This window comes from Paraburkholderia sp. SIMBA_054 (assembly GCF_046534875.1).
Taxonomy (GTDB): Bacteria; Pseudomonadota; Gammaproteobacteria; order Burkholderiales; family Burkholderiaceae; genus Paraburkholderia; species Paraburkholderia hospita.
In genome coordinates, this window is sequence record NZ_JAWRXV010000080.1 from 1 (window position 1) to 43,255 (window position 43,255).

Sequence of the window (43,255 nt, forward strand, 5' to 3'; positions counted from 1 at the left end):
TGGCATTTCATCGACACCTCGGTACCAGGGAAAAATCCAGGTTACCGAAATCCAAACAGTTTTACCAGGAACACTTACTGGTACTGCATTGTGTATTGGACCGACGTGGTGACGCTACCCGGCTGCGCCTTGCCCGTCGCGTAGTACTGCGCGAAGTAGTTCAGCATCGCCGCGCCGCCGGAGATCACCGCGCCGTTGGTAGCGGCGTCGTTGTTCGCGTTGGTCAGGATGTTGATCGGCTGCATCTTCGCGTTCATCAGGCGCACTTCAACGTTCTGCGCCGGCGAAGCGGATGCCTTGTTCAGCAGGTAGCCGCTGCTCTGATCGACGTTCGGGCCGTTTTCGAAGCGTGCGACTGCCTTCGTCGCCGTGCCCGAGCAGCCGCTCAGCGAAAGCTGGATGTCGCCGAGGTTCGACGTGCCGGCCGTCGCGCCAGCCGAGGACAGCGAACCGGCCTGGACGGTCGGCAGCGTCACCGACACATCGGCGGGCGAACCGGCTGCAACGCCGTTGATCGAGCAGGTCGTGTCCGACACTGCGCCGTTGATGGTGATCGTGCCGTCGGCGGCGTGCGCCTTCATCGACTGGAGGCTAACGATGCCCATTGCGACGATGACGACAGCGGGGATGATGCGCTTTTGCATGTTGATGCTCCTAAGGAGCTGATGAACGAATAAAGTCTGCTATGTAAAACCAGCGGCGCTTTCATCTCGTGATGCCGCACCGCTTTCGCTGATCGTTGCTGTCCGGTCCGTTACTTCGTTTGACCGCGTTGTCGCTCAGCACAGAAACAATCTTAAAATTCGCTCGCTTAGGAAGCTCTAGGACGACTCCCAAATTTATGAGATAGACGGCGCGTTTACCTTCCTGCGCAAAAGCATATGGGGCAACGCTCTAAAGACGTACATTCACTTTTTTGAGAAAAAGCGCGCTTTGACGAGACCGAATGGACCCATCTCGCCCGTCGCCCCCGTTTCTCAAAAATAGAATCAGCGGGCGCAAACAGAAAAAGCCCGAAACACCCTTCACGGGCACTTCGGGCTTCAACCGCCGAATGCGTTCCGAAAACGAGCGCCGCTACGACACGCTGATCGTCACTGATACGACATCGTGAATGTGGCCAGCGCATTCGCCGAGCCGGCGTTGAGATCGCCCGTGCGGACGTAGCGCACCTGAAACGGCACCGAAAGCGGCCCGCCTGACGTCGGTGTATCGGAAGCCACAAACTGATTGGTCGTGCCAGCCGTCGGCGAATCCGGACCAAAGCAGATCGTCTGGCCGCCGAATATGATCTGATAGCCGACGCCGCGCGCCGTCGAATCGGGTGCGAGCGACAGCGTGCAACTCCGGTTCGAAGGCGTCGTCGCGTCCGTCATTGTCATGGCGACGCGCACGCCCGGATCGCAATCGAGCGCTATTGCAAACGGTGTGGCACCCGACGTCGCACCCACTGAACCCAGTTGCCTGCGTGTCGCAACAGGCATTGGCACCTGAATCGCCGGTTGCCTGACCGAACACGCTGTATTGATGAACGAGCCGCTGGCCCCGGTGAAGTAAGTGCCCAGCGCCACTGTGCCGGACTGGTTATTTCTGGTCAGATTGGCCGTTACCGATGGAATAGTCGCCAGAGCGCCCGAATTGAACGGCCCCGTTTTGACGAACTGGGCGGCTACGTCGAGGTGGTAGTTGATGCGGCGACTTTTCGGGCTAGGAGGCTGGTGACACGTGACCTTGAGTGACCCTGAAATCGTCGCCGGCATCCCCCTGCACGATGTGCCAGCACCGTTGGAGACTGTGTACCGCACACCCACGCCGCCGATATTGGTCGGATAAACATCCCTGAATCCCGGCACCAGTCCGGACGGATTTATCGTGAAGGTGATGAAAATGTCGCGGTCGGCGCTCGGGTACCCGTCGCACTGAAAACCGACTGTCGTCGAGAAAGAGGAACTTGTGCTGCCTGTCGGCGCATCGCGTGGAAAGGGATTGGTACCTACGGCGGGCACGTACCCCCCATTTGTCAGCGCATAGCAATTCACGATCTGTGCGTTCGCCGCCTGGGCAGCCAGCATCACGCTCACCAGCATCGCCAGCTGAAGCAAACGCCCGAACCAGCGTCCGTTACCTCGACTCATCGCTGTCATGTTCATCTCGTCCTAGTCCTGATATGCAAGCTGTGGTTAGGCTCATTTCGCCGGCGTTTGCACGCCCGGCTCCGTTGCCGCCGCCGGGACCGGCAGGCAATGCGCTTCAAGCGACGCGTAACCCATCTTCGCCTTGCCGCCTTCCTTGCGCGCCGGCAGCGCGTAATCGATGCGGCATTGCTCACTCGTCGCGATGCCCCACTTCACGATCAGCGTTCCCTTGTCGTACAGATCGCGCGTGAAGATGCGGCTGTCCTGTCCCACCACGCCTACGCTCTGCCCTTTCTCGTTTTGCACCTCGGCGCCGAAGGGCAGCGCCTTGCCACCGGCGCGCGGTGCGCGAATCAGCGCGGCGCGGCCGGTGTCGGTCTGGTACTTGAACAGCACAACCGATCCAAGACGCGGTGCCGCGCTCTCCGATGTCGACTCGAATTCGACATCCATCGACGTGCCCTTCGGATCGATATCCACCGTGTTCATCGCATACGGCGTGAGGTACGGCACGATCGCGTAGCCGTCGCCGTCGATCTTCGCGCCCGTCGCGCCCGGCAAACTCGCGCCTTGCGCGCCCTTCGCCTCGACGATGCCGAACGTCTCGCCCACCGTCTGCGAGAACGTGATGCCGCCGCGATGCGCGACGATCGAGCCGCTCGCGCCCGCCGACACCTGCGACGAATGCGAGCCGCCGCTCGCCGACGCCGTCAGCTGCGCGTACGGTCCGCGATACGTGCCGCTCGCGCCGCCGTTCCCGCTGACGCCCGTCGCCGATGCGTCGTTCGCCGTGCCGTAGACGTTGTACGAGTACTGGTTGCCGTCGCCCGCGGTGCCGCTCATGCTCGCCTGCAGGCTGGACGTGTCATCGTTGCGGTTATAGGTCGCGGAAAGCATCGGTGCGTGCCGCGACTTGCCGAGCGGAATCGTCGTGGTCAGCATGATCTGGTTCGACGGCTCGCCGTACGCGTTCTGGGTGCGCCCCAACGTCACGCTATAGGTGCCGAACCGGTAACTGTTCGAATACCCGGCCTGATAGAAGGTGTCGCGTCCGCCGCGATTCCAGTAGTCCTGCGCCGTGACGTTCAGGAACAGCGAGCCGTATTGCGCAAGGTTCTGGCTGATCGTCAGCTGGAACTGGCCGCGCGTGCGGTCGGCAGGATTGCCCACCGATCCATGCCCGACGTAATCGCGCAACCGCGCGGCGTCGGTGAGACTGAGATAGCCGGAACTCGAATAGCGATAGGCGCCGAGCGCAAAGTTGGTCTCCGTCGCATCGACAAACTTGCTGTAGCTGATATGCAGGCTGTTGCCTTGCATCGGTGTCTGGCCCGGCACCTGTGTGCGCGCCAACGTGACGTCGCCCGCGACCGCGCCCACGGGCGTATTCAGCGCGACGCCGAAGTTGGCGGCCAGATAGCCGTCCGCCGCAACGGCGCCGCCATAGAGCGTGACGAGATTCGTCAGGCCCCGCTGCAACGTCAGTTGTGCAAAGACAGGCTTGGTCTGCAGCGATGCATCGCGAAGCTGACCGGCCGTCAAGGCGAAACGCGTAATGCCCGGCCGCAGCAATTGCGCGACCGACGCATACGGCACAGTGAAAAACTTCTGGCGGCCGTCGGCTTCCGTCACGGTCACATCGAGGTTGCCGCCATAGCCCGTCGGGTAGAGATCCCTGATCTCGAACGGTCCGGGCGGCACCACTGTTTCGTAGATGGTCTGGCCGTTCTGGCTGATGTTGACACGCGCATTCGATTCGGCCGTGCCGCGCACGACAGGCGCATAGCCGCGCAGCGATTCCGGCAGCATGCGGTCGTCGGTGGCAATCTGCGCGCCGCGAAACGCGACGCTGTTGAACACGTCGCCGGTGGTAAAGGCTTCGCCCAACACGACCTGCGAGCGCAGCTTCGTCACGTCATGCTGAAGATAGGTCGCAATGTCGTCGAACTGGGTAGTCTGTCCCGTCATCGCCGTTACGGACGACTGATGCCGGAAATGCCAGCCGCCCACATTCACGCCGACATTCAGTCCGAGATAGCCCTGCGTCGTGCGCGTGCCGTTGTTGCTCGACTGATAGACGTTCGCGTTGTAGCTGAGGAAGCCGGCATTCACGCCGTTCTCCCACAACTCGGGCGGCACGTAGCCGCGCGCCCTGCTGCGCATGTACTTCTGCGGAACCGTGAGCGCGAGCTTTTGCTCGGCAAAGTCGAAATCGACCGTGGCTTGCGGCACGACGGCGCTCACGTCGACACATTCGTTCGCGGCCGGCGGCGTCGCGCTATCTTTGGTCGCAACGATGCGCGAGAAATCGACGCCCCACTTTTCCAGCATCATGCGCGTCACACAAGCGCGTGCGCTCTGACCTTCGCCCGCCGGCACGAAGCGTACGTTCTCATGCGCCGTGCGCGCGTCGTTGATCCAGATGTCGACGTAATAGCTGCCCGGCGCGATCACGTTGCCGCGCGAAAAGCGCGAAACATCGACCCTCGATCCCGATTGAAGGAACGTCGAGTCGAATTCGACGGGATTCGCCGGATCGGCCGCCATCGCGCGGTCGGCATACAGCCCGGCGATGATCGCGAACACGGGCGGAACCAGTGCGGCAACAGGGCGCAACGTCCGTGGACCGGTCATCGGCGAATCGGGGTGGCGAAAGCATGTCATGTCGGGAACTCATCGCGTGCACGAAGCTCGCGGCATGTATGGCGGTTTGACGAAAGCGAAGTCCTGCATGACGCGATCGCCCCCCCGCGGATAGCCGCTTCAACGAAAGTGCGCGGCACACGCGCGCAACGACCCACCGTGCGCGAAAGCGCACGTCGTCACGTTCGATAGACCGGAAATAGAACGCGGCCGAAACGGCCGCACATGGCGCTACAGCAAGCTGCTCACGGACGGATGACCGCGTCGCCCTCGATCGCACCGCCAAAGTCGTTGATGGCGATGTAGTGAATCTGGCCCGACTGAACCCCTTCCATCTTCGGGATGACAAAGGTCTCCCTACCGTGCGGCACGACCATGCCGCCCGCGTCGTACTCATAGCGATGGCCGTTTGCCGTCACCATGACCTTGCTGAACGACACGTGGTAGGCCGTCGGATTCGACAGGAGGAGTGCTTGCCCCTTGCCCTCTTCGGCCGGCACGACTTTCCATTCGATCTGACGCGGCGCGTCGTCCGGCGTATCCGGCAATTTCGGAGGGCGCGCGAAGAGCTTGATTCGCGTGCGGTAGGCGAGTTGCAGCGTGTTGACATCCGGCTTTGGCACGGCCTTCGGCGGAATATCGAGCACGTTGAGCCAGAAGACCGATTCCCGGTCCTGCGGCAGCGCATCGCCGCTGTAGATGATGCGCAAGGTCTGCGACCGGCCCGCGTTCATGCGGAAAATGGGCGGCGTGATCACGAACGGCGTCTTGCTGTCGTCGATCTTCGCGTTGCTGTCGCCGCTGTCGAGCCATACCTGGACCAGCGACGGATTGCGACTGTCGTTGGTCAGCTTGACTGTCACTTCCCGCTGATCGAGCGGATAGACAACGCGTGTGCCGCCAATCGTCACGCTAGCGTGCGCGGCGCCCGCGGCCATGACGGCCGCCAGCAGAACGGTCTGCCATCGGCAGTTCAGTCTCCGTTTCATCAACATGTCGCGCGTGCTCCGTGCAATGCGAAAAGATCGGGGCATGCACGCAAGCGCACGCCCCACTTCAATTGGTTACTGATACTGCATCGTGTATTGAATCGACGTGTTCACGTTACCCGGCTGCGCTTTGCCCGTTGCGTAGTACTGCGCGAAATAGTTCAGCGTGGCCGCACCGCCCGTGATCGTCGCGCCGTTGGTGGCGAGCGTGTTGTTGCCGCCCGTCAGGATGTTGATCGGTTGCGTATTCGCGTTCAGCAGACGCACCTGCACGTTTTGCGCCGGCGAAGCCGATGCCTGATTCGTCAGATAACCGCTGCTCTGATCCACGGTCGGGCCATTCTCGAAGCGCGCGACCGCCTTCGTGGCTGCGCCCGAACAACCGCTCAGCATCAGACGGATATCGCCGAGATTCGACATGCCGGCCGTCGCGCCGGCGGCTGCCAGCGAGCCAGCCTGCACGGTCGGCAAGACCACCGCGACGTCGGCGGCCGTACCGCTCGCCGTGCTATTGATCGAGCAGGTGGTATCCGTGACGGAACCTGTGATCGTGATCGTGCCGTCGGCCGCGTGGGCTGCCGTGGACAGGAATGCCATCAGACCGATAGCGGCCGTGGACAAGATGCGTTTTTGCATGCTGATGCTCCTAAAGTGCTTGCCAATAAAAATGCTTTCCGATGCTTCGCTGCTCATTCCCGTCATGTCCCGCCCTCTGAGGCATGGCCTCTTGCCGTATCGGCGTATATCGAATCGTGAGAAGCGACCCGAATGAAAGTGGAAGGACGACACACCTGCGAACCAGTGGAGAACTACGCTAAACGCAAACGTTTGCATCGCCAATCAAGTGAAAGCGAAATGTAACATTGACGACTGAACGCCTTGAATGACGAATGTCAACGGTCCTATTTCCTGATAATTACCTTAGGTGAACAAGTCGCATAGCGAGTTGCGGACGTAATATTTGGCGGACTCAATGTACTTATATAGCGGCAATTGAACTCAAACGCCCTCGGCGCCAGTTCATTCGCGGTCGAACCGATTGCTGCGTTCACGGGTATCGAAATGGTGCCGGCGTCCAAAACCTTTGCCGACGCGGCGCCTGGTCATGTGGTTCAAACAAGAAAACTGATTGGACAGCAAACGTATGTGTCGTTGAGCGTTGATAAAACTTATCATCGTCAAATAGTGGCTTTGAATGACGAAGATCAATGGTCTTATTTTTTTGAGATCCAATTGTGTAGGGGATTGGGAAAGCTTTTTGATTTCATATTAGAGACGCGAATAAAAACGCCTAAAGCGTTTAGAAGTGACACTTCAGGCTTTGCACGAACTTATAAATGCGCTATGCACTGCGGCATCCCGTCGACGCATAACGTGTGCTCATTGCTACCGACAGGACAAATAGAGAATCGGCAGGCTCAAATAGAAAAGCCCGAAGCACCCTTAACGGGCGCTTCGGGCTTCAACCGAAGAATGCGTTGTAGATGCGCGTTTCGCTAAGCGCCGCTCGCCTGATTCAACGTCAGATGCTTCGTCTCCGGCGCCCACGCAATCGAAACAATCATCCCGACCAGCAACACCGCGGACAGCGCGAGCATCGTCGAGTGAAAGCCGAGTTGCGCGATGCCGAGCGGCAGCAGGAACGTGCCGACGGCCGAACCCAGACGGCTGCACGCAATGGCGAGTCCGACGCCGCAGGCGCGCACTTCCGTCGGAAAGCACTCGGGCGGAAACACGCCGACGAGATTCGAGAACGCCGACATCGTCAGCGTGAACACCGCGAACGCGACGATCATCCACAGCGCCGCCGATTCCGGCAGCACGCTCAGCGCAAGCAGCGACAGGCACGTCACCGCGAACGAGCCGATCAGGAACGCGCGGCGCGACAGCACGATCGTCAACCAGATGCCGAGCAGCGCGCCGACCACGAGAAAGCCGTTGAGCAGGAAATCCGCGCCGGAGCCGTTGTCGAGATGAATCGCCTTGAGGATCGACGGCAGGAACGTGTAGATCGCGAAGTACGGAATCACGAGGCACACGAAGAATGCGCAGTTGAAGATCGTGCGGCGGATCAGGTCCGGCTTGAACAGACGCGCAAAACCACCGTGAGCGCCTTGAGCACCGTGCGCATGGTCGTCATGCGCGCCTTCGATCGTCACGTTCGGGCCGAAGTATTTCAGCACGATGGCCTGCGCTTCCGCGATGCGTCCCTTGCCGTGCAGCCAGCGCGGCGATTCCGGCGTGCCGATCCGCATGACCAGCACCGCGAGCGCGGGCACGCCTGCGGACGCCAACAGCCAGCGCCACGCATCGGGCGAAGAATCCGCATAACACAGGCCGAGCACGTTCGCGACCACATAGCCGATTGTCCAGATCACGCTGAACGAGCCGAGCAGCGTGCCGCGATGCTTGCGTGGCGAGAACTCCGCGAGAATCGCGTGACCGACGGCGAAATCGCCGCCCATGCCAAAGCCGATCAGCACACGCAGCGCGCACAGCATCGCTGGCGACGACACGTAGAACTGCGCGAACGCAGCCAGCGTGATGATCAGAAAGCTCAGCAGGAAAATGCGCTGACGGCCCATGCGGTCCGACAGCCAGCCAAACACCAGGCTGCCAACGAAAATGCCCATCAGCGCGGAGCTGCCGATCATGCCTTGCCAGAACGCATCGAGCGGCATCTGCTTGTTGAGCGACGCGAGCGCATAGCCGATCGTGCCGAGCGCGAAGCCTTCCGTGAAGTGCGCGCCGAACGTCAGCCCGGCGATCTTGATGTGAAAGCCGTTCAGCGGCACATCGTCGAGCGAGACGGTGTTGCGATTCGTGTGTTGCGAGGGTTTGGATTGGGCCGGCGCTGAAACGCGCGGGGACGGGGATGCGGGGCCGGACGGCCGCGCAAGCAGGTCTTGATCGCTCAAGATGTCTCCTTGTTATCGCGTCCCGTGGTGCGCGCCGGGACGCGTACTTCCTTGCCTTCCGCCGCGCGTGGCGGACGAAGCACTGACGACTAGCGGCCCAGACCGCCCATCATCATGTACTTCAGTTCGACGTATTCATCCATGCCGTACTTCGAGCCTTCACGGCCGAGGCCCGACTGCTTGACGCCGCCGAACGGCGCGACTTCCGTCGAGATGATGCCTTCGTTGATGCCGACCATGCCGCTTTCCAGCGCATCCGCGACGCGCCATGCACGCCCCAGATCGCGCGTGTAGAAGTACGCGGACAAACCGAACGGCGTGTCGTTCGCGGCCTTGACCGCTTCGTCTTCCGTCTTGAAGCGGAAGCACGCGGCCACCGGGCCGAAGGTTTCTTCTTCGGCGATCAGCATCGGTTGCGTCGCGTCGACCAGCACCGTCGGCTCGTAGAACGTGCCGCCCAGCGCGTGACGCTTGCCGCCCGTCAGCGCCTTCGCGCCGTGTTGGAACGCGTCGGCGACATGCGCCTCGACTTTCATCAGCGCAGCTTCGTTGATCAGCGGACCTTGCTCGACCTCGCCCTTCAGCGCATCGCCGACGCGCATCTTCTTCACGGCTTCCGTCAGCGCTTTGGTGAACGCATCGTAGATGCCATCCTGAACGTAGAAGCGGTTCACGCACACACAGGTCTGCCCGGTGTTGCGGAACTTCGACGCCATCGCGCCCTGAACGGCGGCCTCGATATCGGCATCGTCGAACACGATGAACGGCGCGTTGCCGCCCAGTTCCAGCGACAGCTTCTTCAGCGTATCCGCCGACTGCTTGGCGAGCAGCTTGCCGACCCGCGTCGAGCCCGTGAACGACAGCTTGCGCACGACAGGCGACTCCGTCAGCGCGCCGCCGATCGCCACGGCATCGCCCGACACGATGTTGAACACGCCCGCCGGAATACCCGCGCGCTCGGCGAGCACGGCCAGCGCGAACGCGGACAGCGGCGTCTCTTCGGAAGGCTTCAGGACCATCGTGCAACCGGCTGCAATCGCGGGGCCGGCCTTGCGCGTGATCATCGCGAGCGGGAAATTCCACGGCGTGATCGCCGCGACCACGCCAATCGGCTCACGCGTGACGATGATCTTCGAATCGGGCTTCGGGCTCGGAATCACGTCGCCGTAGCTGCGCTTCGCTTCTTCGGCGAACCATTCGAAGAAGCTCGCCGCGTAGCCGACTTCGCCCTTCGCTTCGGCGAGCGGCTTGCCTTGCTCGCGCGTCAGCAGTTCGGCAAGTGCGTCGCGATGTTCGAGCATCAGCTCGCCCCAACGCTTCACGCGTGCGCCGCGTTCCTTCGCGGTCAGCGCGCGCCAGGCGGGGAACGCGCGCTCGGCGGCGTCGATGGCTTGCGCCGTTTCCTGCGCGCCGCCCTTTGCGACGTTGGCGATTACCTCGCCTGTCGCCGGATTGCGAACGGGATACGTGTTCGCGTTTTCGTACCACTCACCGTTGATGTAGTGGCCTGTGCGGAGAAATTCACTCATGCTGCTTTATCCAGATTGCTTGCCACGTCGGCGAATGCGCCTTGTGCGGCGCGTGCTTCGCGCGCGATGCGCTTGCCTGCCGTGTAGTCGTTGATCAGATCGCACGGCGTGTAGTTGCGCTCCAGCTCGTGCAGTTCTTCCGCTTCGAGCTTCGTGCCCAGCGCGGCCAGCGCGCTGTCGAACTGCGCCGGCGTATCCGCGCCGACCAGCATGCTCGAGATGCCTTCACGTTGCAGCACCCACGCCTGCGCGATCTGCGCCGCGGAGACACCACGCTTCGCCGCCACGCGCGCCACCGATGCCGCGATCTCGCGCGACGCCGTGTCGCCGTACATCTGCGCGGTGAAGAAGTCGGTCTGATTGCGCGTCGATTGCGCGTCGCTCGTCAGAAGACCGCGAGCGAGCGGGCTGAACACCGACACGCCCACGCCCTGATCCTGGCAATACGGAATCATTTCGCGCTCTTCCTCGCGATACGCGAGGTTCAGTTGCAGCTGCATGTTGATCGGCTTGTGCCAGCCGTTGCGCTCGCACACCTGCATGATCTTCGCGAACTGCCACGTATACATCGTCGACACGCCGATGTAGCGCGCCTTGCCTGCGCGCACGATGTCGTTCATCGCGGCCATCGTTTCTTCGACGGGCGTGTTCACGTCGAAGTAATGCAGCATGAAGATATCGACGTAGTCCATGCCCAGACGCGACAGCGAACCGTCGATACCGTCCATGATGTGCTTGCGCGAATGGCCGCCCGCGTTCTGGTACGTGCCCATGTCATAGCCGACCTTGGTCGTCACGACGATCTCTTCGCGGCGCGCGAGGCGCTTCAGGATGCGACCGACCACTTCTTCGCCGACGCCCGTCGAGTAGAAGTCGGCGAGGTCGATGAAGTTGACGCCGGCTTCGAGCGCGTGACGCACGATCGGCTCGCTTTGCGCTTCATCGAAAATCCACGGCTTCCATTGCGGCGTGCCCATGTTCATCGTGCCGAGGCACAGACGCGAAACCTTCAGGCCCGACTGGCCGAGGCGAATGTATTCCATGCTTGTCTCCTGTCGACCCACGTTAGCGCTTTAGCGCTTACGTGGGTCCCATGCCAAGTCGATCAGAGTAAGCGCTTCAGCGCCTACTCTGATCCCTTGGCGAGTCGGCCCACGTTGGCGCTTTAGCGCCTACGTGGGCCCCATGCCAGCTCGATCAGCGTTAGCGCTTCAGCGCTTACTCTGATCCCTTGGCGAGTCGACCCACGTTGGCGCTTTAGCGCTTACGTGGGCCCCATGCCCGCTAGGGCGTAGTGAATGCGAAGGCTTAGCGCTGCTTCGGCGTATAGAACGGGTTCGATACTTCGCGCGCGGCGGCGAACACTTCTTCCTTGTGCGGCAGGCCTTTCATCGCCGCGAGAATCGCGTTCTTGCATGCGCGGTAGTTGTTTTCGAACACGGCGTCGAGATCGTCGGTCTTCGGGTTGACCCAGTTCGCCGACACAACGACCCAGTCGTTCTCCGCTTCGGGCGGCAGCGTGCCGTTCTCCAGCGACTCGGCAACCGCCTTCGCGATGCCCGCCTGCGATGCGCCCCACGTCGCGTTGCCGTGGAAGTCGCCTTCGATCTGCGCCTTGTTCACATACAACGTCAGCGGCTTGGTCGGCACGCCCGGACGCGCGATCACGACGAACGGCGCGTGACCGGCGGACGGCGTCGACAGTGCGGTGGCGAACGCCTGGCCAGCGGGGCCGTTGCGCGGACCGACCAGCACGTTGATGTGCGCGAGGTTCACGCCCGGGCCTTCGAATCCTTCGCCGATATACAGTTGCTTTTCAGTGGTGCTCATCTGTCCAGTTCCATCAGGTTGAGTGGGATGCGCTGATTGTGCTGACCGAAAAGCAGGACGATGAAGCGATGTTTTTTGATCCGGGGTATGAGGCGGACTCAACTCCGGGTTTCCACTGAGTCGTGGCCGCTGACGCAAAAACGCTGAGGTGAGGGTTTTCGGGAGGCAGGAAAATCAGCCGCGAATCACGCCTTAAGCAAGGGCGCGGCGTTCTTAAGAAACGCGTCAGCAAGGCACGCTAAAAACGCGTCGGCGCTCCGCGCGGAATGCCGCAAACCCTTTACACATAAGGCTTTCACGACGAACGCCGCAATCATAAGAACGCACTTGCCGCAACGCCGTCAAGCGAATCGCAGGCAAGCGATAGCGAATCCGGCGCGCCGCTTCGAACGGGCAGCGCCAGTTAAAGGTGAGAGTTTTCGGGACTCCCGCGACGGTGCGCTTAGCGGCTGCGCTTTCGCTCACTGTACGGTTCACCGGTCAAAGACCGGCACCGCTGCGGGATGAGAAAAACAGGAAGGAAGAGCAAGCGCACTTATCGGCTAACGGCGACGCGCGCTTGCGCCAGTCTCATTCGTCGATGAGAAACTTGTCGCGGTTCTTACCCGCGAGCCAACCCGGCGCACGGCCACGACCGCTCCAGGTTTCGCCCGTCTTGGGGTTGTGGTATTTCGGAGGCAGCGCAGCTTTGCGCCCCGCCGCGCGCACCTTGCTTGAGAAGCCAAGCTCCTCAGCGGTGATGCCGTATTCGGCGATCTTCTGTTTGATGTCAGCGATCGCCTGAGTCACTTCCTGTTCACGTGCCTGTTCCATCTCCTTCTGAAGCTTTTCGAGTTGGGCGGTCAGCTGTCTGTATGTGGCCATCTGGCGAAGTCTCCTTGCAAAGCTGTACGGCAACTCAGACCGTACCAGACCTAAAAAGTGCCGGATAGCAGTGTAGTGCTGTCAGAGATCCACGAGCACTGCGCACCGTCAACAAACGTGCGATCAGATTCACGACGGGATCGCTGAATCAGCGGGTGCCGAAGGCGCCTGGCCATCCGAACGATTCGATCGACAGGCCGGGACCGAAGGCTTGCCTCGACCATTGAACGTGTCCGATGGAAGGTATACGAAGCGGGTCGCGCGCGCATCGAAGCGACTGATCCCGCCGTTGCGCCATGCGAGCGTCACGACGCGAGCCACTTCGCCGCGGTCGACATCGCCTTGCATCGCATCTGTCAAACGCGCGAGACGCGCGTCCGGGAATCCTGCTCTGTCCATGAACGAGTCCTGTGGGCAAGGCCGGGCGCGCGCGAGTTGGCGGCGCTCAGCGCTTGTAACGAACTTCGAGTGCGTGCAACGCGTCGATGAGCCGCTGGACGCGCTTGATCTGAGACGGCACCAGCGTGGCAACCAACACCGATTCGATGCGGCTGCGCCAGTATGACAGCGGAATGCCGTCGGCAGCGGAGATGCGCGAGATGACATGTTCCAGGTGCTCAATATCCTTTTCTATCTGCTCGTGATTCATTGCCTTCCCCGTCGTCCCTCGCAAGGCGCCATCGGTTAGCACGAAATGTGCCGCGGGAAATCGACTGCCGCTCTCTCAATGTCGTTGTATTGCCTGCACACGCTTCCCGGAATCGGATGGACAGCGCATGTCCCTGCCGCGCGACCTCATCCGCTATCAGAAATCTATACGAGGATATCGATGTGTTCCGTTGGGCGGCGCACGGAATCGCCTCGCGCGATGCGCCAGCGCAACGCTCGCGGGCCGCGCAAAGCCATGATGACCAGTGGTTGTTCAGAGCGGTCCAGAAATCCGCCGATGCATGCTTCGATCTGTGCGAATGCTGCAACGAAGATGCAGCGGTTCAGGTCGATGCAAGTGCATCGACCGCGACATGCAGCGGGCGATATATCGGCGTGACGTGCTTCAGGAAGTTAGCGGGCCGCAAGCGCGGCCCGGCATGGTATGGCGGCAGTGCTGCTTACTTTCCGCGGCAGGCGTACAGCAGGCTGCGCCCGCCGTTTTCGGTCGTCGCGCGTATCGTGTCGAACGCGCCGCCACACATCGCTTGCGCCTGCTGCTCGCAGTTGTCGGAGCCGGCGGGGCATTGAACGAGCGTGGTGGGCCGGCCATCCGGCGCGAAGAGCGGCGGCGCGCTGCTGCACGCGGCGAGCGCGCCCGTCATCGCGACGACGACAGGAAGCGCCGCGCTGCGAACCCAATGAATGACGCGCGCCGTGGATGTTTGACTGCGTTTCATGGAAAACCCCGTTGGCCACTTGTTTTTCGACGAACGCGATTGTGCCATGGCCGCCTTGCGTTGCGTTTATCGCGTTATTGAGTCTGTGGCTTCGGTTGCGTTGTCGGTTGCGCTGTCGGCTCCGTTATCGGCTGTCTGTCGGGTTCCGCAAGCGTCTTGTAGGGCATCGGTCCATGCGTGCTCGCTGCGAGGCGCATGAACACCTGCTCGACGTCGGGAATCGCTTCGAGCTGCTGCTGCAACGCGTGCCTGTCGAACGATGCGGGCGCGCAGCCTTCCGCATAGACGAAGCGGCGCTGCACCGTGATCCACACGCTCGTGCCGTCGAATGCATGCGGGTTCGTGAAGCGCGCCTGAATCGCGCTGGCGATATCCGCGTCGTACAGATAGGAGTTCGGCTTCGTGCATTTGTGCGCAAGCCAGCAGGTCGTGCCTCGCTCCACGCGATAGTGCGCATCGTCTTCCATCTGCGCGTGCGTCATCATCGGACCGAGCGGCACGGGGCAATCGGCGATCGCATGCGAAAGCGTGAAGAACGGATCGTTGTACCAGTTGCGCCGTTCACCTGGCGCCGCCGATGACGCCTCTTGCGCATGCAGCACATTGCAAGCGGCGCTCGCGATAACCAGCACGATCCAAACGATCCAGCGTGTCATGGCCAGGTCTCTCCTCTGGGTTTGCCTAGCTGCCAGCAGCATGATCGTACTGCGCAGCGGCACGCCCGGCGACCTTCACACTTCGATGCCGTACGCAGCGATCTTCTTATACAGCGTCGCGCGCCCCATGCCGATACGCGCGGCCGCTTCCGTGACGCGTCCTTCGCACGCGCGCAACGCTTCGTCGATAAACCGCTTTTCGAACGCGGCCATCGCGTCCGCCCATTGTTGCGGCTGCGCTGCGTCCGATGCCCTGGCAGCCGTTGTCTGCACGGGTACGGGCGCATCGAACGTGGCCTGTCCGCGCACCGGCCCAATGAACGGCGCAAGCGCGCGCGCATCGATGCGCTCGCTGTCCGACAACATCACCGCGCGCTCCAGCGTGTTGTGCAGCTCGCGCACATTGCCTGGCCAGCCGTACGAGCACAACAGCCGCAACGCGTCGTCCTGCAGTTCGAAGTGACCGCCAGGCACCTGCGTCGACAGATCTTCGAGGATCGTATAGGCGAGCGCCTCGATATCCGTTTGGCGCTCGCGCAGCGGCGGCGCATGAATGGTGAGCACGTTGAGGCGATAGAACAGGTCCGGGCGGAAGCGCCCCGCGGCAACGAGCGCGGGCAGATCGGCCGAAGTCGCCGCGATGATCCGCACGTCGGCGCGCACGATCCGGTTCGACCCGAGCGGCTCGAACTCACGATCCTGTAACACGCGCAACAGCTTGCCTTGCAGCGGCAAAGGCATATCGCCGATTTCATCGAGGAACAGCGTACCGCCATCGGCGAGTTCGAACTTGCCGACACGTCCTTTGCGGTCCGCGCCCGTGTACGCACCCGCCGCCGCGCCGAAGAACTCGACTTCGAGCAGCGCATCGGGAATCGCCGCGACGTTGACGGTGACGAGCGGCTTGGTCGAGCGCGCGGATGCGCCGTGGATCGCATGCGCGAGCAGTTCCTTGCCGGTGCCCGTTTCGCCGAGCAGCAGCACGGGCGAATCGACTTGCGACGCGCGCCGCGCCTGGCGCTTCACTTCGAGACTGGCCGCACTCGTGCCCACGAAGCTCGCGAACGTGTACTTCGCGCGGCGCGCCTGCGCGAGCGACTGGCGCGTCGCGATCAGTTCCTGTTGTACGCGCGAGTAGTGGGAGAAGAGCGGCGTGAGCGCCTTCATCTCGTCGAAGAGAGCGAAGCCGACGGCGCCGACCGTCTTGCCCGCGTCGTCCTTCAACGGCAGACGCGTGACGACGAGCGGCTCGCGGTCGGTTTCGAGAATGTCGAGCAGGATCGGCTTGCCTGTCATCACGACTTCGCGCATCAGGCTATTCGGGATCACGGCTTCGCAATCGCGGCCGATCGCCTGTTGCGGATCGGCAAAACCAAAGCGTGCCGCGTAGCGTTTATTGATCCACACGACGCGCGCATCGGCATCGACGATGAAGGTGCCTTCGCTGAAGTTCTCGAACGTGCGGAAGAGCGAGTCCATCGCGCGGCGCAGGACTTCGCTGTAGGTCGCGGGCAGGCCCGACCAGTCGTTCATCATATTGTCGCTGTCTCCTGTCGATCATGGTTAGCGCTTTAGCGCTTACTGTGATCCCATGCAAAGCTGTCGATCATGGTTAGCGCTTTAGCGCTTACTCTGATCCATGCAAAGCTGATAATTTTTGTATTGTCTCAATTTGCGGACTGATTATCTCACGTACGAGACCTGCAACAACCCCGCTGATTAAGGTATGCTTCGCCGAATCGAACTCGACAGACTGCAATTTGTCTCCATCTGGAGACAAATTTGTACAATCGTTCGAATCGTCGCGCGGCTCTTTTCGCCGCCCGGGCCGCAGAAGCCCGGCTGACGGGCATGGCACGGAACCTGCAATATCAGGCGCCTGCCGCCGCGCCCTGTTGCGCGCGTCCACGTAGAACAACCAAGCATTGGAGACTCAATTGGCTTTTGTCATCGTCCTCGCCGCCCTGGCGTTCCTGATGTTCGCCGCCTATCGCGGCTACAGCGTCATTCTCGTCGCGCCGATCGCCGCGCTCGGCGCGGTGCTGCTAGTCGATCCCGCCGCCGTCGCGCCCGTGTTCTCGGGCATCTTCATGGAGAAGATGGTCGTCTTCGTGAAGCTGTACTTCCCTGTGTTCCTGCTCGGCGCGGTGTTCGGCAAGGTAATCGAACTGTCGGGTTTCGCCGCGTCGATCGTGCACTCGGCGATCCGTTATATCGGCCGCTCGCGGGCGAATGCGGTGATCGTCGCCGTGTGCGCGCTGCTGACCTACGGCGGCGTCTCGCTGTTCGTCGTCGTGTTCGCGGTGTATCCGTTCGCTGCGGAACTGTATCGCCAGAGCAATATTCCGAAGCGTCTGATGCCGGGCGCGATCGCGCTGGGCGCGTTCTCGTTCACGATGGATTCGCTGCCGGGCACGCCGCAGATCCAGAACATCATCCCGACCACATTCTTCAAGACGACGGCATGGGCCGCGCCCGGCCTCGGCATCGCCGGTTCGCTTTTCATCCTCGTCGTGGGCCTGTCGTTCCTCGAATGGCGCCGCCGCTCGGCGATGGCGAAGGGCGAAGGCTACGGCACGTCGCTGCTGAACGAGCCGGAGAAGATGGAAACCGACAAGCTGCCGCATCCGCTGCTGGCGATTGCGCCGCTGGTTCTGGTCGGCGTCGCGAACTTCGTGCTCACGCGCATGATTCCCGAATGGTACGGCGCGACCTACACCGTTTCGCCCGACGTGCTGCCCGGTAACCACGGCCCGGCCGTGACGGCGACGATCAAGTCGCTGGTCGCGATCTGGTCGGTGGAAGGCGCGTTGCTGCTCGGCATTCTGCTCGTCGTCATCACGGCGTTTGGCAGCGTGAAGGAGCGTTTCGCTTCGGGCACGAAGGCGGCGGTCGGCGGCGCGTTGCTCGCGTCGCTCAACACCGCGTCGGAGTATGGCTTTGGCGGTGTGATCGCGGCACTGCCCGGCTTCATCGTGGTCAGCGATGCGCTCAAGAGCATTCCGAATCCGCTCGTGAATGCGGCCGTGTCGGTGAGCTCGCTGGCGGGTATCACGGGTTCCGCATCGGGCGGCATGAGCATCGCGCTCGCGGCGATGTCGGATCTGTTCATCAAGGGCGCCGACGCTGCGCATATTCCGATGGACGTGCTGCATCGCGTGGTCGCGATGGCGAGCGGCGGCATGGATACGCTGCCGCACAACGGCGCGGTGATTACGCTGCTGGCCGTGACGGGCCTCACGCACCGCGAGTCGTATCGCGACATCTTTGCCGTGACGATCATCAAGACGCTGGCTGTGTTCTTCGTGATCGGGCTCTACTACGCGACGGGGCTGGTTTAAGTAGGCTGCTGTACCAGACGCAAAAGGGGGCGCACTGCGCCCCCTTTTTTATTGCACTCCACTCACGCACAACCGATCAATGAAACCCGCGTGAGCAGCGTCACGCACGTTCAGCTCGACACGTACGCGACATAAGGCCCAGCACCCGCCGACGACGCCGGCTGACCCGAAATGCCGTAGTACATATGCCGACCGTAGAAGAACGGCATGCCGATGTCGAGCGCATTGAACATCGAAACGCCCAGGTTATTGAACGCGTAGTTGCCGGAATTGATCAGCGTGACGCCGTTGCTGACGTTGAACTTGACGGTTGCCGTGGCGGAATTGGCCGCCGTGAAGACAGCCGACATTCCCGTCGGCGCGGCCGGCGTGTAGAAGCCGTTCGATGCCTTGGTCAGCGCCGTGCTCTGGAAGTACAGACCGCTCGATCCTGAATCGAAGAATGCCGTCTTGCTGTACGTGCGTCCTTCGAACACAGCATCCATATCTCCCGCGATAGTAGTCGGCAAGATGGTCGCGTTGGTGCCGCTCAGCGCATTGTTCGATTGCGTGTCGATGCCGAAGACGAGCGTTCCCGTTGCCGTTGCAGCACCCGTATCGGGCACTTGCGCCATCTCGACGATCACGCCGTTGTTGTCGGTCGCGAACTTCGTCACGGGGTTGGTCACCTGATTGGGGATCGTCACCTGCGCCGGCGTGCAGCTCGAACCCGTACACACGTAGTAAGCACCCGCGACGAGGCTGTTCTGACAGTTGGCGCCGCAATCGTTCGGCGACGTGCCGATACCGAGAATGCCGTTCGCGCCGAGCGCCGTGGGCGTCGTCATGTTGGTGCCGACAAGGCAACCGTTGACGCCCGTCGGAATGGTCGCGGCCAGCGACGGATCGGCGATCACCTGGATCGGCACGTTCTGCGCAATTTCGCTCGACAGGCTCACGTCTGCCGCACGCACCGTGCCCCATGTATTGCCCGAGCCGAACGACTCGCATTCCGCAACGGCCTGGGCGCCTTGCGTCTGCGGCGTCAACAGGTTCAACGTCGATGTCGGAATGGCGGAAGCGAACAAACGCAGGCCGAACGATTCGGTGTCGACTAGAACGTTGTCGATAACCGAGCAGTTCAACGCGGCGTTAGTGCTCGGCGCGCAAACCTTCACGCTCACCATCGGGAAGTTCCGCACGCTGCTGAACGACGAAACGACGATAGGCACCGTATTCGCCGAGCCCGACGACACGGGCGTCGCCGTCGGATCGGCGAACGCGGTGCTCACTGCCGCGGGCGTCGACGTGCCGGACGCGCTGCTGGTCGAGGTGTTCGACGAACCCCCGCCTCCGCCGCATCCAGCCAGCGCCACACACATGCCGCTGACGGCAAGAATCCATTTCAATGCACGCATTTTCAGTCCCCTCGCCTTATTGGATATCGTCGCTGCTCACGCCAGCGGGAAGACCCGTCGGCAACCACGCACGTCCGACGTACGCGCCCATATGGCCGCCCGTCTGGACTACGACATCCGAACGCTGCACCGTCGCGGGACCGAATGCGCTGCCCTGCTGCGCATGCTGCTGATTGACGGTGTCGAGGTAGCCCGCAAAGTAGCTGCCCAGCAGCGAGCTGAGATCCGGCATGTGAGGGCCGTGCCAGGACACGGCGAAGACCACGCCCGATTGACCGACGTACTCGCGCACCAGCGTGCCGTCGGTGAGCGTCGCTTCGCTGACGGTGTAGGGCACGGCCGTTGCGCTCAGGCGCATGACAGCCTGAGTGGAGCTTGTGGTCGTTGTTGCGGTGTAGGTGGGAGACGAGCCAAGCGCCGCGTGAGCGGAAAGGCAGTTGGCTAATGCGGCTGCTGCCAACAGGCATTGCAAACGTAACTTCATTCAAGTCCTCGGTTTATTTTTTCTTCGATTGAAGCCAATCCCCGTTCGCTCACGACATGCGAGCGATTTGATATTTTGCTTCCATCGCATCTTTAAAGGCACTACTACCACTCAGATCTTCATTCATGCTTTTTGCATTTATCCCGCATTGGCTAAAGCATGATGGAGATCAAACTCTGTTAACGGTATGAGGGTTTTAAACTGAAGGGAGATGCGGGAGAAAAGCCGGGTTCGCTTGCAATATCTGCATTGCAAAATGAGCGGTAATTTCAAACAGACAGCAGAATGAAATGAATAGAAAGATTAAATTAATCTTTCGGACACTGGACTGTCGCCATGCAATGCGGCTTTAGAGATGCTTTATCCGTACGAGGAAATGGTTTGAGAAGCGCGCGCAAACAACAACGGCGCGCTGCCCGAAAGCAAGCGCGCCGTTTTATTCGTTCTTGTTAGAGAGCCTGAACCGACGGACCATCATGTGTCGTCGATTCGACGACGATGTCTCCCCGATCATGTTCGACCTTCGCATTGCGATTCAGCTCGGCGCCAACCTCGCGCGTGCCTGAAGCCGATACAGATTCCGTCATGGTGTCCAGGGAAGGCGTGAGATAAATAACGACAGATCGCACAAAAACTCCGTTTGGCACCAAGCGGCCATTTTAACGCATGCGGCCGGGGCCGCCCGCGTTTGTGCGATCGGCAGACGAACGAAATCCGGACGACGCCGGGCGGCGCCGTCCTCATGCATCGACGGAAAGCGCCGTCTCTAGTGGCGCATCGACTCCGGCAGCGACAGCAGCAACGCAGTCACATCCATGTCCTCGTCGAGTTCAGGCCAGATCAGTTGCTGCTTGTCGATCGAAATGGCGAAGTGTTCGCGCTCCGCTTCGGTTGCCGCAGCGAGCGTGGGAAACCAGTTGAGTGGAAACTCGACGGCGCGGCCGTCGGACAGATCGAGAAACAGGTGTGCACTATCGAAATGCACATCGACGGCATCGGCACGCATGATTGCCTCCCGCAGGGGTCCACTCAAACGATAGTCGTGCCAGCCCCGCGCTTCAAGCGCATTGCACGGGGCACGAACAGAAAAAATCGCGGCGGAGAAACCACTTACAGTTCGGGCCGCTCGAGATCATGTTCGACGATATGCTCGCCGTACACCTGCGCCGCAGCGAGCGCTTCTTCTTTCGTTGGATAAGGGCCGAGATCGGGCGCGCCGTCGAACGGAAAGAGCAGACGCCCGTCCGTCTTGCGCACCACACGCAGCACGCCGAAAAAGCGCCGGTAGCCCGCGAGCTTCGAGCCCGCGCTGACTTCGAAATCGCCCTCGTTCTTGCCGGGCACACTGGGAATGAAACTGCTCATGATGACTTCTTGAATGCGTGAACTATCGTGCGAAAGGCGCTATTTTCGCACGCTCACTGTGAGCGGTTCATGTCAGGGCCACATGTTCGTTCAAGCGGGCATTCAACGATGCGTCGACGCGTCGCCGGGCCGTTCGTTGATGTACGTTGCGACATCGCGCTGTTCCAGTGCGTCCCCCAGCTTCATGCGCAGGAAGCTGCTCGTCGTGTAGCGCGTAACGCTCGAATAGAACTGGTTGACGACCTTCGTGATGGTTGCCGAATAGATGTCGATGAGCTCGGGATTGATAGAAAAATTGTCGTAATTGACGATTGCCTGCGGCTTGAACCGCACACCCGACAGACGCGATGCGACCTGCTGCCAGATCGCGTCGATCTGATCCTGCGTCGTCACCTGCAAGCCCTCGAAGTTGACGAAGAACATATTTTTCTCCGCGTCGTAATTGAAGCGCTCTTCGAGCGGCAGGCAAAGCAGCAGCGTGCGCAGGCCCATCGGCGCGTCGCGAAAAATGCGCTCATCCATCAGGCGCGGCGGGCGCTCGATGATCGGCTTAAAGCCCATCTGCGCGACGATATCGTTCTCCACGTCGACGCCGGGCGCCACTTCCGTCAGTTCGAGTCCGCGCGGCGTCAGCGTGAACACGCAGCGCTCGGTGATGTACAGCACGTGCTGCCCGCGCTTCGCGGCATATTCGCCGCTGAACGTGCGATGCTCGACTTCATCGACGAACTTCTGGCTCTTGCCTTCGCGTCTGATCTTCAGGCGCCCGTCTTCGATTGCAACGTCCAGATTGCCCGCGTTGAACGTGCCGACGAACACCACGCGCTTCGCGCTCTGACTGATGTTGATAAAGCCGCCCGCGCCCGCGAGCTTTGGCCCGAATTTGCTGACGTTGAGATTGCCCTGCCGATCCGCCTGCGCGAGCCCGAGAAACGCGAGGTCGAGACCGCCGCCATCGTAGAAGTCGAACTGATACGGCTGATCGATGATGGCCTGCGTATTCGTCGCCGCGCCGAAGTTCAGCCCGCCCGCCGGAATGCCGCCGATCACGCCCGGCTCGGTCGTCATCGTGAACAGATCGATCACGCCTTCTTCGTTCGCAACGCTCGCAATGCCTTCCGGCATGCCGATGCCCAGATTCACGACGCTATTGGCCATCAGTTCCATCGCCGCGCGGCGCGCGATCACCTTGCGCTCAGTCAGCTCCATCGCCGCCACGGAACTCGCGGGCACGCGCAGTTCGCCGGCGAAGGCAGCCGAATACGGTTCGGCAAACGTCTGCCAATGATGCTCGGGCCGCGCGACCACCACGCAATCGACCATGATGCCGGGGATCTTCACCTCGCGCGGATTGAGCGTGTTCGTATCGGCGAGCCGCTCGACCTGCACGATCACGACACCGCCGGAATTGCGCGCGGCCATCGCGATGGCCAGCGCTTCGAGCGTGAGCGCCTCGCGTTCCATCGTGACGTTGCCGTTCGCGTCGGCCGTGGTGCCGCGGATGATCGCGACGTCGATCGGAAAGGTCTTGTAGAGCAGATACTCGCTGCCGTCGATGTCCATCAGCCTGACGAGATCTTCCACCGTGCGGCTGTTCAGCTTGCCGCCGCCGTGGCGCGGATCGACGAAGGTGCCGAGGCCGATTGTGGACAGATGCCCCGGCTTGCCCGCGGCGATATCGCGGAACAGGTGCGAAATCACGCCTTGCGGCAGGTTGTACGCCTCGATGCGGCCGTCGATGGCGAGTTGCTGCAGCTTCGGCACCAACCCCCAATGTCCGCCGATCACGCGCCGCACCAGCCCTTCATGCGCGAGATGATTCAGCCCTTTCGACTTGCCGTCACCCTGACCGGCGGCGTACACGAGCGTCAGGTCGAGATGCGCGCTCGACGCATCGGGCGTCCCCAACGCGCCTGGTCCGCCCGACGTCGCCGCGTTCGCATCGAAGAAACGCTCTTCGAGCGCGATCGCGACTTCCTCGGCGAAACCGACGCCGACGAAACCGCCCGTCGCGAGCGTGTCGCCCGCACGGATCAGTTCGACCGCGGCGCGCGCGCTGACGACCTTGTTGCGCCCGACCTTGCGCTCGGTCACGGGAAACGGGTACTGGAATACGGCGCGCATGGGGTCTCCTTTTTTGTTGACCAGATTCAGCGCTTCAGCGTCCCATGCAAGATGGTTGCTACCGGTTCGTACAACGCCGTAGCGGGTTGCGCCACTCAAGGTGCAACCGGCAGGCGCGCGCGGTTGTTTTTTGCGGTGCCTGACCATGCAATTTAGCAAGCCGCAGAGCGATCGTCAGCATTTATTGGCAGCGGCGTTCAGGCATCCGGATTCGCCGAACCGGCGTTCATTTAAAAGCGACTCACATATTTCTTTTCGCCGCTTTTTTCGATGTTGCGAGAAAGCTTAGGTAAGCAGAGCTTTTCCATTGAGCGTCATTTCTTTGCTAAAACGATGCATCGCGCATTTCGAAAAGGTATTCGGCATGCGCGCCGTTGCGTGACCAACGATGAGGTAGTTCGACCCCTCAAAAACAGGCACAATCGTATGGGCTAAACAAATGCACCGGCGCGCCGTAAACGTAGACAGCAGCGCCGTCCGCAAGCGCAGCAACAATTACCGCCGAAGCGGCTGGCCACCATGAAAGGCAACACACTTCCCCACCCGATCGACGCACGATGCGCGGCGCGCGTGAGTTCGCTCACGTCCGCGGCACGCACTGCGTTTATTACGGCGCCGCTTTTGCGCCCACTCCGCGCATTGCGCGCGCATTAAGGCGAGTCCGGATATGCCGACGAGCCTCACGTTGAAATGGCGCCGTGCGCTGCGTCGGCACGGCGAAGACACGTCGCGCCAGGACCAGCACTTCCTCGCGCTGCTGCTCGACGCATGGTCGAACCGTCGGCCGGTTGGCCCGTTCGGCTTCACTATCAGCGTCGCCACGGGGATCGGCGCGGGTGCGACGAGCATCGCATTGCAAATGGCCCTGCGCGGGCCGGCGAGCGCGCCGTTCAGCGTGCAGGTCGCCGTCGGCGCGACGGTGGGCGCCATCGCGATGATCGCGACGCGCCAGCGCTTCGCCGCGCAAAAAGCGCGACAGGCGGCGACCACGGCACTCGCCAGTTCGTTTCTCGATGCGAGCCGTGATTGCGTCAAGCTGCTCGACCTGCAAGGGCACATGCTGCGCATCAACGACTACGGCGCGACGCTGATGGAAGCGGCGTCGCCCGTGCAACTGGCGGGCGCGGACTGGCTCGGCTTCTGGAAAGGCGACGACAATGACGCCGCGACGGCCGCTTTCAGGAGCGCGCTGAACGGCACGCCCGCCTCGTTCCGCGGCAGTTGCACGACGACCACAGGTCAGCCGAAGTGGTGGGATTCGCAACTCATTCCCGTGAAAGACCATGCCGGTAAGGTCGTCGCCGTGGTCTGCGCATCGCTCGACATCACGAGCCAGACGCAACTGCTCCAGCAACTGCGCGCGAAAAGCGAGCTGATGTCGGAGATGGAAGCGCACGTCAAACTCGTGTTCTTCTCGTACAGCGCGAACTTCGAATATTTCCATTACATCACCGCGGGTTCATCGAACGTGTTCGGCATCGAGCCGGACGAGTTCATGCGCAATCCGAACGGCTGGCGCGAACTCGTCGTGCCGGAAGACCGCGCCGCGCTGCAGGCGGAGATGGTGCGCATCGTGGCCGAATCGACGGAAGGCCGCGCACAGTACCGAATCAGAAAAGCCGACGGCTCGGTGCGCTGGCTGCGCAGCACCGGCTACCCGGTGCTCGACGACAAAGGCAATGTGCTGCGCATCGTCGGCATCACGGAAGACGTCACAGTCGAGCAGGAGCGCATCGCGGAACTGGACCGGCTCGCCTACACCGATTCGCTCACGGGCCTCGCGAACCGTGCCGCGCTGCTGCGTGAAATCGAAAGCCGCTGTGCGGCGGGCAGGCCGTTCGGCCTGATGTTCGTCGACCTCGACCGCTTCAAGGTGCTCAACGACACGCTCGGCCATCTCGCCGCGGATCATCTGCTGCGCAACGTCGGCGGCATCATTCGCCGCTCGCTGCCAGGCGACGCGTATGTCGCGCGTCTGGGCGGCGACGAGTTCGCGGTGCTGATCGGCAGTGTGGTCGACAAGGCGGGGCTCGAAACGCAGGCGAAGGCGCTGCTCGGCGGCCTGTCGGAAAACCGGCTGCAGGACAGCGCAGGCGCGTTCATCACAGCGTCGATCGGCATTTCGATTTACCCGGAGCACGGCAGCGGCCACGACGCGCTGCTGTCGAGCGCCGATGTCGCGATGTACGCCGCGAAGAAAACCGGCCGCAACGGCTATCAGTTCGCGGGCAAGGAGGCGGCGCGGACCATCGGCGACTTCGAACTCGAGCGCGACGTGCCCGAGGCGCTGAAGACCAATCAGTTCTTCCTGCACTTCCAGACCATTCACGAGCCGCATTCGCTCGCGGTGCATAGCGCGGAAGCGCTGATCCGTTGGCAGCACCCCAGGCGGGGCAAGATTTCACCGGGCGATTTCATTCCGCTGCTCGAAGAAACCGGCTTCGTCGAGGACGTCGGCGTCTGGGTGCTCGACAACGCGCTGCGCCAGCTCGCCGCGTGGCGTCAGGCGGGCTCGATGAATCTGGGTGTGTCGGTGAACGTTTCGGCGCGGCAACTGGGCAGCGAGCAGATCGTGCGCGAGGTGGACCGCGCGCTCAAGCAGTTCGGCATTCCGCCTGGCAAGCTCGAAATCGAGCTGACGGAAACCGCACTGATGAAGAACCCGAAGCAGGCGCAAAAGTCGATCGTCGAGCTGAAGCGGCTCGGCGTGCGCATCGCCATCGACGATTTCGGCACCGGCTACTCGAGCCTCATGTATCTCGCCGATTTCGAGCCGCACACGCTGAAGATCGACCGGCATTTCACGTCGAAGATCGAACACGATCCGACGACGCAAACCATCGTCGAAGGCGTCATCGGCCTTGCCCACAAGCTGGGTATCAAGGTGATCGCGGAAGGCGTCGAGGAAGCGGCGCAGCTCGATATTCTGCGCCAGGTGAACTGCGACTATGTGCAGGGCTATCTGCTCAGCCGGCCGCAGGCGCCCGAAGGACTGATCACACCGCCGTGAAACCGCGCGCTTGTCAGAACCTGTGCCGCAGGCCCGCGCCGATCAGCACCTGATTGTGGCTCGATGAAGGATCGGTCGTATTGATGACGGCCGGCGCGCCCGACGACGAGCGCTGATAGATCGCCTCCAGATACGTGTCCGTGCGCTTCGAAAACTGATAGTCCGCCTGCACGCCGCCGTTGTGCCAGTGCGAGGTCGATCCCTTCGTGTACGTGTACGAGCCTGCGAGCGCAACCGTCGGCGTCAACTGGTAGACGCCGTTGACTTCGTAGTTGGAAAAGCCGACCGACGGCGCCACGCCGCCCGTGTCGATCACGGTGACGCCAGTGAAGGTGGAGCGCGACCACGCCGCCGCCATCGTGAAGTCGCCGATCGCGTAGCTGATGCCGACGCCGTAGGTGTTCTGCGTCTGCACGGCGGCGTCGAATACACCGGTGGCGCTGGGCAGCACGACGGCCTCATACGCGCCCGTCGACGAATTGCCGCGCCCGTTCGCATGCAGATACGCGGCGCCCGCATTCAGCGCGCCCGCCTGATAGTTCATGCCGAAGCTGTACGCACGGTTGTTCGCAAACTGCCCGGCCGTGTTAGAGAACGCGTACATGCCGCCGAGCGACAAGCCGCCGAACGACGGACTCGCATACTTGACCGAGTTCGCCGCGAGATAGGTGTTGTTCGCGTTGTCGTTGTCGAACGGATGGGCGAACGCAGTGCCGCCCGTGCCGCCCGTCAGCGTGAACGGCGCGAAATAGTCGTGAACGAGGTCGTACTGATGACCCAGCGTCAGCGTACCCGCCTGCTCGTTGCCGAGCCCGACGTAATACGGGTGGTCATTGAACATCTCACCAGAGGTCACGGAAAAACCGCGTTCGAGCCGGAAGATCGCGCGATAACCGCCGCCCAGATCTTCGATACCCTGCAAGCCCCAATAGCTGCCGTCGACGAGACCCGACGTCGCCTTCCATTGAGAATGCCCGCCAGCGTTGCTGATGTATGCGAGGCCCGTGTCGAGCTCGCCGTACATCGTGACACTGCTTTGCGCGTGCGCGCCCGTGGCGAGCGAGAGGAACGCGGCGCTCACAGCCGCTGCGACTTTCTTGTTGATCTTGTTCGCGGACATGCTTGGCTTCCCTGAGTTGAGTCGGTTCGGCCTTGGAAGGCGACCTTTTATAGGAACAACAGCCACACGCACAAGGGGAGCGGGTCGAACTTCGCGGAACCACTCCGTAAGCTAGATTACGAAATGCAAGTAAGTCCCATTATCAGATTCGCGCGAAACGGAAGTAAAGCGAAAACAGCGTGCCGCGCCGCAGTCGGCGCCGGGTATCGCGCCAGGGCACGCCAGGACGGGCCCGTCACGAAAGCGTACGCCCAATATCCGGCGCCCGGCGTTGTTTTCATGCGACGCCAGGCGCTCGCAATCGACGCGTCAGCGTCGGTTTTGAAAGCGGCGGCGCCGAACTCGGTGTTATCGGCGCGAGCGCGATTTACCTGAGTCAAATACCAGGAAAACCCTAAAGCATCAGGGGTCAATGCCGTTAAGCCTTACAGAACCATTCGGATGCGGAGGCATCCGGCAGTCCAAGGAACGTCATGCGCAACAATCAGCCTGTCACCCAGAACGAGTACGACTACCCGTCTTCGCAGATGCTCGTTTCCGCAACCGACCTCAAAGGCAAGATCCAGTACTGCAATCCCGCCTTCATCGCCGTGTCCGGCTACAGCCGCGACGAACTGATCGGCCAGCCGCACAACCTGATTCGCCATCCCGACATGCCGGCCGAAGCCTTCGCCGACATGTGGACGACGATCCGCGCCGGCCGCCCCTGGTCGGCGTTCGTCAAGAACCGCCGCAAGAACGGCGACCACTACTGGGTGCGCGCGAGCGTCACGCCCGTCGTCGAGAACGGCACGCCCGTCGGCTACCTGAGCGTGCGCGTGAAGCCGGATCGCAACCAGGTACGCGCGGCGGAAGCGCTCTACGCGAAGATGCGCGCGGGTGCGGCGCGCGGCGTGCGGCTGCATCAGGGCGAGGTCGTGCGCACGGGGCTGGTCGGCAAGCTGCACGCGTTGATGCGCCTGCCCGTCGCGATGCGCGCCACGATCGGCTACATGGTCGCGCCCGTCGCGCTGCTTGCAGCGGGCCTCGCGGCGTGGGGCGGCACGCCGCCGCTGCCGTTCTGGATCGCGTTCGGCGTGACGGCCGCGGTGAGCGGCGCTGCCGCGCAGTTGCTGTCGCGTCACCTCGGTCAGCCGGTCGATGCGATGGCGTCGTTCGCCACGCGCATGGCGGCAGGCGACCTGACCGCCGATCTGGCCATCGCGCGTCACGACGATCTCGGCGACGTGCTGCAGGCGCTCAACCAGCTGAAGGCGAACCTCGCCGCCATCGTGTCCGACGTGCGCGCGCAGATCGGCGGGATGCTCGACGCCGCGCACGAGATTTCGACCGGCAATCTGGATCTCGCGCGCCGCACGGAAATGCAGGCGGCGTCGCTGGAAGAAACGGCGGCGACGATGGAGCAACTGACGACCACCGTGCAAGCCAACGCCGACGCGACCGTGCGCGCGCTCGATCTCGTCAAGGATGCGCAATCGGCGGCGGCGACGGGCGGCAAGGTCGCGCGGCAGGTCGAGCAGACGATGGCGGGCATCACCGAGGCCTCGAAGCGCATCGCCGACATCACGGGCGTGATCGACGGCATTGCGTTCCAGACCAATATCCTCGCGCTCAATGCCGCCGTCGAAGCGGCGCGCGCGGGCGAGGCGGGCCGCTCGTTCGCCGTCGTCGCGAGCGAAGTGCGCATGCTGGCGCAGCGTTGCGCGGCGTCCGCGAAGGAAATCAAGCAGGTGGTCGATACGACGGTGAACGAGGTGGCGCAAGGCACCGAACTCGTCGCGCGGACAACGGCGCAGATGGCCGTGATCGATCAGGCCGTGGCGCGCGTGTCGTCGCTGATTGTCGAGGTGGCGAACGCGAGCAGCGAACAGGCCGACGGCATCGGCCAGGTCAATCAGGCCGTGTCGCATCTGGACAGCGCGACGCAGCAGAACGCAGCGATGGTCGAGCAGGCTGCGGCGACGGCGCAACGTCTCGCGGAACAGGCCGACGTGCTCGACGAAGCCGTGCGCCTGTTCACCGTCGCGGGCGCGCAGGACGCGGGCGGCGCGGCCAGCAAAGCCGCGCGCCCCGCGGCCAGGGCGTTGCGCAACCCGGCCGCGCCGGTTCACGTCGCGCGCGCTGCCGTCGACGAAGACGCTTTGGTCTGATGGATCATCGTTACTACCATCTCGACAGCGCGCATTTGTCCGATAAAGATACGTTCGTCAGCGCCCAGGATTGTGTACGGGCCGGCTGACCCGAGTAACAACGGCGTTTACGCGGCCCGCCCTCTTTTGGACGGGCTATTTTTTTGAGTGCGTTCAACCGAACGCGAGCAATTCCAGCTGTTGCGGCGCTTTCGACATCGGCCGCTCCAGCGTCAGCAGCGCTTCCTTCCGATGCAGCCCGCCCGCGTAGCCGGTCAGGTCGCCCGCGCTCGAAATCACGCGATGACACGGCACGATGATCGATACGGGATTGCGCCCGTTGGCCGCGCCGACCGCGCGCGACGCGGAAAGCGGCAAGCCGAGCCGCCGCGCGATGCTGCCGTAGCTCGCCGTCTCGCCGTACGGAATCTGCACGAGCTGGTCCCACACGTCACGCTGGAACGCGCTGCCCAGCATTCTTAAGGGCACAGTGAACGTATGGCGCTCGCCTGCGAAGTATTCGTCGAGCTGCTCGCGCGCCTGATGCAGCACGCGTGACGCGTTCGCAGCGGCAAGCGCGCCGTCGGCAGCCGGAAAATACTTCTGTCCGACGAAGTACACGCCCGTCAGTGCGTCGTCTTCGGCGCGCAGCAAAATATCGCCCAGCGGGCTTGGCATCGACATGCATTGCTTCATGACATCCTCCTGCATGGTCGAAGGCCGGGTGGCAAAGTCAGCGCGGCCTTCTGAATGCGTCCACTGTATCGCACCGGCAAGCGGCGCTGCCTCTCGGATCTTGCTGATCGAAACCCATCACACGCACGCGTCACCGCAATGACAACGGGCAAACGTACACCGCGAGCCTGCGCGAAACCCGTGCCTTGCACCGCCCAAAACCCGCGCGACACCCATGTCCGCTGCTACGCAAAAAAATCGCGGCACCCCGCCAGGAGCCGCGCCGGCCTTATATTTGCGTGCACCGCAGCGTCCCTTCGATGCATCGCGCACGCCTCGCCCGCATAATCCGGGGAGTGTGAGCGCCACGCGACAGACGGCGCGCGGCACTGCCCTTACAATGCCTGTTCGGCAACGTTGTTCAATCACGCTAGAGGGAATTTTCGATGCGCACCACCGGGTCTTCCGGGGCAATGGCCCTGCTCACCGAGCACGACGACGCAACGGGTCGCGAACTGCGCACACTGCGCCTCGAATCGACAGAAGACGGGAAAGGCATACTTCTGATCGAAGTCGATGAACGCAAGCCGGGCATTCACCGTGAAGTGCGTTATGAAATCACGCCTGCGGAACTGATCGCAGCCATCCGCGCGCATGGCGCCGAGCTACCGGGCGAGCAGCATAACCACCGTCAATAATTCACAGCAGTCATCAATGGCCATACGAAGAGTGCGCGGCGCAGGTTGAATCAGGCGCCGCGCCTCTTGTTTTTTGCGCAGTCACCATCATCTTTGACGCCTCGACGAACGTCGCATGGCGTTCACCGAGCGTACCAAAGCCTTTCCGCCGAAGACCGAGGCGACAGGCGCTTTTCCCGCATGTCGGCAATATCCGGACGCAAAACGCACCTCTCTTGCACGCGTTGAAAATGCGTCCATAATCTTTTAGTTACTTCCAGTCGTCTTCGAGGCCGAAACGGTCACGAAAGTAAGCCGATGCTACATGATCTCGTCGAGCAGTACGGGCCTGCTATCGTATTCGTCAATGTGCTTGCCGCATCCATCGGGCTGCCCGTGCCCGCGATGCCCTCCCTCGTGCTATTCGGCGCGATGGCCGCGATGCATCCCGGTTCGGTCGGCGCGCAAGTGCTGCCCGTGCTGGTGCTCGCGGTGTTCGCCACGCTGATCGGCGACAGCGCGTGGTTCGCGGCGGGCCGCATCTACGGCGGCAACACGCTGAAAACGCTCTGCAAGCTGTCGCTGTCGCGCGATACCTGCGTGAAGAAGACCGAGCGCTTCTTCGGCCGCTGGGGTGTGCGCGTGCTGGCCGTCGCGAAGTTCGTGCCGGGCCTGTCGATCGTCTCCATCCCGATGGCGGGCGCGATGGGCACGCCGTACCGCATGTTCCTCGCGTACGACAGCATCGGCGCGACGCTCTGGTCGGGCCTCGGCCTCGGGCTCGGCGTCGTGTTCGCGCAGCAGATCGACATGCTGTTCGCCGGCGCGAGCCGTCTCGGCAAGATGACGGCCGTGGTCGTCGTGGTGCTGCTGGCCATCTACTGCGCGTACCGCTGGTATCGGCGCCGTCAGCTGATCAAGAAGCTTGCCACGGCACGCATGGACGTCGACGAACTGTACGACCTGATGCTCGACAAGCGCACGCCCGTGCTGTTCGACATCCGCTCGGAGGAAAAGCGCGCGCTCGATCCGTTCGTGATTCCCGGCTCGGTATTCGCGGATGAGCGCCAGCTCGGGGAAATCGTCGCGAAGTATCCGCACGACCAGAAGCTCGTGATCTATTGCTCGTGCCCGAACGAGGTGTCGGCGGCGTGGATGGCGAAGCAATTGGCAGACGCCGGTTTCAAGGACGTGATCCCGTTGCGCGGCGGCCTCGATGCGTGGCGCGACGCGGGCCGCCAGCTCGAACCGCTCGCCGAAGAGGCCGAGCCGACGCTCGATATCGGCATCACGCCGAAGACAGTCTGAACCGACATTGGCTGCATGCCGCATCCGGCGCGCGGCAAAGCAAGGAGCAAAATCGATGGGTGTAACGCGAGAGGGTGAAGACGCTCAACGCGCCGCCGTCAACGAGGCGCCATTCTCGACGCTTTCGACGCGGCGTCACCAGATGTTTCCCATACTCACGCCCGAAGAAATCAAGCGGCTGTGCAGGTTCGGCGAACGGCAGGATTTCGAAGCGGGCGAGTTGCTGTGTCGCACGGGTAGCACCGGCCCTGGCATGTTCGTGTTGCTGAAGGGCTCGGTCAAAGTCTTTCAGCGCGACGGGCTCGGGCGTGAGATGCTCGTCAACGAACACCATCAGGGCTCGTTCCTCGCCGAAGTCGGCCAGTTGTCGGGCAAGCCGGCGCTCGTCGACGGCCTGGCGCTGGAACACGTCGAAGCGCTGCTGATCTCGCCGGAGCGGCTGCGCGCGCTGATCGTCGCGGAAGCCGAACTCGGCGAGCGCATCATGCGCGCACTGATTCTGCGCCGCGTCGGGCTGATCGAGCGCGGCGCGGGCGGGCCGATCATCGTCGGTCAGAGCAACGACCGGCGGCTGGTGTCGCTGCAAGGTTTCCTGTCGCGCAACGGTCATCCGCATACCGTGCTCGACGAACGCGATGAAGACGGGCTGCGCGTCATCGAACAGTTCGCGGCGGGTCCTGAAGACATGCCGCTCGTGATCTGCCCGGACGGTTCGGTGCTGCGCCATCCGAGCGACCCGGAACTGGCAACATGCCTCGGCCTGATCCCCGATCTCGACTCGGAGCACGTGTACGACGTGGCGATCGTCGGCGCGGGTCCGGCGGGGCTCGCGACTGCCGTGTACGCGGCCTCGGAAGGTTTGTCGGTGATCGTGCTCGACAGCCGCGCACCGGGCGGCCAGGCGGGCGCCAGTTCGCGCATCGAAAACTATCTCGGCTTTCCGACGGGCATTTCGGGCCAGGCGCTCGCGGGCCGCGCATTCGTGCAGGCGCAGAAGTTCGGCGCGCACGTCGCGATTCCCGTCAAGGTCAAGCATCTGCACTGCGAGGAGCGTCCGTACCGGCTCGAACTGCAATGTCAGGGCAGCATCCGCGCGCAGACGATCGTGATCGCCAGCGGCGCGGTGTATCGTCGGCCCGAGATCGACGGGCTCGACCGCTTCGACGGCCGTGGCATCTACTACTGGGCGTCGCCTGTCGAGGCGAAGCTGTGCAAGCGCGAGGAAATCGTGCTGGTCGGCGGCGGCAATTCGGCCGGTCAGGGCATCGTTTATCTGGCTTCGCATGCGAAGCACATTCACGTGCTGATCCGCCGCAGCGGCTTCGAGGCGACGATGTCGCGCTATCTGATCGACCGGATCGCGTCGCTGCCGAACGTCACCGTGTATCCGGGCACGGAAATCGGCTGGCTCGAAGGCAGCGAAGGCGGGCTCGAGCAGGTCGGCCTGAAAAACCCATGCGCGGACGGGCGCGACTGCTTCGATTCGCGGCATCTTTTCCTGTTCACGGGCGCCGATCCGAATACGGACTGGCTGCGCAGCTGTGGCGTCGAACTGGACAAGAAGGGCTTCGTGATTACGGGCGCGAACTCGGCGTGCGATCTGAACACGTCCGTCGAAGGCGTGTACGCGATCGGCGACGCGCGCGCAGGATCGACGAAGCGCGTGGCGGCTGCTGTCGGCGAAGGCGCACAGGTCGTCGCGCAGATCCACCAGATGCTCGCCCAGCTCGCGGGTGAAACGACCGTCGCGCTCGGCGCCTGATCCTTCCGTCTCGCACCTGCCTGCGCGCTTCAGCGCGCGGGCCGGTCGCTTCTTCTTTTCCCCGCTCGTCAGCCTGCTTACTGGTTGTTACATAAGCCACCGTCTGCTTGCACCTGTGATGCTTTCTACTTCGTAAGATCAAGTCAGGTTTCAGTTAGCAATCGGCTTGGGACGGATGGAGAACAGCATGATCAAACGTGCGATGGTATTGGTGGCAATCGGACTCGCCGCTGCATGCGTATCGACGGCTGCGTCGGCGCATGTCGGCGTCGGCGTGTATCTGGGCGGACCTGTCTATGCGGCACCGCCTGTCGTGTATGCGCCGCCTGTCGTGTACGCGCCGCCCCCTGTGGTCTACGCACCGCCGCCGCCCGTCTACTACGGTGGATATGGTGGCTACGGACCCCGCTATTGGGGAGGCGGTCCGCGCTGGCACGATCACGGCCGTCATCGCGGCTGGGAAGGACGTCATCACCACGGGCGCTGGTAACCGGCGACGCACTGCGACGGCAAATGCCATCTGACGGTGCGTTTCCACCGATCACGCTACAGTAGCGACAAGTCCGGCATGGCACGACGCCATGCCGCCCCTGGTAAGGTGCAACTCGGGTTTCGCTCGACGGTTCGCCTTCCGGATCGCTACAACGCCGCTACGACGCCGACCGCGTGATCACACTGCCCCTGTCCGCCGCCCGCACCCTGCATCTGGCCGCTCAAGGCCTGCTCTCCCCACCGCGCCGCAAGGCGACCAAAGCCGATGTGCTCGACGCCATCCGGCACATGGCGCAATTGCAGATCGATACGATCCATGTCGTCGCGCGCAGTCCTTATCTCGTGCTGTTCAGCCGTCTTGGACCGTATCAGCCGCAATGGCTCGACGAGCATCTCGCCGAGGGCAAACTCTTCGAATATTGGGCGCACGAAGCGTGTTTTCTTCCGATCGAGGACTACGGTCTGATGCGCCACCGGATGCTCGATCCAGGCGACATGGGCTGGAAATACGCCGCCGACTGGCATACGCAGTACCGCGCCGAGATCGACGATCTGCTTGCGCACATCCGCGCGACGGGACCCGTGCGCTCGGCGGATTTCGCGCGCGAAGCGGGCAAGAGCAATGGGTGGTGGGACTGGAAGCCGCAGAAGCGGCATCTGGAAGTGCTGTTCGCGATCGGCGAATTGATGGTCGCGGAGCGGCGCAATTTTCAGCGTGTCTACGACGTGACCGAGCGGGTGTTGCCGCATTGGAACGACAAGCGCCACCTGCAACCCGTCGATACCGTCGCGAAAGAACTGCTGCGGCGCAGTTGCCGCGCGCTGGGCGTCGTGCGGTCGGACTGGGTCGCGGATTACTACCGGATGCCGCGCCGCCCCTACGCCGACGAGCTCCATCAACTGGCGGACGAGGGTGAGCTGACGCATGTGCGCGTCGAAGGATGGAAGCAGCCGACCTTCGTGCATCGCGACTTCGCGCCGATGATCGACGACGCGGCGAACGGCAAGATTGCATCGACGGTCACGACGCTGCTGTCGCCGTTCGATCCCGTCGTCTGGGACCGCAAGCGCGCCGCCGCGCTGTTCGACTTCGACTATGTGATCGAGTGCTACGTGCCCGCGCCAAAGCGCAAATACGGCTACTACGTGCTGCCGATCCTCAATCGCGGAAAGCTGATCGGTCGGGTTGATGCAAAAGCGCACCGCGCGAGCGGCGTGTTCGAACTGAAGGCGCTGCATCTGGAACCGGGCCTGCGCGTGAGCGGCCGGCTGACGTCGGACTTGCGCCGCGCGCTGCAGCGTTGCGCCGACTGGCACGGCACGCCGCAATTGCAGATCACCTCGGCGCCCGACGAACTCAGAGCCGCGCTCGCCGCCGGCGACGACTGAGCGCTATCTACGCGATCAGTGCAACGCAGCCCACGCGAGCGACAACGAAAACATCCCGAGCACGATCGACGCCGCGCGCTGCATCTTCACCGGGTCGAGCCACGTGAGCTTGCCGCTGCCGAGGGCCGCGCCGAACGAAATCCACGCGAGCGCGATGGGCGCGAGCAGACACGCGAACAGCGACATCGCAAAGCCATAGGTTGCGAGGTGCTCGAACGCGATCGACGGGAAGATCGTGCCCGCGAACAGCAATGCCTTCGGATTGAGCAGCGTGGCGACGAACAGCGCGCGCGGCCCGTTCGCCGGTTGCGCCGAGTCGGGCAGCGCCACGGCTGCGCGCCACATGTCGACGGCCAGATATGCGATGTACAGTCCGCTCGCGATGCGCAGCACGGAAGGCAGCCACGGCAGCGTATGCGCCGCGTGCGCAAGAAAACGGCCCCACGCGGAAATCGACACGAGATAGCCGGCCAGCTCCGCGCCGATCAGCGGCAACGAGCGGCGCGCGCCCTGGCGCAGGCCGGCGGCGGCCAACAGCGTGTTGGTCGGGCCAGGCGTGATCAGCACGACGATGATGCCGAGCGCGAGCAGCGCCGTATCGGTAGGAGAAAGCATCAGGTGAAAACGGGCGAGTCGGAACGAGCGCCCTTTGTATCACAGTCGCGCGAAAGTGCCGAATTGTGTCAAGAAAACGCCCACATGCGGCGTACGCGAAAGCGCCGCCGCATGCAGCGCGACACACGTTCAGTGATCGAGTTTGACCCGCAATTCACGCGCCGTTTCGAGCAGACCTTCGTAGCCGGAACGCGCATGTTCCGGCAGGTCCGGGTCGCCGACCAGCGTGCCGAGCGTCTCGATCAGGCTATAGAGAATGCCGCGGGCCGCGCTCGCCGCGATGTTGCCCGACGACACCATTTCGTTCACATGCGATACGGCTGCGTCGAGATGTTCGAGGTCCGGCTGAACGCCAGTTTGCTGCTTGTCCGGATCTTCGGGCGTCATGATGAATCGTCGCTCCTGTTATGGCTCGTACACAAAGGGTTCTGTCGTTATATATATACCGATCGTGTGCAGCCGTCCATTCGCACAGACGGCATGCACTTGCGGCATTTCTCATTCGACTGACGACGATCAAGCCAAGTTCACGCGACGTTCAGGGTGTCCATCGATACATCAGGATTTTCGCGCGCGCATCGTCTTCGAGCAGCACGACATATTCGCCGTTGCCGCGCCGCACCGCGCTGATGCCGAGATACACGTCGACCCATCCCGTCGTGTTGCCGACCGCGGCGCCCGGCGTCATGTAGCCGACCATTTGCCCCGAGCGCGCGTCGTACACGTCGACCTTCGGCGTGTACAACTCGGCGACGAAGATATAGTTGCCCGCCACGGCGACGCCGACGGGCGTGATTTGCGGATTGCTGCTCGCATTACACGGCAGCGCGATCGTATAAACGGGTGTCGGCGAGCCTGAACTCCAGTTGTCGTAGCGTACGAGAATACGGCCCGCCTCCTTCCAGTGGGTCGCGTCCCACGGCAGGCTGCTCGTGTAGCCGGACACATACATCGTGTCCGTTTCTGCGATATAGACGATGCGCGCGATGCGATTGAACGGCGCTGGCATCGGGAATGTCTTCGAGCTTGCGTACGTGTAGATCGGGTTGTCCGCGCTGTCGATGCCCTGCAACGGCGTTTCGCGGATGCCGCTCGCAGGCGTCGCGAGCCACACGTTGCCCGGCGTATCGACCCACCAGAAGCCGTTGCCGACGGTACTGCCCGTCGACGGATTGCCGGTGATCTCGCTTGCGTCGACGTGGCCGTCGCCGTTCGTATCGCGCCACATCCATTCGCCGTACGTCGGCTGGCCGACGGGCCAGTCGCCCGGCAGCGGATTCTGCGCGAACAGGCCCGATGGAATCGCCACTTCGTCATGCGGGGCATCGAAGCGATAGACGTTCAGGTAATGCGCGCCCGGATCGAGTGTGTACAGATACGGCTTGCCGTTGATCCGCCGCACCATCGGCTCGCCGCGCACGCCGCGTGGCTGATGAAACGTCGGGTCGTCGGGAAAATCGAAACGGTTGAGTGTGAAACCCGCGTACTTCCCTTCGCGGCCAGGCGGCTGCGCATAGTCCATCGTGAAGCGCTTGGAGCCGGTGTAGACGATGTTCGGCGTCGCGGGATCGAAGGCCGCGCTGTCGACGAAAGTCAGCCCTTGCAGCCGCCAGTTGAAGCCGCGCGTCGCGTACCGGTAGCTCTCCAGCACCGCGCCCTGTCCGACTGTCGCCGATGCGAGCGGACGCGGCCCTTCGCCGTTCTGCGCGACGTAGAAATTGCCCGCCTGATCGAAGCCGATGCCCGTGATGCCGTTGAAGCGCCAGTTGCCGGGCGTGCCCTTCGGTTCGTGGAAGATGCCGTAAAGCGTGCCGAGCGCGCCCGTCAATCGGGTCGCGCCGCTTGCCGTCCTGTCGTAGACGAGGACCTGTTGCTTCGGGCCGTTATCGGCGATGAGAATCTGTCCTGCAGGCGAAATGGCGAGGTCCGTCGGCACGGTGCCGGCGGGCAACGTGAGCGTGCCCGCCAATGGCGCGCCCGTCGACGAATAGTGCAGCACGCTCACGCTGCCCGTGCCGAAGCCGCTCATCACCCAGATGGTCGAGTCGGTATCGAGCGCGATGCGTCCCGGCGCCGCGACATTCCACGAGCGCAGACGTCGCATCGTGTTTGCGTCGAACACGACGATCTGGTTGCCGTAGGTATCCGACGCATACAGTTCGGTGTCCGTCGCCGCGAGGCCGCGAATGCCCGCATCGGTGCCTGTCGCTACGGCATTCACTCGCAGAAAGCTGTTCTTCGTCGCGTTTGCGCTATTGCCAATGCCGCTGTCGAACGGCACACCGACCGCGATGTTCGCAAGCGAGCGGCGCGTGATGCCGAACCACGTCTGTCCGTTCGGCGGATAATCCGCGCCGATCAGCCCATTGTTCTGATTGCCGATCGACATCGCCGCGTACACGTAAGCTTGATTCGACGCAATCGCGTCGCCGCCCGCCGCGCCCCAGCCGTGCGTTGCGCCGGCAATTGCAATTTTGTCGCCATTTTTATAGGCGGCAATTTCGCTTCCGCTTTCGTCCCATGGCGAATTGGTGAATACCGTTCCATCCGGCGCAACGTTAATTGACTGAATGTCCTGCTGCATCCATTTGCCGTCGCCGAATCCGAAACTATTGCCTATCCACGATGTGGTGTAGGTCAATTGCGATTGCGCAGCAGCGCCGAGGGGAATCAGGCTGCCGAGCACGAAAAGCGTGGCAGCAAGGCGGGTCGAGACTTTCACGGTCGTGTCCTTGCGAGAAGCAAAACGTTAACAAATGCAGATAAAGCGTTTCATCGATGTGCTTATCGAAGAGCATTTGCCATTCCGTACGAATTAATATCCAATTCGCATGGAATAGATTTATTGTGCTTGTTATCTTCTCAAATCAGAGCGCGACCGTTTCTCCTTAAATAATTCGTTTAGCGATTTTTTCCGCTTTTATTCGAATCGAATTGGCATTAGCTTGAAGCATCACGCAGCGCGCGCACGTCGCACGAACAGACGCTGCGTGACGCCGAACGCGACGAGATTGCCCGCCACCACCAATACGAGTCCGACGACAGCAAGCGCCGACCATCGATAGCCTTCGAACACCGTCGACACAGCCAGCGCGACGAACGGAAACAGCACCGTGCAATACGCGGCGCGCTCGGGCCCGATGCGCCCGACCAGCATCAGATACGCGGTAAATCCGATCACCGAGCCCGGTACGGCGAGATAGACAAGCGCGCCGAGATAGCGCGCGTCCGTCTCCAGCGCGAACGGCAGGCCGGCGGCGAGACTGCCGACCGTCAGCACGCTCGCGCCGATCAGCATCGCCCAGCTGTTGGTGACGATGGGATGCAGACCCATCGACTGCATGCGGCTAGACAGCAGATTGCCCGCCGAAAAGCACATCGTCCCCGCGAACGCGACGGCAAGACCGAGCCATGCGGCGTGATCGCCGAGATGCCCAGCCATCTGCTGCAACGACAGGCACACGATGCCCGCCAGTCCGAGCACCGCACCGACAATGGCCGTCGGCTGCAACGGGCGGCCCATGAAAAGCCGTCCGTTGAGCGAGTTCAGAAGCGGCGCGGTCGAAAACACGACGGCCACGAGACCGCTAGGCACGACGCTTTCTGCGTAATAGAAACACAGGAAGTTCACGCAAAACAGCGCGAGACCTTGCGCGACGAGAAAACGCCACGCCGCGCGCGGCGGCCACATCGGGCGACGCATGATTTTCAGCAGCGCGAACAGCACGATGGCGGCAAGCAAGAAGCGGCACGCAATCGAAACGGACATCGGCACGACGCCGAGCTGCCACTTGATCGCGATCCAGGTCGTGCCCCAGATGAGCACGGTCACAACATAAAGAAACAGATTCATTGCAATAGGGCCACACAATACGAGTTGGCCCGACTATGCGCCTGCGCACGTCCGTTCGATTGTCCAGAATTGCGCACTTTTGGCATATCGCAGGGAGCGAAATGCGTGCTGGCCGTATACTCGATGCAAGCGCTTAGTCTCTGCGTCCCCTTTTCGTTTCGCCGCATCCACGTGAACACACCGCTCATCCCCACGACCGACCCAGCCGATCCGCCGTTCGGCCTGCATTCGGTCTGCAAGACGCTGAGCGACTCCAATGCGACACTCGACCGCTTCGCGTGGCTGGGCGATCAGCTCGCCGTCGCGATCTGGACGCGCGAAACGAAGGAAGCCGAGACGGTGTACGCGCAGCCTGGCCATCACACGCTGTCGTGCTATCTGGACGGCGGCTATCGCACCGAGCGCCAGAAGCTGCCGGGGCGCTATGGCGCGCCGAGCCGCCTGTGCGCGCTGCCCGGCGACCACGAATCGCGTTGGTGGGTACGCGGCCACATGCATTTCATGCATGTGTATTTCCTGCCCGAGCACTTCACGCAGCGCGCGATCCGTGAACTGGACCGCGAGCCGCGCGAACTGACGCTTGCCGACCGCACGTACTTCGAGGACGAGCACATTGCGACGCTCTGCCAGTCGCTCGCCAACGACGCGTGGGACGACGCCGACGGCCGGCTGCGCGCCAACGAAACATCGCATGAAATCCTGAGCCTGCTGCTGCGCTCGCAGGGCGTGAACCGTGCGGATGCGGTGCTCAAGGGCGGGCTGGCCGTCGCGACGCGCCGCCGGTTGCGCGAGTACATCGACCAGAATCTGACGCAGCCGTTGACGCTCGGCGAACTGGCCGCCGTCGCGAATCTCTCCGAATTCCATCTTGCGCGGATGTTCCGTGCATCGTTCGGCCTGCCGCCGCATGCGTGGATTGCGCAGCAGCGACTCGAACGCGCGCGCACGCTGCTGCGCACGACAGCGTTGCCGCTCGTCGATATCGCGACGCAATGCGGCTACGCGAACGCGAGCCACTTCAGCCACCGGTTCCGTCAGGGCGTCGGTGTGTCGCCCGCCGCCTGGCGCCAGGCGCTGCGCGCCGACTGACAGCTCGCGCCTGCGTTGCGTCCGGTTCGGGCGTACGCTGTTCTCCCATTCTCCTTGTGCTTTCCCGACGCGGATCTTCGCGTGAACGCGTTCGCCCTCGCTCCGCTGCGTCACGGACTTCGTTTGTCTATTTGAGACAAATAGTCTACACTCGACAGCAATCAACCTGCGCCGCGAACGTCTGACCAGCCGCGCCCTAGCCACTGCTTTCACACGAGGACAGAACTCATGCAAATCAGGGAATTTGGAGTCGAACGCTGGATGGATCTCTACGAGAACCAATGCGAGTTGAACCTTGCGGAAACGTGCGTCGAATCGCTGACGGTCGGCGAACTGCTGAAGATCGCAGGCAAGGAAGACGCGCTACTCGGCGAAATTCTGCCGATGAAGCTGACGTATGGCGCGATCGACGGTACTGAGCGTTTGCGCAGCAATGTCGCGTCGCTGTATGAGAAGCAGGGCGTGCCGAATGTGCTGATTACGCACGGCGCGATCAGCGCGAATGCGCTGGTGTACGAAACGCTCGTCGAACCTGGCGATCATGTGATTTCTGTGCTGCCCACGTATCAGCAGCATTATTCGATTCCCGAGAGTTACGGCGCAAAGGTCGACATTTTGCGGTTGCGCGAGGAAAACGGCTTTCTGCCTGATCTGGATGAATTGAGGCGAATGGTCACGCCGACCACACGCGTTATCGCGATCAACAATCCGAATAACCCGACGGGCTCGCTGATGGACCGTGAGTTTCTCGTGGAGATTGCGGGGATTGCGCGTTCGTGCGGTGCTTATGTGCTGAACGATGAGGTATATCGCGGTACGGATCAGGAAGGGACCGGTTTTACGGCGTCGATTGCGGATGTGTACGAGAAGGGTATCAGCACGGGCAGCATGTCGAAGACGTGGTCGTTGGCGGGTTTGCGGGTGGGTTGGATTGTCGCGCCAGTTGAACTGCTTCAGCGCGTCAGGACGCATCGGGACTACAACACGATTAGTGTTGGGATGTTGAATGATCTGCTGGCTTCCATTGCGCTGGAAAATCGCAAGGCGATTCTGGAACGTAATCACGGGATTTTGCGGACTAATCTCGCGGTGCTGGATGCGTGGATTGCTAAGGAGCCTTTGCTTTCTTATGTGAAGCCGAAGTCCGGGACTACTGCTCTTGTGAAGGTTAATGTTGATATGACTTCTCGCCAGTTCTGCGTTTCTTTGCTTGAGAAGACTGGGGTGATGTTTACGCCTGGCAGCGCGCTGGATGTTGAAGGGTATGTCCGGATTGGGTACACGAATAGTCGTGAGGTGCTGGTGGCGGGACTCGCGAAGGTGTCCGAGTTTTTGCGCGTACGCGCAGGGTGATTTTTTGCACGCTCGCGGCGCGGGAAGTTTGGTGTTTTTTGCTTTTGCGCTGGCATCCGCGTATTGCCTTCGTGCTTCAAGCGTCGCCCCTGTGCGGGGCGGCACCTACTTTTCTTTGCC

General features: G+C 62.4%; 37 protein-coding genes. 10 read left to right on the forward strand and 27 right to left on the reverse strand.

Annotated elements, in window-relative coordinates:
• Positions 1-74: 74 nt before the first annotated feature.
• The 15 genes from SB822_RS48435 to SB822_RS48505 all read right to left on the reverse strand — a co-directional run bounded on the left by SB822_RS48435 (position 75) and on the right by SB822_RS48505 (position 16,488).
• Entirely contained in the window at positions 75-644 is a 570-nt protein-coding gene (locus SB822_RS48435; protein ID WP_410858084.1) for a fimbrial protein, read from the reverse strand.
• A gap of 450 nt (positions 645-1,094) precedes the next feature.
• A complete protein-coding gene (locus SB822_RS48440) occupies positions 1,095-2,144 on the reverse strand; it encodes a fimbrial protein (protein WP_410858085.1) in 1,050 nt (349 codons plus the stop codon).
• 42 nt (positions 2,145-2,186) lie between these two features.
• Positions 2,187-4,799: a fimbria/pilus outer membrane usher protein gene (locus tag SB822_RS48445; RefSeq protein ID WP_410858086.1), complete on the reverse strand. Its 2,613-nt coding sequence runs from the start codon at positions 4,797-4,799 to the stop codon at positions 2,187-2,189.
• Positions 4,800-5,023: 224 nt separating this feature from the next.
• Positions 5,024-5,773, reverse strand: coding sequence for a fimbria/pilus periplasmic chaperone (locus SB822_RS48450; protein ID WP_410858087.1), 750 nt, complete (start codon positions 5,771-5,773; stop codon positions 5,024-5,026).
• 69 nt (positions 5,774-5,842) lie between these two features.
• The gene (locus SB822_RS48455; protein WP_007587695.1) at positions 5,843-6,403 is read right to left on the reverse strand and encodes a fimbrial protein; all 561 of its coding nucleotides are present in this window, start codon (positions 6,401-6,403) and stop codon (positions 5,843-5,845) included.
• An 860-nt stretch (positions 6,404-7,263) separates the two neighbouring features.
• Positions 7,264-8,685, reverse strand: coding sequence for an MFS transporter (locus tag SB822_RS48460; RefSeq protein ID WP_410858088.1), 1,422 nt, complete (start codon positions 8,683-8,685; stop codon positions 7,264-7,266).
• 89 nt (positions 8,686-8,774) lie between these two features.
• Positions 8,775-10,214, reverse strand: a complete 1,440-nt coding sequence (locus SB822_RS48465) for an NAD-dependent succinate-semialdehyde dehydrogenase (RefSeq protein ID WP_410858089.1) — start codon at positions 10,212-10,214, stop codon at positions 8,775-8,777.
• Positions 10,211-11,257: an aldo/keto reductase gene (locus SB822_RS48470; RefSeq protein WP_410858090.1), complete on the reverse strand. Its 1,047-nt coding sequence runs from the start codon at positions 11,255-11,257 to the stop codon at positions 10,211-10,213. The genes SB822_RS48465 and SB822_RS48470 overlap by 4 nt, the downstream gene beginning before the upstream one ends.
• A gap of 265 nt (positions 11,258-11,522) precedes the next feature.
• Entirely contained in the window at positions 11,523-12,044 is a 522-nt protein-coding gene (fae, locus tag SB822_RS48475; RefSeq protein ID WP_007747950.1) for a formaldehyde-activating enzyme, read from the reverse strand.
• Positions 12,045-12,614: 570 nt separating this feature from the next.
• Positions 12,615-12,908 (reverse strand): H-NS family nucleoid-associated regulatory protein, encoded by a 294-nt coding sequence (locus SB822_RS48480; protein ID WP_007587702.1) that lies wholly within the window; start codon positions 12,906-12,908, stop codon positions 12,615-12,617.
• 129 nt (positions 12,909-13,037) lie between these two features.
• Positions 13,038-13,307 (reverse strand): hypothetical protein, encoded by a 270-nt coding sequence (locus SB822_RS48485; RefSeq protein ID WP_410858091.1) that lies wholly within the window; start codon positions 13,305-13,307, stop codon positions 13,038-13,040.
• Between the two features lie 46 nt (positions 13,308-13,353).
• A complete protein-coding gene (locus SB822_RS48490) occupies positions 13,354-13,557 on the reverse strand; it encodes a hypothetical protein (protein WP_007587705.1) in 204 nt (67 codons plus the stop codon).
• Positions 13,558-14,017: 460 nt separating this feature from the next.
• Positions 14,018-14,296 carry a hypothetical protein gene (locus tag SB822_RS48495; RefSeq protein ID WP_410858092.1) on the reverse strand — a complete coding sequence of 93 codons (279 nt, stop codon included), beginning with the start codon at positions 14,294-14,296 and terminating at the stop codon, positions 14,018-14,020.
• A gap of 74 nt (positions 14,297-14,370) precedes the next feature.
• On the reverse strand, positions 14,371-14,952 hold the full coding sequence (locus tag SB822_RS48500; protein ID WP_410858093.1) for a BON domain-containing protein: 582 nt from the start codon (positions 14,950-14,952) through the stop codon (positions 14,371-14,373).
• Between the two features lie 75 nt (positions 14,953-15,027).
• Entirely contained in the window at positions 15,028-16,488 is a 1,461-nt protein-coding gene (locus SB822_RS48505; protein WP_114222046.1) for a sigma-54 interaction domain-containing protein, read from the reverse strand.
• 401 nt (positions 16,489-16,889) lie between these two features.
• Here SB822_RS48505 and SB822_RS48510 point away from each other — a divergent pair, with 401 nt between their 5' ends.
• Entirely contained in the window at positions 16,890-18,293 is a 1,404-nt protein-coding gene (locus SB822_RS48510; protein ID WP_007587714.1) for a GntP family permease, read from the forward strand.
• A gap of 110 nt (positions 18,294-18,403) precedes the next feature.
• Here SB822_RS48510 and SB822_RS48515 read toward each other — a convergent pair whose 3' ends face one another.
• The 6 genes from SB822_RS48515 to SB822_RS48540 form a co-directional block, all read right to left on the reverse strand.
• Positions 18,404-19,690, reverse strand: coding sequence for a DUF3443 domain-containing protein (locus SB822_RS48515; protein WP_410858094.1), 1,287 nt, complete (start codon positions 19,688-19,690; stop codon positions 18,404-18,406).
• A 16-nt stretch (positions 19,691-19,706) separates the two neighbouring features.
• Complete coding sequence (locus SB822_RS48520; RefSeq protein WP_007736186.1) at positions 19,707-20,174, reverse strand: DUF2844 domain-containing protein; 468 nt, start codon at positions 20,172-20,174, stop codon at positions 19,707-19,709.
• A gap of 449 nt (positions 20,175-20,623) precedes the next feature.
• On the reverse strand, positions 20,624-20,803 hold the full coding sequence (locus SB822_RS48525) for a hypothetical protein (RefSeq protein ID WP_410858095.1): 180 nt from the start codon (positions 20,801-20,803) through the stop codon (positions 20,624-20,626).
• Positions 20,804-20,940: 137 nt separating this feature from the next.
• Positions 20,941-21,180 (reverse strand): DUF2442 domain-containing protein, encoded by a 240-nt coding sequence (locus tag SB822_RS48530; protein WP_007587719.1) that lies wholly within the window; start codon positions 21,178-21,180, stop codon positions 20,941-20,943.
• Between the two features lie 104 nt (positions 21,181-21,284).
• Positions 21,285-21,539 carry a DUF6723 family protein gene (locus tag SB822_RS48535; protein ID WP_410858096.1) on the reverse strand — a complete coding sequence of 85 codons (255 nt, stop codon included), beginning with the start codon at positions 21,537-21,539 and terminating at the stop codon, positions 21,285-21,287.
• 102 nt (positions 21,540-21,641) lie between these two features.
• On the reverse strand, positions 21,642-23,663 hold the full coding sequence (locus SB822_RS48540) for an acyl CoA:acetate/3-ketoacid CoA transferase (protein WP_410858097.1): 2,022 nt from the start codon (positions 23,661-23,663) through the stop codon (positions 21,642-21,644).
• A gap of 667 nt (positions 23,664-24,330) precedes the next feature.
• On the opposite strand from SB822_RS48540, the gene SB822_RS48545 reads away from it, so the two are divergent.
• Entirely contained in the window at positions 24,331-26,673 is a 2,343-nt protein-coding gene (locus SB822_RS48545) for a putative bifunctional diguanylate cyclase/phosphodiesterase (RefSeq protein WP_410858098.1), read from the forward strand.
• Positions 26,674-26,686: 13 nt separating this feature from the next.
• Here the strand turns inward: SB822_RS48545 and SB822_RS48550 are convergent, their stop codons facing one another.
• Positions 26,687-27,793: a porin gene (locus tag SB822_RS48550; protein WP_410858099.1), complete on the reverse strand. Its 1,107-nt coding sequence runs from the start codon at positions 27,791-27,793 to the stop codon at positions 26,687-26,689.
• 473 nt (positions 27,794-28,266) lie between these two features.
• Between SB822_RS48550 and SB822_RS48555 the strand changes: the two genes are divergently transcribed.
• Positions 28,267-29,943 carry a PAS domain-containing methyl-accepting chemotaxis protein gene (locus SB822_RS48555; protein WP_007736182.1) on the forward strand — a complete coding sequence of 559 codons (1,677 nt, stop codon included), beginning with the start codon at positions 28,267-28,269 and terminating at the stop codon, positions 29,941-29,943.
• Between the two features lie 153 nt (positions 29,944-30,096).
• Here SB822_RS48555 and SB822_RS48560 read toward each other — a convergent pair whose 3' ends face one another.
• On the reverse strand, positions 30,097-30,618 hold the full coding sequence (locus SB822_RS48560) for a methylated-DNA--[protein]-cysteine S-methyltransferase (protein ID WP_410858100.1): 522 nt from the start codon (positions 30,616-30,618) through the stop codon (positions 30,097-30,099).
• A gap of 425 nt (positions 30,619-31,043) precedes the next feature.
• Here SB822_RS48560 and SB822_RS48565 point away from each other — a divergent pair, with 425 nt between their 5' ends.
• The 5 genes from SB822_RS48565 to SB822_RS48585 all read left to right on the forward strand — a co-directional run bounded on the left by SB822_RS48565 (position 31,044) and on the right by SB822_RS48585 (position 36,225).
• Positions 31,044-31,295: a hypothetical protein gene (locus SB822_RS48565; protein ID WP_007587731.1), complete on the forward strand. Its 252-nt coding sequence runs from the start codon at positions 31,044-31,046 to the stop codon at positions 31,293-31,295.
• 297 nt (positions 31,296-31,592) lie between these two features.
• The gene (locus tag SB822_RS48570) at positions 31,593-32,582 is read left to right on the forward strand and encodes a DedA family protein/thiosulfate sulfurtransferase GlpE (RefSeq protein WP_007736178.1); all 990 of its coding nucleotides are present in this window, start codon (positions 31,593-31,595) and stop codon (positions 32,580-32,582) included.
• A gap of 55 nt (positions 32,583-32,637) precedes the next feature.
• Positions 32,638-34,344, forward strand: a complete 1,707-nt coding sequence (locus SB822_RS48575; protein WP_079500513.1) for an FAD-dependent oxidoreductase — start codon at positions 32,638-32,640, stop codon at positions 34,342-34,344.
• A 187-nt stretch (positions 34,345-34,531) separates the two neighbouring features.
• Complete coding sequence (locus SB822_RS48580) at positions 34,532-34,834, forward strand: hypothetical protein (protein WP_007587740.1); 303 nt, start codon at positions 34,532-34,534, stop codon at positions 34,832-34,834.
• A gap of 176 nt (positions 34,835-35,010) precedes the next feature.
• Positions 35,011-36,225: a winged helix-turn-helix domain-containing protein gene (locus SB822_RS48585; RefSeq protein WP_410858101.1), complete on the forward strand. Its 1,215-nt coding sequence runs from the start codon at positions 35,011-35,013 to the stop codon at positions 36,223-36,225.
• 15 nt (positions 36,226-36,240) lie between these two features.
• Here SB822_RS48585 and SB822_RS48590 read toward each other — a convergent pair whose 3' ends face one another.
• The 4 genes from SB822_RS48590 to SB822_RS48605 all read right to left on the reverse strand — a co-directional run bounded on the left by SB822_RS48590 (position 36,241) and on the right by SB822_RS48605 (position 40,693).
• Entirely contained in the window at positions 36,241-36,840 is a 600-nt protein-coding gene (locus SB822_RS48590; protein WP_007587748.1) for a LysE family translocator, read from the reverse strand.
• A gap of 129 nt (positions 36,841-36,969) precedes the next feature.
• On the reverse strand, positions 36,970-37,227 hold the full coding sequence (locus tag SB822_RS48595) for a hypothetical protein (protein ID WP_007587749.1): 258 nt from the start codon (positions 37,225-37,227) through the stop codon (positions 36,970-36,972).
• 151 nt (positions 37,228-37,378) lie between these two features.
• The gene (locus SB822_RS48600; RefSeq protein WP_410858102.1) at positions 37,379-39,562 is read right to left on the reverse strand and encodes a hypothetical protein; all 2,184 of its coding nucleotides are present in this window, start codon (positions 39,560-39,562) and stop codon (positions 37,379-37,381) included.
• A gap of 231 nt (positions 39,563-39,793) precedes the next feature.
• On the reverse strand, positions 39,794-40,693 hold the full coding sequence (locus tag SB822_RS48605; protein ID WP_007587753.1) for a DMT family transporter: 900 nt from the start codon (positions 40,691-40,693) through the stop codon (positions 39,794-39,796).
• Between the two features lie 105 nt (positions 40,694-40,798).
• Between SB822_RS48605 and SB822_RS48610 the strand changes: the two genes are divergently transcribed.
• Together SB822_RS48610 and SB822_RS48615 are read left to right on the forward strand one after the other, a co-directional pair.
• Entirely contained in the window at positions 40,799-41,782 is a 984-nt protein-coding gene (locus tag SB822_RS48610) for a helix-turn-helix domain-containing protein (protein WP_410858103.1), read from the forward strand.
• Between the two features lie 228 nt (positions 41,783-42,010).
• Complete coding sequence (locus tag SB822_RS48615; RefSeq protein WP_410858104.1) at positions 42,011-43,135, forward strand: aminotransferase; 1,125 nt, start codon at positions 42,011-42,013, stop codon at positions 43,133-43,135.
• The last annotated feature ends 120 nt before the right edge of the window (positions 43,136-43,255 follow it).

Coding starts and splice junctions, on each gene's coding strand:
- SB822_RS48435 (WP_410858084.1), bottom strand. CDS start 644: ATGCAAAAGCGCATCATCCCCGCTGTCGTCATCGTCGCAATGGGCATC.
- SB822_RS48440 (WP_410858085.1), bottom strand. CDS start 2,144: ATGACAGCGATGAGTCGAGGTAACGGACGCTGGTTCGGGCGTTTGCTT.
- SB822_RS48445 (WP_410858086.1), bottom strand. CDS start 4,799: ATGACATGCTTTCGCCACCCCGATTCGCCGATGACCGGTCCACGGACG.
- SB822_RS48450 (WP_410858087.1), bottom strand. CDS start 5,773: ATGTTGATGAAACGGAGACTGAACTGCCGATGGCAGACCGTTCTGCTG.
- SB822_RS48455 (WP_007587695.1), bottom strand. CDS start 6,403: ATGCAAAAACGCATCTTGTCCACGGCCGCTATCGGTCTGATGGCATTC.
- SB822_RS48465 (WP_410858089.1), bottom strand. CDS start 10,214: ATGAGTGAATTTCTCCGCACAGGCCACTACATCAACGGTGAGTGGTAC.
- SB822_RS48470 (WP_410858090.1), bottom strand. CDS start 11,257: ATGGAATACATTCGCCTCGGCCAGTCGGGCCTGAAGGTTTCGCGTCTG.
- fae (WP_007747950.1), bottom strand. CDS start 12,044: ATGAGCACCACTGAAAAGCAACTGTATATCGGCGAAGGATTCGAAGGC.
- SB822_RS48480 (WP_007587702.1), bottom strand. CDS start 12,908: ATGGCCACATACAGACAGCTGACCGCCCAACTCGAAAAGCTTCAGAAG.
- SB822_RS48485 (WP_410858091.1), bottom strand. CDS start 13,307: ATGGACAGAGCAGGATTCCCGGACGCGCGTCTCGCGCGTTTGACAGAT.
- SB822_RS48490 (WP_007587705.1), bottom strand. CDS start 13,557: ATGAATCACGAGCAGATAGAAAAGGATATTGAGCACCTGGAACATGTC.
- SB822_RS48495 (WP_410858092.1), bottom strand. CDS start 14,296: ATGAAACGCAGTCAAACATCCACGGCGCGCGTCATTCATTGGGTTCGC.
- SB822_RS48500 (WP_410858093.1), bottom strand. CDS start 14,952: ATGACACGCTGGATCGTTTGGATCGTGCTGGTTATCGCGAGCGCCGCT.
- SB822_RS48505 (WP_114222046.1), bottom strand. CDS start 16,488: ATGATGAACGACTGGTCGGGCCTGCCCGCGACCTACAGCGAAGTCCTG.
- SB822_RS48515 (WP_410858094.1), bottom strand. CDS start 19,690: ATGCGTGCATTGAAATGGATTCTTGCCGTCAGCGGCATGTGTGTGGCG.
- SB822_RS48520 (WP_007736186.1), bottom strand. CDS start 20,174: ATGAAGTTACGTTTGCAATGCCTGTTGGCAGCAGCCGCATTAGCCAAC.
- SB822_RS48530 (WP_007587719.1), bottom strand. CDS start 21,180: ATGCGTGCCGATGCCGTCGATGTGCATTTCGATAGTGCACACCTGTTT.
- SB822_RS48535 (WP_410858096.1), bottom strand. CDS start 21,539: ATGAGCAGTTTCATTCCCAGTGTGCCCGGCAAGAACGAGGGCGATTTC.
- SB822_RS48540 (WP_410858097.1), bottom strand. CDS start 23,663: ATGCGCGCCGTATTCCAGTACCCGTTTCCCGTGACCGAGCGCAAGGTC.
- SB822_RS48545 (WP_410858098.1), top strand. CDS start 24,331: ATGCCGACGAGCCTCACGTTGAAATGGCGCCGTGCGCTGCGTCGGCAC.
- SB822_RS48550 (WP_410858099.1), bottom strand. CDS start 27,793: ATGTCCGCGAACAAGATCAACAAGAAAGTCGCAGCGGCTGTGAGCGCC.
- SB822_RS48555 (WP_007736182.1), top strand. CDS start 28,267: ATGCGCAACAATCAGCCTGTCACCCAGAACGAGTACGACTACCCGTCT.
- SB822_RS48560 (WP_410858100.1), bottom strand. CDS start 30,618: ATGAAGCAATGCATGTCGATGCCAAGCCCGCTGGGCGATATTTTGCTG.
- SB822_RS48565 (WP_007587731.1), top strand. CDS start 31,044: ATGCGCACCACCGGGTCTTCCGGGGCAATGGCCCTGCTCACCGAGCAC.
- SB822_RS48570 (WP_007736178.1), top strand. CDS start 31,593: ATGCTACATGATCTCGTCGAGCAGTACGGGCCTGCTATCGTATTCGTC.
- SB822_RS48575 (WP_079500513.1), top strand. CDS start 32,638: ATGGGTGTAACGCGAGAGGGTGAAGACGCTCAACGCGCCGCCGTCAAC.
- SB822_RS48580 (WP_007587740.1), top strand. CDS start 34,532: ATGATCAAACGTGCGATGGTATTGGTGGCAATCGGACTCGCCGCTGCA.
- SB822_RS48590 (WP_007587748.1), bottom strand. CDS start 36,840: ATGCTTTCTCCTACCGATACGGCGCTGCTCGCGCTCGGCATCATCGTC.
- SB822_RS48595 (WP_007587749.1), bottom strand. CDS start 37,227: ATGACGCCCGAAGATCCGGACAAGCAGCAAACTGGCGTTCAGCCGGAC.
- SB822_RS48605 (WP_007587753.1), bottom strand. CDS start 40,693: ATGAATCTGTTTCTTTATGTTGTGACCGTGCTCATCTGGGGCACGACC.
- SB822_RS48615 (WP_410858104.1), top strand. CDS start 42,011: ATGCAAATCAGGGAATTTGGAGTCGAACGCTGGATGGATCTCTACGAG.